Annotated in this window: 53 protein-coding genes, 1 tRNA gene and 1 riboswitch (2 of these 55 running past the window's edge); of the genes, 37 read left to right on the top strand and 17 right to left on the bottom strand. The window is 67.5% G+C overall.

Annotated features, from left to right (window positions below; genetic code table 11):
* The 3 genes from pncA to metE all read right to left on the bottom strand — a co-directional run.
* On the bottom strand, nt 1–169 hold the 5' portion of the coding sequence (gene pncA / locus PV764_RS17640) for a bifunctional nicotinamidase/pyrazinamidase (protein WP_046272299.1). 458 nt of this gene lie to the left of the window's left edge; only the first 169 of its 627 coding nucleotides appear in the window; it begins with the start codon at nt 167–169; its stop codon lies off the left edge, out of view.
* Between the two features lie 52 nt (nt 170–221).
* Nucleotides 222–911, bottom strand: a complete 690-nt coding sequence (locus tag PV764_RS17635) for an epoxyqueuosine reductase QueH (RefSeq protein WP_421117182.1) — start codon at nt 909–911, stop codon at nt 222–224.
* A 70-nt stretch (nt 912–981) separates the two neighbouring features.
* Complete coding sequence (gene metE / locus PV764_RS17630; protein WP_421117181.1) at nt 982–3,279, bottom strand: 5-methyltetrahydropteroyltriglutamate--homocysteine S-methyltransferase; 2,298 nt, start codon at nt 3,277–3,279, stop codon at nt 982–984.
* A gap of 213 nt (nt 3,280–3,492) precedes the next feature.
* A riboswitch (cobalamin riboswitch) is annotated at nt 3,493–3,726 on the bottom strand.
* 103 nt (nt 3,727–3,829) lie between these two features.
* Between metE and PV764_RS17625 the strand changes: the two genes are divergently transcribed.
* The 12 genes from PV764_RS17625 (at nt 3,830) to PV764_RS17570 (ending at nt 15,399) form a co-directional block, all read left to right on the top strand.
* Nucleotides 3,830–4,612 (top strand): hypothetical protein, encoded by a 783-nt coding sequence (locus tag PV764_RS17625; RefSeq protein ID WP_080341449.1) that lies wholly within the window; start codon nt 3,830–3,832, stop codon nt 4,610–4,612.
* 70 nt (nt 4,613–4,682) lie between these two features.
* Nucleotides 4,683–5,246, top strand: coding sequence for a sigma-70 family RNA polymerase sigma factor (locus PV764_RS17620; RefSeq protein ID WP_046272301.1), 564 nt, complete (start codon nt 4,683–4,685; stop codon nt 5,244–5,246).
* Complete coding sequence (locus PV764_RS17615) at nt 5,243–6,028, top strand: anti-sigma factor (protein ID WP_421117180.1); 786 nt, start codon at nt 5,243–5,245, stop codon at nt 6,026–6,028. The genes PV764_RS17620 and PV764_RS17615 overlap by 4 nt, the downstream gene beginning before the upstream one ends.
* Before the next feature lie 90 nt (nt 6,029–6,118).
* Nucleotides 6,119–7,078 (top strand): fatty acid desaturase, encoded by a 960-nt coding sequence (locus PV764_RS17610; protein ID WP_046272303.1) that lies wholly within the window; start codon nt 6,119–6,121, stop codon nt 7,076–7,078.
* 1 nt (nt 7,079) lies between these two features.
* Nucleotides 7,080–8,360, top strand: coding sequence for an NAD(P)/FAD-dependent oxidoreductase (locus PV764_RS17605; RefSeq protein ID WP_421117178.1), 1,281 nt, complete (start codon nt 7,080–7,082; stop codon nt 8,358–8,360).
* Nucleotides 8,357–9,124: a DUF1365 domain-containing protein gene (locus tag PV764_RS17600; protein ID WP_046272305.1), complete on the top strand. Its 768-nt coding sequence runs from the start codon at nt 8,357–8,359 to the stop codon at nt 9,122–9,124. The genes PV764_RS17605 and PV764_RS17600 overlap by 4 nt, the downstream gene beginning before the upstream one ends.
* Nucleotides 9,121–10,377, top strand: a complete 1,257-nt coding sequence (locus tag PV764_RS17595) for a class I SAM-dependent methyltransferase (protein ID WP_421117177.1) — start codon at nt 9,121–9,123, stop codon at nt 10,375–10,377. Before PV764_RS17600 ends, PV764_RS17595 begins: the two co-directional genes overlap by 4 nt.
* A 1-nt stretch (nt 10,378) precedes the next feature.
* A complete protein-coding gene (locus PV764_RS17590; protein WP_421117176.1) occupies nt 10,379–10,936 on the top strand; it encodes a DUF2878 domain-containing protein in 558 nt (185 codons plus the stop codon).
* Entirely contained in the window at nt 10,933–11,730 is a 798-nt protein-coding gene (locus tag PV764_RS17585) for a DUF1295 domain-containing protein (RefSeq protein WP_421117175.1), read from the top strand. Before PV764_RS17590 ends, PV764_RS17585 begins: the two co-directional genes overlap by 4 nt.
* The gene (locus PV764_RS17580; RefSeq protein WP_046272309.1) at nt 11,727–12,800 is read left to right on the top strand and encodes a class I SAM-dependent methyltransferase; all 1,074 of its coding nucleotides are present in this window, start codon (nt 11,727–11,729) and stop codon (nt 12,798–12,800) included. Before PV764_RS17585 ends, PV764_RS17580 begins: the two co-directional genes overlap by 4 nt.
* A gap of 28 nt (nt 12,801–12,828) precedes the next feature.
* On the top strand, nt 12,829–13,365 hold the full coding sequence (locus PV764_RS17575; protein ID WP_070474369.1) for a lipocalin family protein: 537 nt from the start codon (nt 12,829–12,831) through the stop codon (nt 13,363–13,365).
* Nucleotides 13,366–13,509: 144 nt separating this feature from the next.
* Complete coding sequence (locus PV764_RS17570) at nt 13,510–15,399, top strand: RpoH suppressor (protein ID WP_421117174.1); 1,890 nt, start codon at nt 13,510–13,512, stop codon at nt 15,397–15,399.
* A 321-nt stretch (nt 15,400–15,720) separates the two neighbouring features.
* On the opposite strand, the gene PV764_RS17565 is transcribed toward PV764_RS17570, so the two are convergent.
* Nucleotides 15,721–17,136, bottom strand: a complete 1,416-nt coding sequence (locus PV764_RS17565) for a helix-turn-helix domain-containing protein (protein ID WP_421117173.1) — start codon at nt 17,134–17,136, stop codon at nt 15,721–15,723.
* Nucleotides 17,137–17,202: 66 nt separating this feature from the next.
* Here PV764_RS17565 and PV764_RS17560 point away from each other — a divergent pair, with 66 nt between their 5' ends.
* Genes PV764_RS17560 through mmsB form a run of 5 tightly spaced genes read left to right on the top strand, consistent with a single transcriptional unit; the run spans nt 17,203 to nt 22,753 of the window.
* Nucleotides 17,203–18,708: a CoA-acylating methylmalonate-semialdehyde dehydrogenase gene (locus PV764_RS17560; protein WP_019185504.1), complete on the top strand. Its 1,506-nt coding sequence runs from the start codon at nt 17,203–17,205 to the stop codon at nt 18,706–18,708.
* A 25-nt stretch (nt 18,709–18,733) separates the two neighbouring features.
* A complete protein-coding gene (locus PV764_RS17555) occupies nt 18,734–19,900 on the top strand; it encodes an acyl-CoA dehydrogenase family protein (RefSeq protein WP_421117172.1) in 1,167 nt (388 codons plus the stop codon).
* The gene (locus PV764_RS17550) at nt 19,897–20,694 is read left to right on the top strand and encodes an enoyl-CoA hydratase (RefSeq protein ID WP_102788851.1); all 798 of its coding nucleotides are present in this window, start codon (nt 19,897–19,899) and stop codon (nt 20,692–20,694) included. The genes PV764_RS17555 and PV764_RS17550 overlap by 4 nt, the downstream gene beginning before the upstream one ends.
* Nucleotides 20,691–21,866, top strand: coding sequence for an enoyl-CoA hydratase/isomerase family protein (locus tag PV764_RS17545; RefSeq protein ID WP_399619859.1), 1,176 nt, complete (start codon nt 20,691–20,693; stop codon nt 21,864–21,866). The genes PV764_RS17550 and PV764_RS17545 overlap by 4 nt, the downstream gene beginning before the upstream one ends.
* The gene (gene mmsB, locus PV764_RS17540) at nt 21,863–22,753 is read left to right on the top strand and encodes a 3-hydroxyisobutyrate dehydrogenase (protein WP_421117171.1); all 891 of its coding nucleotides are present in this window, start codon (nt 21,863–21,865) and stop codon (nt 22,751–22,753) included. Before PV764_RS17545 ends, mmsB begins: the two co-directional genes overlap by 4 nt.
* A gap of 186 nt (nt 22,754–22,939) precedes the next feature.
* Here the strand turns inward: mmsB and PV764_RS17535 are convergent, their stop codons facing one another.
* Nucleotides 22,940–23,365, bottom strand: a complete 426-nt coding sequence (locus PV764_RS17535; protein WP_019185509.1) for an organic hydroperoxide resistance protein — start codon at nt 23,363–23,365, stop codon at nt 22,940–22,942.
* A 111-nt stretch (nt 23,366–23,476) separates the two neighbouring features.
* Here PV764_RS17535 and PV764_RS17530 point away from each other — a divergent pair, with 111 nt between their 5' ends.
* A complete protein-coding gene (locus tag PV764_RS17530) occupies nt 23,477–24,313 on the top strand; it encodes a cupin domain-containing protein (RefSeq protein WP_421117170.1) in 837 nt (278 codons plus the stop codon).
* 21 nt (nt 24,314–24,334) lie between these two features.
* Here the strand turns inward: PV764_RS17530 and PV764_RS17525 are convergent, their stop codons facing one another.
* Nucleotides 24,335–25,291: a cation diffusion facilitator family transporter gene (locus PV764_RS17525; protein ID WP_070426418.1), complete on the bottom strand. Its 957-nt coding sequence runs from the start codon at nt 25,289–25,291 to the stop codon at nt 24,335–24,337.
* 169 nt (nt 25,292–25,460) lie between these two features.
* Between PV764_RS17525 and dusA the strand changes: the two genes are divergently transcribed.
* The 4 genes from dusA to PV764_RS17505 all read left to right on the top strand — a co-directional run bounded on the left by dusA (nt 25,461) and on the right by PV764_RS17505 (nt 29,264).
* The gene (dusA, locus tag PV764_RS17520) at nt 25,461–26,477 is read left to right on the top strand and encodes a tRNA dihydrouridine(20/20a) synthase DusA (RefSeq protein ID WP_399619868.1); all 1,017 of its coding nucleotides are present in this window, start codon (nt 25,461–25,463) and stop codon (nt 26,475–26,477) included.
* Nucleotides 26,478–26,689: 212 nt separating this feature from the next.
* Nucleotides 26,690–27,058, top strand: a complete 369-nt coding sequence (locus PV764_RS17515; protein ID WP_046272358.1) for a hypothetical protein — start codon at nt 26,690–26,692, stop codon at nt 27,056–27,058.
* Between the two features lie 77 nt (nt 27,059–27,135).
* The gene (locus tag PV764_RS17510; RefSeq protein WP_019185514.1) at nt 27,136–27,819 is read left to right on the top strand and encodes a response regulator transcription factor; all 684 of its coding nucleotides are present in this window, start codon (nt 27,136–27,138) and stop codon (nt 27,817–27,819) included.
* Between the two features lie 20 nt (nt 27,820–27,839).
* Entirely contained in the window at nt 27,840–29,264 is a 1,425-nt protein-coding gene (locus tag PV764_RS17505) for a sensor histidine kinase (protein WP_019185515.1), read from the top strand.
* Between the two features lie 116 nt (nt 29,265–29,380).
* Here the strand turns inward: PV764_RS17505 and PV764_RS17500 are convergent, their stop codons facing one another.
* Together PV764_RS17500 and PV764_RS17495 are read right to left on the bottom strand one after the other, a co-directional pair.
* Entirely contained in the window at nt 29,381–30,166 is a 786-nt protein-coding gene (locus tag PV764_RS17500) for a zinc-dependent peptidase (protein WP_019185516.1), read from the bottom strand.
* Nucleotides 30,133–30,408, bottom strand: a complete 276-nt coding sequence (locus PV764_RS17495; RefSeq protein ID WP_026070147.1) for a hypothetical protein — start codon at nt 30,406–30,408, stop codon at nt 30,133–30,135. The genes PV764_RS17500 and PV764_RS17495 overlap by 34 nt, the downstream gene beginning before the upstream one ends.
* 129 nt (nt 30,409–30,537) lie before the next feature.
* Between PV764_RS17495 and birA the strand changes: the two genes are divergently transcribed.
* From birA to PV764_RS17460, 7 genes are all read left to right on the top strand, one after another.
* On the top strand, nt 30,538–31,503 hold the full coding sequence (gene birA / locus PV764_RS17490) for a bifunctional biotin--[acetyl-CoA-carboxylase] ligase/biotin operon repressor BirA (RefSeq protein WP_026070148.1): 966 nt from the start codon (nt 30,538–30,540) through the stop codon (nt 31,501–31,503).
* Nucleotides 31,500–32,237: a type III pantothenate kinase gene (locus tag PV764_RS17485; protein WP_019185519.1), complete on the top strand. Its 738-nt coding sequence runs from the start codon at nt 31,500–31,502 to the stop codon at nt 32,235–32,237. The genes birA and PV764_RS17485 overlap by 4 nt, the downstream gene beginning before the upstream one ends.
* A gap of 9 nt (nt 32,238–32,246) precedes the next feature.
* On the top strand, nt 32,247–33,095 hold the full coding sequence (locus PV764_RS17480; protein WP_019185520.1) for an SPOR domain-containing protein: 849 nt from the start codon (nt 32,247–32,249) through the stop codon (nt 33,093–33,095).
* Nucleotides 33,096–33,135: 40 nt separating this feature from the next.
* Nucleotides 33,136–33,211: transfer RNA gene (locus PV764_RS17475), tRNA-Thr, on the top strand.
* A 93-nt stretch (nt 33,212–33,304) separates the two neighbouring features.
* Nucleotides 33,305–34,225 (top strand): arginase, encoded by a 921-nt coding sequence (gene rocF / locus PV764_RS17470; RefSeq protein WP_019185521.1) that lies wholly within the window; start codon nt 33,305–33,307, stop codon nt 34,223–34,225.
* Nucleotides 34,226–34,416: 191 nt separating this feature from the next.
* The gene (locus PV764_RS17465; RefSeq protein ID WP_019185522.1) at nt 34,417–34,554 is read left to right on the top strand and encodes an entericidin A/B family lipoprotein; all 138 of its coding nucleotides are present in this window, start codon (nt 34,417–34,419) and stop codon (nt 34,552–34,554) included.
* Nucleotides 34,555–34,755: 201 nt separating this feature from the next.
* Nucleotides 34,756–34,977, top strand: a complete 222-nt coding sequence (locus PV764_RS17460; RefSeq protein WP_019185523.1) for a CsbD family protein — start codon at nt 34,756–34,758, stop codon at nt 34,975–34,977.
* A 90-nt stretch (nt 34,978–35,067) separates the two neighbouring features.
* Here the strand turns inward: PV764_RS17460 and PV764_RS17455 are convergent, their stop codons facing one another.
* Complete coding sequence (locus PV764_RS17455) at nt 35,068–35,868, bottom strand: hypothetical protein (protein ID WP_421117168.1); 801 nt, start codon at nt 35,866–35,868, stop codon at nt 35,068–35,070.
* Nucleotides 35,869–35,974: 106 nt separating this feature from the next.
* On the opposite strand from PV764_RS17455, the gene PV764_RS17450 reads away from it, so the two are divergent.
* From PV764_RS17450 to PV764_RS17435, 4 genes are all read left to right on the top strand, one after another.
* Entirely contained in the window at nt 35,975–37,264 is a 1,290-nt protein-coding gene (locus PV764_RS17450) for a tryptophan--tRNA ligase (RefSeq protein WP_070474392.1), read from the top strand.
* 169 nt (nt 37,265–37,433) lie between these two features.
* Entirely contained in the window at nt 37,434–37,763 is a 330-nt protein-coding gene (locus tag PV764_RS17445) for a hypothetical protein (RefSeq protein ID WP_019185526.1), read from the top strand.
* A gap of 40 nt (nt 37,764–37,803) precedes the next feature.
* Nucleotides 37,804–38,736, top strand: a complete 933-nt coding sequence (locus tag PV764_RS17440) for an MBL fold metallo-hydrolase (RefSeq protein WP_421117167.1) — start codon at nt 37,804–37,806, stop codon at nt 38,734–38,736.
* 71 nt (nt 38,737–38,807) lie between these two features.
* The gene (locus PV764_RS17435) at nt 38,808–40,460 is read left to right on the top strand and encodes a M28 family metallopeptidase (protein ID WP_421117279.1); all 1,653 of its coding nucleotides are present in this window, start codon (nt 38,808–38,810) and stop codon (nt 40,458–40,460) included.
* 239 nt (nt 40,461–40,699) lie between these two features.
* Here the strand turns inward: PV764_RS17435 and PV764_RS17430 are convergent, their stop codons facing one another.
* Nucleotides 40,700–42,034: an MFS transporter gene (locus PV764_RS17430; RefSeq protein ID WP_019185530.1), complete on the bottom strand. Its 1,335-nt coding sequence runs from the start codon at nt 42,032–42,034 to the stop codon at nt 40,700–40,702.
* Nucleotides 42,035–42,211: 177 nt separating this feature from the next.
* Here PV764_RS17430 and yedA point away from each other — a divergent pair, with 177 nt between their 5' ends.
* Both yedA and rarD read left to right on the top strand, forming a co-directional pair.
* The gene (yedA, locus tag PV764_RS17425; RefSeq protein WP_019185531.1) at nt 42,212–43,114 is read left to right on the top strand and encodes a drug/metabolite exporter YedA; all 903 of its coding nucleotides are present in this window, start codon (nt 42,212–42,214) and stop codon (nt 43,112–43,114) included.
* Nucleotides 43,111–44,031, top strand: coding sequence for an EamA family transporter RarD (gene rarD, locus PV764_RS17420; protein ID WP_019185532.1), 921 nt, complete (start codon nt 43,111–43,113; stop codon nt 44,029–44,031). The genes yedA and rarD overlap by 4 nt, the downstream gene beginning before the upstream one ends.
* Before the next feature lie 471 nt (nt 44,032–44,502).
* Here rarD and PV764_RS17415 read toward each other — a convergent pair whose 3' ends face one another.
* The 5 genes from PV764_RS17415 to PV764_RS17395 form a co-directional block, all read right to left on the bottom strand.
* On the bottom strand, nt 44,503–47,325 hold the full coding sequence (locus tag PV764_RS17415) for a TonB-dependent receptor plug domain-containing protein (protein ID WP_421117166.1): 2,823 nt from the start codon (nt 47,323–47,325) through the stop codon (nt 44,503–44,505).
* Between the two features lie 429 nt (nt 47,326–47,754).
* Entirely contained in the window at nt 47,755–49,065 is a 1,311-nt protein-coding gene (locus tag PV764_RS17410) for an ABC transporter permease (protein ID WP_026070150.1), read from the bottom strand.
* 10 nt (nt 49,066–49,075) lie between these two features.
* Nucleotides 49,076–50,236 (bottom strand): ABC transporter permease, encoded by a 1,161-nt coding sequence (locus tag PV764_RS17405; protein ID WP_046274366.1) that lies wholly within the window; start codon nt 50,234–50,236, stop codon nt 49,076–49,078.
* Between the two features lie 14 nt (nt 50,237–50,250).
* The gene (locus PV764_RS17400) at nt 50,251–50,940 is read right to left on the bottom strand and encodes an ABC transporter ATP-binding protein (protein WP_019185536.1); all 690 of its coding nucleotides are present in this window, start codon (nt 50,938–50,940) and stop codon (nt 50,251–50,253) included.
* 195 nt (nt 50,941–51,135) lie between these two features.
* Nucleotides 51,136–52,371, bottom strand: a complete 1,236-nt coding sequence (locus PV764_RS17395; RefSeq protein WP_046274365.1) for an efflux RND transporter periplasmic adaptor subunit — start codon at nt 52,369–52,371, stop codon at nt 51,136–51,138.
* A gap of 279 nt (nt 52,372–52,650) precedes the next feature.
* Between PV764_RS17395 and PV764_RS17390 the strand changes: the two genes are divergently transcribed.
* Together PV764_RS17390 and PV764_RS17385 are read left to right on the top strand one after the other, a co-directional pair.
* On the top strand, nt 52,651–53,886 hold the full coding sequence (locus tag PV764_RS17390) for a sensor histidine kinase (protein ID WP_421117164.1): 1,236 nt from the start codon (nt 52,651–52,653) through the stop codon (nt 53,884–53,886).
* Complete coding sequence (locus PV764_RS17385; RefSeq protein WP_019185539.1) at nt 53,883–54,485, top strand: response regulator transcription factor; 603 nt, start codon at nt 53,883–53,885, stop codon at nt 54,483–54,485. The genes PV764_RS17390 and PV764_RS17385 overlap by 4 nt, the downstream gene beginning before the upstream one ends.
* Before the next feature lie 121 nt (nt 54,486–54,606).
* On the opposite strand, the gene PV764_RS17380 is transcribed toward PV764_RS17385, so the two are convergent.
* Together PV764_RS17380 and PV764_RS17375 are read right to left on the bottom strand one after the other, a co-directional pair.
* Nucleotides 54,607–55,173, bottom strand: a complete 567-nt coding sequence (locus PV764_RS17380; protein ID WP_019185540.1) for a cytochrome b — start codon at nt 55,171–55,173, stop codon at nt 54,607–54,609.
* A protein-coding gene (locus tag PV764_RS17375) for a catalase family peroxidase (RefSeq protein ID WP_019185541.1) crosses the window boundary here: on the bottom strand, nt 55,170–55,869 show its 3' portion. 413 nt of this gene lie beyond the right edge of the window; only the last 700 of its 1,113 coding nucleotides appear in the window; its start codon lies off the right edge, out of view — the gene reads right to left on this strand; it ends in the stop codon at nt 55,170–55,172. The genes PV764_RS17380 and PV764_RS17375 overlap by 4 nt, the downstream gene beginning before the upstream one ends.

The following is a 55,869-nucleotide window of genomic DNA, read 5'->3' as shown; positions in this document are numbered from 1 at the left end:
GGTGCCAGTCCTGGGTCGCCACCACGGTGCCGTAACGGCGTTCGGCCAGCAGCGCCGCAATGTCCGGCACGATCGCATCGCCGTCCACGCAGGCCAGTGCGCCACCGGGCATGAAGTCCGGCTGCAGGTCGATCACGACCAGGGCGACATCGGCGGGGTAACGGCTCATGGCGGCTTCACGACGGTGGGGGCGCCCAGTCTAGCCGACGCCCCCGCAGCGGTCAGTCGGCGTCGCCCTGCCGGGAGGTGCCATCGCCGTAGTACAGCACGCCCAGTTTGATGCGCTCGCGGCCGGTCTCGCGGCGGTGGCGGTTGGCGTCGCGCAGCGAGTACACGCAGCCGCAGTACTCCTGCTGGTAGAACTGCTCGCGCTTGCTGATCTCCACCATCCGCGCGGCACCGCCGCCCTTGCGCCAGTTGTAGTCCCAGTACTGGATACCCGGGTAGTGTGCGGCGGCGCGGTGGCCGCAGTCGTTGATCTGGTTCATGTCCTTCCAGCGCGAGATGCCCAGCGAGCTGCTGATCACCGCAAAGCCGTTCTCATGCGCGTACAGCGCGGTGCGCACGAAGCGCATGTCGAAGCACATCGTGCACCGGATGCCGCGCTCGGGCTCGTTCTCCATGCCGCGCGCACGCGAGAACCAGTTGTCGGTGTCGTAGTCGGCGTCGACGAACGGCACGCCATGTTTCTCGGCGAAGCGGATGTTCTCCTGCTTGCGCAGTTCGTATTCCTTTACCGGGTGGATGTTGGGGTTGTAGAAGAAGATCGTGTAATCGATGCCGGAAGCGGTGATCGCTTCCATCACCTCGCCCGAGCACGGTGCGCAGCACGAATGCAGCAACAGTCTGGTGTGCCCGTCGGGCAGGGACAGGGTGGGTCGGTCGATCGGTCTCAGGTCATGCAGGTTCATGCGTTTCTCGTCGACCCCACCGCCGGCAACGGCGGCGATGGGGTCCTTGGGGCGGTCTACAAAGAGGCGATCACGCGGCGTTGGCGTCTGCCGTTTCCTCGCGCAGTTCACGCGCGGCGGCCACCAGCGCTTCCAGCGCGGCACGGGTTTCCGGCCAGCCACGGGTCTTCAGGCCGCAGTCCGGGTTGACCCAGATCTGCTCCGGGCGCAGCACTTCGGCGGCCTTGCGCAGCAGGGCCAGCATCTCGGCCTTGTCCGGAACGCGCGGGGAATGGATGTCATACACGCCCGGGCCGATCTCGTTGGGATACTGGAAGCGCACGAAGGCATCAAGCAGTTCCATGCGCGAGCGCGAGGTCTCGATCGAGATCACGTCCGCATCCATGGCGGCCACCGAGTGGATGATGTCGTTGAACTCGGAGTAGCACATGTGGGTGTGGATCTGGGTTGCATCGCGCACGCCGCTGGCACTGATCCGGAACGCTTCCACCGCCCAGTCCAGGTAGTCGCGCCACTGCGCACGGCGCAGCGGCAGGCCTTCGCGGATCGCCGGCTCGTCGATCTGGATCACGCCGATGCCGGCGGCCTCCAGGTCGGTCACTTCATCGCGCAGGGCGAGTGCGATCTGCCGGCAGGTGTCCGCACGGGACTGGTCATCGCGCACGAACGACCACTGCAGCACCGTCACCGGGCCGGTCAGCATGCCCTTCATCGGCCGCTGGGTGAGCGACTGCGCGTACTGCGACCAGCGCACGGTCATCGGCTGCGGGCGCGTCACATCGCCGAAGATCACCGGCGGCTTCACGCAGCGCGAGCCGTAGCTCTGCACCCAACCATTCTTGGTGAAGGCGAAGCCATGGAGCTGCTCGCCGAAGTACTCGACCATGTCGTTGCGCTCGAACTCGCCGTGCACCAGCACGTCCAGCCCGATCTGCTCCTGCACGCGCACGCAGTGTTCGGTCTGGGTGGCCAGGAACGCATCGTAATCCGCATCGGACAGCTTGCCGGACTTGTTGCGGGCACGCGCCTCACGTACTTCCAGTGTCTGCGGGAACGAGCCGATGGTGGTGGTCGGGAAGCGCGGCAGCTTCAGCGCCGCGGCCTGCGCCAGGTGGCGCTGCGGATAGCGGCTGTGGCGCTGCGCATCGGCCGGGGTCAGTGCGGCCAGGCGGGCGGCGACGGCCGGGTTGTGCACGCGTGGCGAACGACGGCGCGATTCGATGCACTCGCGCGAATGGGCGAGCGGCGCTTCGGCACGCGCCGGTGCATCGATCGCATCGGCCAGCACGCGCAGCTCGCCGAGCTTCTGCCTGGAGAACGCCAGCCAGCTGCGCAGTTCGTCGTCCAGCTTCTTTTCGTGGTCGAGATCGACCGGGGTGTGCAGCAGCGAACACGATGGCGCCAGCCACAGCGCATCGCTGCCTACATGGCCGTGGGCGTAGCGCGCCAGCACCAGCGCGTTGTCCAGGTGGGTGCGCCAGATGTTGCGGCCGTTGACCAGGCCGGCCGACAGCACGCGGCCGGCCGGCAGCGCCTTGATCACCGCGTCGAGCTGTTCCGGTGCGCGCACCAGGTCCACATGCAGGCCATCGACCGGCAACGCCGCGGCCAGCGCGAGGTTGTCCTCCAACGCACCAAAGTAGGTCGCCACCAGCACCTTGGGGCGCGCGGCCTGCGCCAGTACCGCATAGGCATGTTCGAACGCGGCGCGCGTGGCCTCGTCCAGGTCCTGCACCAGCAGTGGCTCATCCAGCTGCACCCACGCCGCGCCGGCCGCCTTGAGTTCGCCGAGCAGCTGCACGTACACCGGCAGCAGCGCATCGAGCAGATCCAGCGCGTTGCTGCCATCGGTGGTCTTGGACAACCGCAGGAAGGTGACCGGCCCGATCAGCACCGGCCGGGTCTCGATCCCCAGCGCCTTGGCCTGGCGGTATTCGGCCAGCGGCTTGTCGCCGCGCACCGTGAAGGCCTGGCCGGCCTGCAGTTCCGGCACCAGGTAGTGGTAGTTGGTGTCGAACCACTTGGTCATTTCCAGCGCATGCAGGTCGATGCCATCGCGCTGCAGGCCACGCGCCATCGCGAAGTAGCCGCTCAGCGGCTCGGCATCGGCGAGCGCGCGATAACGGACCGGGATCGCATCGAACAGGAAGGCGGCATCGAGCACCTGGTCATACAGGCTGAAATCGTTGCTCGGTGGCACATCCACGCCGGCCTCGCGCTGCAGCTGCCAGTGGCGCTCGCGCAGCTCGGCCGCAGTGTCCTGCAGCGACGCGGCGCTGCTCTCGCCGGACCAGAAGGCTTCGAGCGCGCGCTTGAGTTCGCGCTTGGCGCCGATGCGCGGGAAACCCAGGTTGGTAACAGTGGTCATTGGAACGTGTCCTCTTTGCGTAGGGGCATTGAGGAACGAAGGAACCGCGCGCCGTCCGGGGCCTTGCAGCCCGTTCCGCCCCGCCAGCGACCTTCGCCCCCGCGGGCGAACCGGATGCCGTGAAGCGGACGCACGGGGGCAGCGCCATGCAGGCGGCAGGGCGGCAGGCCCCGGCAACCTCCCCGCGGACGTTCCAGGTCGAATCAGGAGACGGTCGTGTCCCCCGGCCGGGGCCGGTATTCGGGCTGATGGACACGGGCGCGGGCGCCCACCTACTCCCTGCCGCTTCCCAGGCCCGAGGGCCCAGTGCTGTTGGCAGGTGTCGTTTCCATTCACCGCTGCGGGGCAGCTCCGGAATGGGCGCGCAAGGCGCCTTCACCGGATTCCCGTTTAAATCCATCCCTTCATCTGCATGAAGCGATAGATACCTTCGGCGAGCACAAGGTAGGCCGAAGCGGAGCGATGGTCAAGTCGTCTGCGCGATCCGCCCACTGCATCCAAACCACCGCCGCCTGCGTATCTCCCTGCAAGCCCGCCCGTTTGGACCTCCATGCGCCAGCCCTTGCCCTGCCTGATCCTGCTGCTGTCGGTGATCGCCGCCCCCGTAAGTGCCGCCGATCAGACCGTGCAGCGCCAGGAAGGCCGCGCGTACGCCACTGCCGATGGCCGCCTGCTGTATCGCGAGACCCATTGGCTGCAGGGGCCGGCGAGTGCCCAGTCGCGGCTGGTGCTGTACCGCTGCAGTGACGGCCGCCCGTTCGCGCGCAAGTGGATGACGCCGCAGGGCAGCCCGCAGACACCGGATTTCACCCTGGACGATGGCCGCGATGGCTATCAGGAAGGGGTGCGCGGCCGTGCCGCCGACCGCCAGGTATCGGTCCGCGCCAGCGCCCAGGCACCCACCTTCAGCCGTGCCATCACCCTTCCTTCGGGGGCGGTGGTGGATGCCGGTTTCGATGCGGCGGTGCGCAGTCATTGGGCCGCGCTGCAGGCCGGGCAGAGCGTGGCCTTCCAGTTCCTGCTGCCCAGTCGGCAGCGCCTGGTGCCGTTGAAACTCCAGCGCACCGGCGCGGTCAGCTGGCAGGGCGAGCCGGCCGAGCAACTGCAGATGAAGCTCGACGCCTGGTTCGGCTTCGCGGTGCCGGCGGTCACGCTGGTCTATGCCACCGCCGACCAGCGCCTGCTGCAGTTCACCGGCACCGGCAACGTCCGTGACGAGAAGGGCAGGTACCCGCAGGTGCGGGTCGAGTTTCCGGCGGCACCGGTTGCCACGCCTGCGGCCGAGTTGTCCGCCGCGCGGACGCAGCCGCTGGTGAAGACATGCGGTGCCTGATCGCCCCCTTGCAGACGGCGCCGGGAGCAACGAGGATGCCGATACGCCCGTTATCGACATTGAGCCTGCAATGCCCGAGCTGGACGCCGCCGCCGCATCACACCGCCTGGATGAACTGCTTGCCCGGGTCGCCGGCGGGGATCGCCAGGCGTTCGAATCGGTCTATCAGTTGGCCTCCGGCCGCCTGTTCGCCATCTGCCTGCATGTGCTGCGCGACCGCGGGGATGCCGAAGAGGTCCTGCAGGAGGTCTTCACCGCGGTCTGGAACAAGGCGGCGCAGTTCGACCGCGCCAAGGCGGCGGCCATGACCTGGCTGTCGATGCTGGCCCGCAACCGCGCGATCGACCGCCTGCGGGCCGCGCCGCCGCGCGCGCTGGATGATCTGTCCGTCGCCGAGGAACTCCCTGATGTCGCGCCGCAGCCGGCCCAGGTGGCCGAGCAGGCGTCCGACCACGAGCGCCTGCAGGACTGTCTGGAGACCCTGGAGCCGCGCCGTCGCTCCCTGATCCGGCTGGCGTTCCTGGAAGGCGCCAGCTATGAAGAACTGGCGGGCCGCATCGGCTCGCCGCTGGGCTCGGTGAAAAGCTGGATCCGCCGCGGGCTGGGCCAACTTCGCGTGTGCCTGGAACGATGAACGTCCGCGACCTCCATGATCTGCATGACGACGGCGAGCCGCCGGGCGCCGACATCCTGGCTGGCGAGTACGTGCTTGGGGTGCTCGATGCCGCCCAGCGCGCCGGCGCCGAACGGCGCATCGCCAGCGATCCCGGCTTTGCACGGTTGGTGACGCAGTGGGAGAACCGCCTCGCGCCCCTGCTCGCATCGCTCGGCAGTGAACCGGTGCCTGCGCATCTGTGGCCACGCATCCGCACCTCGCTGGGCTGGCCTGCCGCATCGGCCGGCTCCCCGCGCCTCTGGCAGCGCACCGGGTTCTGGCAGGGCATGACCGCGTTGGCTGCCGCGCTTGCACTGGTGGCAGTGTTCAGCCGCCGTGACCTGGCGCCGACCGCACCGGTGTCCACGCCGGTCGCGGTCACACCCACCACGCCGCCGACGCCGGCCGAGCCGGAGCAGGCGACCAGGCCGGTCACGCCGCTGCTCCACGACGATGGCACCCCGGGCTGGCTGGCCTCGGTCGACAAAACCCAGGGCAAGGTGCTGATGGTGCCGGTCCCGGCCGCAGCCGATGCCGCCGGACGCGCGCCGGAGCTGTGGCTGATCCCGGCCGGAGGCGCACCGCGCTCGCTCGGTCTGGTCTCCATCGATCGCGCGCACACGGTTGCCGTTCCAGACGCGCTGCGTGATGCGCTTGTGAACGGCTCGGTGCTGGCGATCACGCTCGAGCCGGCCACCGGTGCGCCACAGGGCATTCCGACCGGCCCCATCATCGCCAAGGGCGACATCGCGAACCTGTAACCGCGCACGTCCGGAATTATTTTCCGGATCCGTGCATCCAAACGCCGCCGGCTCCCGTATCTCCTGATAACGCCTCAGGAGAAGCGATTCATGTCGGTCAGCCCCACCCCCGACGCAGGACGCACCGCACAGCGACGCCGCTGGGCCACGCTGTGGCGTTGGTTCGATACCAGCGCCGATGCAGCCGCCGCGGTGGACCAGCCGCAGCGCGTGGACTGGGTGCGGGCGATCCCCTTCGCGGCGATGCACCTGGCCTGTCTGGCGGTGATCTGGGTAGGTGTCTCCTGGGTCGCGGTGGGCGTGGCGCTGGCCCTGTACGCGGTCCGGATGTTCGCGATCACCGCGTTCTACCATCGCTACTTCTCGCACCGCACGTTCCGCACGTCGCGCACCGTGCAGTTCATCTTCGCGCTGATCGGCGCCTCCAGCGTGCAGCGTGGGCCGCTGTGGTGGGCCGCGCATCATCGCAACCATCACCGTCACACCGACACCGCGGCTGATCCGCACTCGCCCTCGGTGCATGGGTTCTGGTGGAGCCACATGGGCTGGTTCCTCACCGTGGAAGGCTTCCGCACCGACTGGTCGCGCATTCCGGACCTGGCCAAGTACCCCGAACTGCGCTGGCTGGACCGCTTCGACACGCTGGTGCCGATCGCACTGGCCGCTGCCCTGTTCGGCCTGGGCGCCCTGCTCGAGCGCATCGCGCCGTCCTGGGGCACCAGCGGCGGGCAGATGCTGGTGTGGGGATTCTTCATTTCCACCGTGGTGCTGTTCCATGCCACGGTGACGATCAACTCGCTGGCGCACCGCTTCGGCCGCCAGCGCTTCAACACCGGTGATGACAGCCGCAACAACCTGTGGCTCGCCCTGCTGACGTTCGGCGAAGGCTGGCACAACAATCACCATTTCTTCCCGGGTACCGCGCGCCAGGGCTTCTACTGGTGGGAAGTGGATGTCACCTGGTACGGCCTGCGGGCGATGGCTGCGCTGGGCCTGGTGCGCGATCTCAAACCCGTGCCGGCCTGGGTGCTGGCCAAGGCGGAGCACTGACATGCGTATCGCCGTGATCGGATCGGGCATCGCCGGCCTCTCCAGTGCGTGGTGGCTGAGCCAGCAGCACGAAGTGACGCTGTTCGAGGCCAACGACTACCTGGGGGGCCACACCCACACCCATGAGGTGGAGGTCGACGGCCGCACGCACGCGGTGGACACCGGCTTCATCGTGTTCAACCCCGCGCATTATCCGCTGCTCACCGGGCTCTTCGAGGAACTGGGCGTCGCCTCGCAGCCGACCACCATGAGTTTCTCGGTGCACAGCGAGCGCACTGGGCTGGAGTACAACGCCACCTCGCTGGATACGCTGTTCTGCCAGCGCCGCAATCTGGTTTCGCCGCGCTTCTGGGGGATGCTGCGTGATCTGCGCCGTTTCTACCGCGAAGCACCGGCGCTGCTCGAGCGTGACGATGACGGCCCCTCGCTGGGCGAATTCCTGGCCAAGGGCCGCTACGGTCGCACCTTCATCGACGAACACCTGCTGCCGATGGCCTCGGCGCTGTGGTCCTCGCCCACGGCCAGTCTGGCCGCCTTCCCGGCACGCTACCTGGTGCAGTTCATGGCCAACCACCAGATGCTGCAGATGACCGGGCGCGCGCCGTGGCGGGTAGTGCAGGGCGGTTCGGCACGGTACATCGATGCGCTGCGCAGCCGCTGGCAGGTCCGCGAGCGGCTGGAGTGTCCCGTGTTCGGGGTGGAGCGCCACGAGCATGGCGTGCGCGTGCACAGCGCTGCGGGGCTGGAGGGCTTCGACCAGCTGGTGCTGGCCTGCCACAGTGACCAGGCCCTGGCCTTGCTGTCCGATGCCGATCTCACCGAGCGCGCGGTACTGGGTGCGATCCGCTACCAGCCCAACGAGGTGGTGCTGCATACCGATGCAAGTCTGTTGCCACGTAACCGCAAGGCTTGGGCGGCCTGGAATGCGCATGTGCCGCGCGATCCGCTGGCGCCGTGCACGGTGAGCTACTGCATGAACCTGCTGCAGGGCATCGAAACGCCCACGCCGCTGGTGGTCACGCTCAACCGCAGCAATGCGATCGATCCCGCGAGCGTGCTGCGCCGCCTGCAGTACGCGCACCCGGTGCACGACCACGCGATGGTGCGTGCACAGCAGCGTTGGGCCGAGATCCAGGGCCATCGCCGTACCTGGTTCGCTGGCGCCTACTGGGGCTGGGGTTTCCACGAGGATGGCATCCGTAGCGCCCGCCGTGTGGTCGATGCGCTGCAGGCGCTGGATGCCGAGGCCTACTGGCCGCTGGCCGAGGCACTGCCGGCATGAGCGCCAGTGCGATCTATCGCGGCTGGATGCGCCACCGGCGGCACACGCCGCACCCGCACGCGTTCGGCTACCCGATCGCGCAGCTGCTGCTGGATCTGGACGAACTGCCGCGTCTGTTCGAGGGTCGCTGGCTATGGTCGGTGGGCCGCCGCAACGTGGTGGAGTTCCGCCGCAGTGATTATCTCGGCGCGCCCGGGCAACCGCTGGCCGAGGCCGTGCGCGAACGCATCACCCAGGCCCTGGGCCGCGCGCCGCAGGGCCCGATCCGCCTGCTGACGCATCCGCGGTATGCCGGCCACGTGTTCAATCCGGTGAGCTTCTATTACTGCTACGCCGCCGACGGCACGACGCTGGACAGCATCGTGGCGGAGATCACCAACACGCCTTGGAAGGAGCGCCACGCCTACGTGCTGCCGGTGGCGCAGGCCGACGCCCAGGGCCGCGCGCTGTGCTGGTCGTTCGACAAGCAGTTCCACGTCTCGCCCTTCATGCAGATGGACTGCGAGTACCGCTGGCGCTTCACCGCGCCCGGCGAGGACCTGCACGTGCACATGCAGGTCTGGCGCGAAGGGACGTGCCAGTTCGATGCCGATCTGGTGATGCAGCGCCATCCGCTCACCGGGCGCGGCCTGGCCGGCGTGCTGCTGCGCTACCCGCTGATGACGCTCAAGGTGGTTGCCGCGATCCACTGGCAGGCGCTGCGTCTGTGGCTCAAGCGCAACCCCGTCCATGACCACCCTTCTCTTGCTGGAAAATCCCCATGAACGACATGACCCGTGCGGTGGCCCTGCCGCAGCCGTCCGCCCTTGAAGGGTTCCTGCGTGGGCGCCTGTTGGCTCAGCTCGCCCCGCTGCGTGGCGGCCATCTGCGCCTGCGCGATGCGCTCGGTGACGTCGTGATCGGTGATCCACAGGCCACGCCACAGGTGACGGTCTGGGTGGATGACCCGGCCTTCTATCGCGCAGTGGCCGCGCAGGGCAGTGTGGGCGCAGGCGAGGCGTACATCCGTGGCGACTGGCGCTGCGATGATCTGGTCGCGCTGGTGCGGCTGCTGGTGCGCAACCGGGATCTGCTCGATGGCATGGAGGGCGGGCCGGCGCGTGTCGGTGGCTGGTTGCTGAAGGGCTGGAACCGGCTGCGTCGCAATACGCGCGAAGGCAGCCGCCGCAACATCGCGGCGCACTACGATCTGGGCAATCCGTTTTTCTCGCTGTTCCTGTCTCCGGACCTGATGTACTCCTCGGCGCTGTATGCGAGCCCGGACGACACGCTGGAGGCGGCCTCCGAGCGCAAACTTGCGCGCATCTGCGAGCAGCTGCAGCTCACCGCCGCCGATCGCGTGGTCGAGATCGGCACCGGCTGGGGCGGCTTTGCGCTGTACGCGGCGCGGCACATCGGTTGCCACGTCACCACCACCACCATCTCGGTCGAGCAGTACACGCTGGCCCGGCAGCGGGTGGAGGCGGCCGGCCTGCAGGACAAGGTGACCCTGCTGCTCAAGGACTACCGCGATATGGAGGGCGAGTACGACAAGCTGGTCTCCATCGAGATGATCGAGGCGATCGGCGCGCAGTACCTGGACACCTACTTCGCCACGCTCACCCGGTTGCTCAAGGACGATGGCCTGGCGCTGCTGCAGGCCATCACCATCGAAGACCAGCGCTACGAGCAGGCCCGGCGCAGCGTCGACTACATCAAGCGCTTCGTGTTTCCCGGCAGTTTCATTCCGTCGATCAACGCGATCGTCGCCGCCAAGACCCGCAGCAGCGACCTGCAGTTGATCGGCCAACATGATTTCGGCCCGTCCTATGCGCTGACCCTGCGTGCCTGGCGCCAGCGCTTCCTGGCCCAGTTGCCTGCGGTACGCGCACAGGGCTTCGATGCATCTTTCATCCGCCTGTGGGAGTTCTATCTGGCCTACTGCGAGGGGGGCTTCCTGGAGCGCTCCATCGGCGTCTCGCACCTGCTGATGGCGCGTCCGGCCTACCGGCCCGCGCTGATTGCCGGGGAAGGCTGAAGTGACACGATTCTGGGCCAACGTGATCGGCAACCAGCTGGTGTGGCTGTGCGCCGTGATCGGTGCCGGCCACGGGCTGCGCTGGCCGGCACTGGTGGCGGCTGCGGCCTACGTGGGCAGCCAGCTGGCGTTGTCGACGCAGCCGTCGGTGGAGCTCAGGCTCATGCTGGTGGCGATCGGGTGCGGCCTGCTCGTGGATGGGCTGGCGGGTGCGTCCGGGTGGGTGACCTACGCGGCTGCCAATGAGCGCGCGTGGATCGCTCCAGTCTGGATTCTGGCCCTGTGGGCCGCCTTCGCGATGACGCTGACGGTGTCGTTCGCGGTGCTGCAGCGGCATCTCATTGCCGCCGCCGTGGTCGGCCTGCTGCTGGCGCCGCTGGCGTATCTGTCCGCTGCGCGCGGTTGGTCCTCGGTGGTGTTCGACACACCGCAGTGGCACGGCGTGCTGCTGCTCGGCCTCGGCTGGGCGGTCGCGCTGCCGCTGCTGGCCGCCTGCGCCCGCCATTGGCAGGGCCGCACGGCCCCCTTGACCACACTCGCTCCTGGAGAGACACGATGAAGATGCTGTGGGTGGTGTGGCTGTATGCCGCCGTGATCATGACCTGGGGCTGGTGGTGGCAACGCCGGCACCAGAACATCGGCGTGGTCGATGTGCTCTGGGCCAAGGGCGTCGGCGCGTCGGCCCTGTTGCTGGCCCTGCTCGGCGATGGTGCGGCGATGCCACGGATCGCACTGGCGGTACTGGGTGGCCTGTGGGGTTCACGCCTGGCGCTGCACCTGTGGCACCGCGTGCGCAGCGAACCCGAGGATGGCCGTTACCAGCACCTGCGCAGGCACTGGAACGGCCACCAGGGAAAGATCTTCGGCTTCTTCCAGTTCCAGGCCCTGCTGATCGTGCTGTTCGCGCTGCCGTTCGTGGCCGTGGCGGTCAATCCGCAACCGCGGGGCTGGGGCTGGCTGATCGCCGCAGTGGCGATGTGGCTGCTGAGCGTGAGTGGTGAATCCATCGCCGACCGCCAGCTGGCGCGCTTCCGCGCGAATCCCGCGAACAAGGGCAAGACCTGTCGTGACGGTCTGTGGCGCTACTCGCGGCACCCCAACTATTTCTTCGAGTGGCTGCACTGGTTCACCTACGTGCTGCTGGCCGTGCAGTCGCCGCTGTGGTGGCTGGCGTGGTCGGGCCCGTTGGTGATGTACGTGTTCCTGCGCTGGGTCAGCGGCATTCCCTTCACCGAGGCGCAGGCGCTGCGCTCGCGCGGTGAGGATTACCGCGAGTACCAGCGCACCACGCCGATGCTGTTCCCGTGGTTCCCCTCCCGTTCGTTGCATGCCCGCAAGGAGTCTTCACCGTGAATGTCGCCAGTGACCAACTGCCCCTGCCGGACTACGCACCGGGCCTGACCGGCCTGGCCGAACGTGGGCTGGTGCCCGATGCCCTGTTGCGGCTGGGCATCCGCCGCCAGTGCGAGCAGCGCCTGCGCGAAGAGCTTGCCGGTGGCCAGCAGGTCCAGTCGCAGCGCTTTGCCGCGCGTATTGCCGGGCTGGCCAGCAGCGCGGTGGCGCTGCACGTGGATGCGGCCAATCGCCAGCACTACGAAGTGCCGGCCGCGTTCTTCCATCGCTGCCTGGGCAAGCGCCTGAAGTACAGCAGCTGCTATTACGCCACGGGCAGCGAAACGCTGGACGAGGCCGAAGAGGCGATGCTCGCGTTGTACGGCGAGCGCGCGCAGCTGGCCGATGGACAGCACATCCTGGAACTGGGCTGCGGCTGGGGGTCGCTGACGCTGTGGATGGCCGAGCGCTACCCGAACGCGCAGATCACCGCTGTCTCCAACTCCAACAGCCAGCGCGAGTACATCCTGGGCCAGTGTCGCGCGCGTGGCCTGATCAACGTCACCGTGCTGACCCGTGACGTGAACCATCTGATGCTGGATGCGGAGACCTTCGACCGCTGTGTCTCCATCGAGATGTTCGAGCACATGCGCAACTACCCGCAGCTGCTGCAGCGCATCCACCGCTGGCTGCGCCCCGAGGGCAAGCTGTTCGTGCATATCTTCGTGCACCGCACGCTGATGTACCCGTTCGAGACCGAGGGCGACGACAACTGGATGGGCCGCCATTTCTTCACCGGTGGCCTGATGCCCGCGGCCGATACGCTGCTGTTCTTCCAGCAGCACCTGCAGCTGCAGCAGCGCTGGCTGCTCGATGGCACCCACTACGAGCGCACCGCCAATCACTGGCTGGCCAACCAGGATCGCGAGAAAGAGGCGGTGATGGCCGTGCTGCGCCAGACCTACGGCGATGCTTCGGCCGCACTGTGGCACCAGCGCTGGCGCATGTTCTGGATGGCCTGCGCGGAACTGTTCGGCTATCAGCAGGGCCAGCAGTGGCAGGTGGCCCATTACCTGTTCAACCGTCCGTGATCACCCCACGTTCCTGGAGGAAGCCGTCATGTCGATCCGCGCTCTCATTCCCCTGCTGGCTGTCGGCATGATGCTCGGCGGCTGCAGTGGCAACACCCGTCCGATCCCGCCGGTGGCGCACGTGGACGTGCCGCGCTTCATGGGCGACTGGTATGTGATCGCGCATATCCCCAGCCGGCCCGAGCGCGAGGCGTTCGACGCAGTGGAATCCTACGCACTGCGTCCGGATGGCCGCATCCAGACCACCTTCCGCTATCGCAAGGGCAGCTTCCAGGCGCCGGTCAAGACCATGCACCCGGTCGGGACGGTCAAGGACGGCACCGGCGGCGCGGTCTGGGGCATGCAGTTCATCTGGCCGATCCAGGCCGAGTACGTGATCGTCTACCTGGACGCGGAGTACCAGCAGACCATCGTCGGCCGCAGCAAGCGCGACTACATGTGGCTGATGGCCCGCACGCCGACCATCTCCGACGCGGACTACCAGGCGGCGATGACCCGGGTCGCCGCGCTGGGCTATGACCTCTCCCAGGTGCGGCGCGTGCCGCAGTCCGGCAAGGCCGAATAGGCCGTTCCGTGCCGCGCTTCTCAGGCCCTGAGAAGCGCACGGGCGATACTGTCGCCATCGACCTCTTTGGCCCCTGCATCGTTGCGGGGGCAGGCGGGGAGGGTGTGCGGATCGGCCGCGCACGGGCGGACAGAGGACGGCAACGTGGCGGACAAGTACTGCGATCTGGTCATGAAGGGCGGCATCACCAGCGGCATCGTGTATCCCAACGCGGTGCTGTCGCTGGCCCGCGAGTACCGCTTCAAGAGCATCGGCGGCACCTCGGCCGGCGCCATTGCCGCTGCCGTGGCCGCTGCAGCGGCGCTGGGTGACCGGCGACGCCAGGCCGGTGAGCCGGTGGCCGCGGCGGTAGGCTTTCCGGGGCTGGCCGGGGTATCGGCGCAGTTGTCCCGGCAGGGCTTCATCCACAGCCTGTTCCAGCCGGCGTATGGCGCGCGTACCGCCTACCGCCTGCTGGTGATGCTGACCGGCAAGGCTGGCCTGCTGCGCAAGATTGCCTGCCTGCTCGCCGCGGTATTCGCGATCGCACCGCTGGAACTGCTGGTCTCACTGGCGGGCCTGCTCGGCATCGGTTACCTCGCCGGGGGCATCGACGGCATCTGGGCGACGCTGCTGCCGTCGTTGCTGTGCGCCTACGGCGCTGGCGTGCTGGCCTCGGCACTGCGCGTGGCGCGCGTGGCACGGCGTAACCTGCTTGGGCTGTGCAATGGCAGCACCCAGCCGAACGCTTCCGCACCGGCGCTGACGGATTGGCTGCACACCCAGCTGCAGGCATTGGCCGGCAAGCCGGACGAGCAGCCATTGACCTTCGGCGACCTGCATGCCGCACCACGTTATCCCGGCGAGCCCAGTGGCGCGCACGCGATCACGCTGCAGATGATCACCACCTGCGTCTCCCACACCGAACCGCGCACGCTGCCGTTCAACTCGGCGCACTTCTGGTTCCTGCGCGAGGAGTTCGCGCAGTTGTTCCCGGCCAGCGTGGTCGACTGGCTGGTCGCGCGCGCCGGCACTCCCGAACACGTCGAGGGGCGCGACTACTACCGCCTGGTCGATGGCGAGGACCTGCCGGTGCTGGTGGCCACGCGCATGAGCCTGAGCTTCCCACTACTCATCAGCGCAGTGCCACTGCACGAGCCGGCCCGGCGCGAGCGTCGCTGCGCGCCGGTCGCCGATGCCGAGCCCCGACGCGACAACACCAACGTCGCCGACAGCATGGAAGGGCTCACCAGTGGTGGCCAGAGCTGTGGCCCGGTGATCGCCGCGTTCCGTGTGTGCTGGTTCTCCGATGGCGGGATCAGCAGCAACTTTCCGATCCACCTGTTCGACGCCGCGCTGCCGCGCTGGCCGACCTTCGGCATCAATCTGGTGTATCCGCGTCACGCCGAGGCGATCAGCGTGCTGGCCCACGGCGATACGCATGCGCGGGCGGAGCAGGCGGTTTTCCTGCCGACCGAGAACCGCCATGGCTGGCAGCGCACCTACCATTCCATCGCGCAACCGCTGGCCGCCGCGGAAATGTCCGGCTTTCTCTTTTCGATCGTCTCGACCATGCAGAACTGGCGCGATGTGCTGCAGGCCCGCGCGCCGGGCTACCGTGACCGCATCGTGCATGTGGCGCTGGAGGGCGACGAAGGCGGCATGAACCTGAACATGCCACAGGCCGTGCTCAGCCGCATCGCCGACAAGGGCAGCATCGCCGGCGAGCGCTTCTGCGATTTCTCCTTCGGCAACCATTACTGGATCCGCTGGCGCAATCTGGCCTCGGCCTACCAGCGCTACACGCTGGATGTGGCGCGCACCGATGACCCCGCGCAGCGGGTGGCAGCGTACTCGGATGCATACCAGAGCGTTGCCACGGGAACGCCGGTGCCGCCGTCCTACCGCTTGAGCTCGGAAGACAAGCGCCGCGAATCGCAGCAGCTGTGGCGGCACATGGTCGAGCAGGGCCAGATCTGGGAAGACCTGGGGCCGGACCTCACCGACGGTGCGCCCCGGCCGCTGCCGCAGATGAAAGTGACGCCGATCTATTGAGCCGGAGATGGACCGCGTCGTGATCGCAAATGCCGGCAATTGGTCGGCTGCCCATGACACGTCACACGACCGGTAGAGCCGACCGTTGGTCGGCTGCTCATGAAGCGTCACACGACCGGTAGAGCCGACCGGTGGTCGGCTGCTCTCCGCGACGGGTCAGCCGTCTCGGCACCGGAGGCAAGTCGACCAACGGTCGACTCTACCCGCCATGTCGGGGGCAACATTCCCGGCACCGGAGGCAAGTCGACCAACGGTCGACTCTACCCGCCACGTCGGGGCCAACATTCTGGGCACCGGACGCATGTCGACCAACGGTCGACGCTACCCGCGTCCCGGCAGCTGTGGGAACGCGCGCTGCATGCAGTCTTCGCGCGGGCAGACCCGGCAGCCCGGGCCGATCGAGACCGAGTTGCCCGGGCTCTGGATATCCAGCCCGCGCGTGTAGATCAACCGTTCGGCATGCTGCAGGTCGCAGCCCAGCGCCACCGCGAAGGTCTTGCGTGGCTGGCCGTGCCCGATCGGGCCGCTGCTCACCTGCCGCGCCAGCCAGAAGTGGCGGCGCCCGTCCGGCATGCGCGCGGTCTGGGTCAGCACGCGGCCTGGCTGGTTGAAGGCTTCGTACACGATCCACAGCGGGCACGAGCCGCCCACCTGTGAGAAGTGGAAGTCGGTGGCCGAGTGCCGCTTGGAGACATTGCCGGCGCGGTCCACGCGGATGAAGAAGAACGGCAGGCCGGGCGCGCTGCGCCGGGCCAGCGTGCTCAAGCGATGGCAGACCGCCTCGAAGCCGACGCCGAAGCGATGGGCAAGCGCATCGATGTCATACGCGCTGTGCTCGGCGGCACGCAGGAACTGCGCGTACGGCATCACCAGCGCGCCGGCGAAGTAGTTGGACATGCCGATCCGCGCCTGGGCGATCTGCTCCGCTTCGCCGAAGCCCGCGCGTGCGATCACCGCATCGATCTGCGCGGCGTAGCCAAGCAGGGCGAGTTCGGCCGCCATCTGGAACGCCTGCTGGCCCGGTTCGAGGTAATCGGGCAGCCACAGGGTGCGGCTGCCGCCATCGTAGACGCGCTTCTCGCGGCCAGCCTGCAGCGGTCCCACTTCCACCAGCACGCCATGGCGGTCGGCCAGCAACTGGCGCAGGCGCGGCGCGACATGCCCGGCCACCAGCCCCCATTCGCTGAACAGCTGCTCGGCCAGGTCGTCCAGCTCGGGGATGTGGTTGTGCATGCGGTTGAAGAAGTCACGCACCTGGTCGCCCGCGGGCAGCGCCTGCCCGGCATGCACATCGCCCAGCTGGAACTCCAGCGCGGCGGCATGCTCGCGCAGCATCAGGTGGCGGCGGTGCAGGTCGAGCAGGGCGCGGCTGATCTGCGGCAGGTTGCCGGCCATGGCGCGCAGCTCGGTGCTGCTGACATCGGCCAGGCCCAGATCGCGCAGGGTCTCGCCCAGCGATTCCTGCAGCGCACCGGGGTCATCGACCTCGAACAGTTCGCTGACGTCACCCAGCACCTCGCGCAGCTTGCCCTGCACCGCCGGAGTCAGTGGCCGCTTGTTGCGCTCGATCTGGTTCAGGTAGCTGGCCGACAGCCCCAGGGCCTTGGCCAGCGCGAGCTGGCTGTAGCCCCGCTGCTCGCGCAGCTTGAGCAGGCGCAGGCCGATCTGGCGTTGGACGGGCAGGCTATTCACAGAATTCACAAGAATCGTAGCGGGAATTGGCCAGATTAAGCGCATACAGGCCGGAAATCGAGGGTGGCACTGTGAATAATGCCAACAACTTTCGACCCGCCGGGATTGTCCATGACTGTTGCAGCGCCCCGTATCCGCATGTTGATCGATGGCCAGTTCATCGAATCGGCCAGCTCGCATTGGCAGAACGTGGTCAATCCGGCCACCCAGGACGTCCTGGCCCAAGTCCCGTTTGCCACCCCCGGCGAAGTCGACGCCGCCGTCGCCTCGGCCAAGGAAGCGTTCAAGACCTGGCGCAAGACCCCGATCGGCACCCGTGCGCGCATCTTCCTGAAGTACCAGCAGCTGATCCGCGAGAACATGAGCGAGCTGGCCCACATCCTCAGCGCCGAGCAGGGCAAGACCGTGCCCGACGCCGAAGGCGATGTGTTCCGCGGCCTGGAAGTGGTCGAGCACGCGGCCGCCATCGGCAACCTGCAGCTGGGCGAGCTGGCCAACAACGTGGCCAACGGCGTGGACACCTACACCCTGCTGCAGCCGCTGGGCGTGTGTGCGGGCATCACCCCGTTCAACTTCCCGGCGATGATTCCGCTGTGGATGTTCCCGATGGCCATCGCCACCGGCAACACCTTCATCCTCAAGCCGTCCGAACAGGACCCGATGGTCACCATGCGCCTGGTCGAACTGGCGCTGGAAGCCGGCATCCCCAAGGGCGTGCTGAACGTCGTCCACGGTGGCGAAGACGTGGTCAACGCGATCTGCGATCACCCCGACATCAAGGCCGTTTCGTTCGTGGGTTCCACCCGCGTCGGCACCCACGTGTACAACCGCGCTTCGCTGGCCGGCAAGCGCGTGCAGTGCATGATGGGCGCCAAGAACCACGCCGTGGTGCTGCCGGACGCCAACAAGGAACAGAGCCTCAACGCGATGGTCGGTGCCGCCTTTGGTGCGGCCGGCCAGCGCTGCATGGCCGCCTCCACCCTGGTGCTGGTCGGCGAAGCGCGCGAGTGGGTGCCGGACCTGGTGGCCAAGGCCAAGACGCTGAAGGTCAGCGGTGGCAGCGTGGCCGGTACCGATGTCGGCCCGGTGATCTCCTGCGCCGCGCGTGAGCGTGTCGAAGGCCTGATCGCCTCGGGCGTGGAGCAGGGCGCCAAGCTGGTGCTCGACGGCCGCAATCCGCAGGTCGATGGCTTCGAGAAGGGCAACTTCGTGGGCCCGACCATCTTCGCCGGCGTCAAGCCGGGCATGCGCGTGTACGACGAGGAAATCTTCGGGCCGGTGCTGGTGATCCTGGAAGCGGACACGCTGGAAGACGCCATCGAACTGATCAACGCCAACCCGAACGGAAACGGTACCGCGCTGTTCACCCAGTCCGGTGCGGCCGCCCGCAAGTTCCAGGAAGACATCGACGTCGGTCAGGTAGGCATCAACGTGCCGATCCCGGTGCCGGTGCCGCTGTTCTCGTTCACCGGCTCGCGCGCTTCCAAGCTCGGCGACCTGGGCCCGTATGGCAAGCAGGTGGTGATGTTCTACACCCAGACCAAGACGATCACATCGCGCTGGTTCGATGACGAGACGCTGGGTCATGGCGTCAACACCACCATCAGCCTGAAGTAAGCAACCGCAACAACGGAGTTCGACCATGAGCCACTCGATGACGACGGAACTCGACGAAGCGCAGCAGGCCTATAGAGAGGCAGCGCGTGACTTCGCCCAGGCCGAACTGGCGCCGCACGCCGCGCGATGGGATGCGGAGGGCATCTTTCCGCGCGAGGCGATCGCCAAGGCAGGGGAACTCGGGTTCTGTGGGTTGTACATGGACCCCGAGGTCGGCGGCAGCGGCTTGAGCCGTCTGGACGCCGCCGTCGTCATCGAGGAGCTCGCCAATGTGGACCCGTCCACGGCGGCCTATGTCAGCATCCACAACATGGCCTCGTGGATGGTGGCCAAATGGGGGCGGGAAAGTCTGCGTGCCGAATGGGGCGCAGACCTGTCGTCAGGCATCAAGCTGGCCTCGTACTGCCTGACCGAGCCGGGTGCCGGCTCGGACGCGGCCTCGCTGAAGACCAGCGCGGTGCGTGATGGCGACCACTACGTGCTCAACGGCTCCAAGGCCTTCATCTCCGGCGCCGGTGCCACCGAGCTGCTGGTGGTAATGGCGCGCACCGGCGGTGCCGGTGCCGGTGGCATCAGCGCGATCGCGGTGCCGGCTGATCTGCCCGGCATCAGCTACGGCCGCAAGGAAGAGAAGATGGGCTGGAACAGCCAGCCGACCCGTGGCATCACGTTCGAGAACGTGCGCGTGCCGGTCAGCCATCTGCTCGGCGAGGAAGGCAGTGGCTTCAAGCTGGCCATGAAGGGCCTGGACGGCGGCCGCATCAACATCGCCGCGTGCTCGCTGGGCGCAGCCCAGGGCGCCGTGGATGCCGCCCGCCGCTACATGGGCGAGCGCCGCCAGTTCGGCAAGGCGTTGTCCGAGTTCCAGGCGCTGCAGTTCAAGCTGGCCGACATGGCCACCCAGCTGGTCGCCGCACGGCAGATGGTGCACACCGCCGCGCGCAAGCTCGATGCCGGCGCCAGCGATGCCAACGTGTGGTGCGCGATGGCAAAGCGCTTCGCCACCGATGCCGGCTTCAACATCTGCAACGACGCGCTGCAGATCCACGGCGGCTACGGCTACATCCGTGAATACCCGATTGAACGGCTGCTGCGCGACTCGCGCGTGCACCAGATCCTGGAGGGCACCAACGAGATCATGCGTGTGATCGTGGCCCGCCACCTGCTCAACACTGAAGAGGAACTGCGATGATGGAGTGGCGCCAGCATGATCACGTCGGCCTGAAGGTCGAGGCCGATGGCCACGTCGCGGTCATCACCCTCGACAACCCGCCGGCGCATACCTGGACCGTGCACAGCCTCTCGGCGCTGCGCGATCTGGTCGGCGCGCTCAATGCGGACCGCGATATCTACGCGCTGGTGATCACCGGTGACGGCGAGAAGTTCTTCTCCGCCGGTGCCGACCTCAAGCAGTTCGCCTCCGGCGACAAGGCCGCCGCACGTGAAGCGGCACGTCGCTTTGGCGAAGCCTTTGAAGCGCTGTCCGGTTTCCGTGGTGTCTCCATCGCGGCGATCAACGGCTACGCGATGGGCGGCGGTCTGGAATGCGCGCTGGCCTGCGATCTGCGCATCATCGAAGAACACGCCCAGGTGGCGCTGCCCGAGGCCACCGTCGGCCTGCTGCCGTGCGCCGGCGGCACCCAGAACCTGCCGCGCCTGGTGGGCGAAGGCTGGGCCAAGCGCATGATCCTGCTGGGCGAGCGCATCGACGCGGACACCGCACTGCGTATCGGCCTGGTGGAAGAAAAGGTGGGCAAGGGCGAGGCCAAGGCACTGGCCCTGGCGTGGGCGCACAAAGCGGGCAAGCAGAGCCCGACCAGCATCGCCGCCTGCAAGACCCTGGTGCAGGCCACCCGCACAGGCACCCACGCCTCGGCGCTGGTGGCCGAGCGCGAGGCCTTCGTTGATCTGTTCGACAGCGCCGACCAGGCTGAAGGCGTGAACGCCTTCCTGGAAAAGCGTGCCGCGCAGTGGAAGAACGCATGAGCACCGCCGTCGCCAACGACGAGGCGCCGGTGCTGTTCGAAGAGCGCGCCGCCGCCAACGGCACGCGCATCGGCATCGCCACGCTCAATGCCCCGCGCACACTCAACGGGTTCTCGCTGCCGATGGCACATCTGCTGCGCGAGCGGCTGGAGGCCTGGGCCGTTGATGACGGCATCGCGCTGGTGGTGCTGCAGGGCGCCGGCGAAAAAGCCTTCTGCGCCGGCGGCGATCTGCACAGCCTGTACCGCAGCATGGTCGACTACCGCGACAGCGGGAAGACCGACATCCGCGACAACGCCTACGCAGCGGAATTCTTCGACGTCGAGTACCGCGTCGACTACGCGATCCACACCTATCCCAAGCCGATCCTGTGCTGGGGCCATGGCATCGTCATGGGCGGTGGCATCGGCCTGATGTCCGGCGCCAGCCACCGGGTGGTCAGCGAGCGCTCCAGGCTGGCGTTCCCGGAGATCACCGTGGGCCTGTTCCCGGATGTGGGCGGCAGCTGGCTGCTGCCGCGCGTACCCGGCCACGGCGGCCTGTTCCTGGCCCTGACCGGTGCACCGCTCAACGCCGGCGATGCGATCTACGCCGGGCTGGCGGATATCCACATCGCCGAGGCGCAGCGCGAGACCGTGTTCAATGCGCTGGCGGACGTGCACTGGAGCCGCGAGGCCAAGCGCAACCACGAACAACTGACCGCACTGCTGCAGCAACACGCCAGCGATGCGGCCACCGGTCCGCTGCTGCGCAATGCCACCACCGTGGACGCGCTGTGCGCCGGTGACGACGTTGGTGCGATCGTCGAGGCGATTCTTGCGCTGGAAACGGACGATGCCTGGCTGAGCACTGCGAAAGCCACACTTGCCGCCGGTGCGCCCGGCTCGGCGCGGCTCGCGTTCGAGCTGCAGCACCTGGCCGAGGGCGCTTCGCTGGCCGAGGTCTACCGCATCGAATACATCGCAGCACTGCATGCGGCCGCCCACGGCGACTTCGCCGAAGGCATCCGCGCGTTGCTGATCGACAAGGACCGCACCCCGCAGTGGCAGCCGCGCACGCTGGCCGAAGCCACGGCCGAGTGGGCCCGCACCTTCTTCGTTTCGCCGTGGTCGGATGCCGCGCATCCGCTGGCCGACCTCGGTGCCACCGTCCCTGAAAGGAGCCGCGCATGAGCCGTATTGCATTCATCGGGTTGGGCAACATGGGTGGCCCGATGGCCGCCAACCTGGCCAAGGCCGGTCACGCGGTGCGCGTGTTCGATCTGGTGCCCGCCGCCGTGCAGGCCGCCGTCGATGCCGGCGCCACCGCCGCCAGCTCGGCACTGGATACGCTGACCGGGGCCGAGATCGTCATCTCGATGCTGCCGGCCAGCCGCCACGTTGAAGGCGTCTACCTGGGTGACGACGGCCTGCTGGCCGACATCCCCGGCGGCGCGCTGGTCATCGACTGCAGCACGATCGCGCCGGCCACCGCCCGCAAGGTCGCCGAAGCCGCTGCCGCGCGCGGCCTGCAGATGCTGGACGCACCGGTCTCCGGCGGCACTGCCGGTGCCCAGGCCGGCACCCTGACCTTCATCGTCGGTGGCGAAGCCGAGGCGCTGGAACGCGCCCGCCCGCTGCTGCAGGCGATGGGCAAGAACATCTTCCATGTCGGCGCCAGCGGTGCCGGCCAGGTCGCCAAGCTGTGCAACAACATGGCGCTGGGCGTGATCATGGCGGTGACCGGTGAGTCGATCGCGCTGGGCGTCGCGCACGGGCTGGACCCGAAGGTGCTCTCGCAGATGATGGCGGTCAGTACGGGCCGCAGCTGGGCGACCGAAGTGTGCAACCCGTGGCCCGGCGTGCTCGAGAACGCCCCGGCCTCGCGCGGCTACAGTGGCGGCTTCGGCAGCGACCTGATGCTCAAGGACATGGGCCTGGCAGTGGAAGCGGCGATGAGTGTCGGCGCCTCGATCCCGCTGGGCGAGCTGGCCCGCAACCTGTATTCGATGAATCACCAGGCCGGTCGCGGCAAGCTGGATTTCTCCAGCGTGGTGCAGCTGATCACGCACGAAAAGTAGCGGGTAGTGCCGGCCGCTGGCCGGCAACGTCACTATCGAAACCGGCGACATCCGGCTTCACCGGTAGGCAGCGACCGTTTGTCTTTGCAACAGAACAAGATGCATCCCATGGGTACGCCCACGGGATCCACCGCGGTGGGATGGGCGGTTGCCAGACGATCAAGTCAGGCAGCCGCCCATTTTTTTTCAGACCACCGTCAGCGTCACGTCGATGTTGCCGCGGGTCGCGTTGGAGTACGGGCACACGATGTGGGCCTTCTGCACCAGTTCTTCGACCTGCTCGCGCGGCAGGCCCGGAACCGAGATCTCCAGCGCCACTTCGATGCCGAAGCCGGTCGGGATCTGGCCGATGCCGACCTTGCCGGTGATCTGCGTTTCAGCCGGCAGAGCGACCTTGGCCTGACCGGCCACATACTTCAGCGCGCCCAGGAAGCAGGCCGAGTAACCGGCGGCGAACAGCTGCTCCGGGTTGGTGCCCGGGCCGCCCGCACCGCCCAGCTCGCGCGGGGTGGAGAGCTGGATGTCCAGCACGTTGTCGGAAGAGACGGCGCGGCCGTCGCGGCCGCCGTTGGCAGTGGCCTGGGCGGTGTACAGAACGTTGGCAATGGACATGGGAATCTCCTGCGGAGTGAAAGGGGTGGGCCAGATGGCAGGTGTACTTTGCGCGCCTGTGTTGTACTTATGGCAACATTTCGTCCAGAAAACTTGATCTGGAGTCCGCCAATGGTCGATCGACTGCAATCCCTGCTGGACCGCTTCGCGGTGTCGGCCGAGGTGTTCCATGCCGGCGCGCTGTGCGGCATCAACGATCTGCCCGCCGACGGCGAGCGCGGCCAACTGCATCTGATCCGCGACGGCGATGTGCGCGTTGAGCATCCGGACGGCAGCGTGCTGCAGATCACCACGCCCAGCGTACTGCTGTACCCGCGCCCGCTCGCGCACCGCTTCGTCACCGATGCCACCCGGGGGGCCGACTTTGCCTGCGCCAACCTGCAGTTCGAAGGCGGCGCCAACAACCCGGTGGCCGCAGCATTGCCGCCGATCGTCTGTCTGCCGCTGGACGGCCTGTACGGCGGCCAGCCGGTGCTGTCGCTGTTGTTCGAAGAAGCCTTCGCGCAGCGCTGTGGCCGCCAGGCGCTGCTGGATCGCCTGTTTGAAGTGGTGGTGATCCAGATCCTGCGCGCGCTGATGGAGAGCGGCCAGATCCGCGTCGGCCTGCTGGCCGGCATGGCCCATCCGCGCCTGCGCCACGCGCTGGTGGCCATACATGAAGCACCCGCCGACGAGTGGACGCTGGAGTCGCTTGCCCAGCGCGCCGGCATGTCACGGAGCGCCTTCGCCGACAGCTTCCGCGACACCATCGGCAGCACGCCCGGGCACTATCTGCAGGGCTGGCGCACTCGCCTGGTACAGCAGGCGCTACGCCGCGGCCATCCGCTCAAGCGCATCGCCATCGATGTGGGCTACGGCAGCGAAGCGGCGTTGTCGCGCGCGTTCAAGGCGCAGACCGGGCAGTCGCCGCGGCAGTGGAAGCAGGGCAGCGCGGGAACCGAGCGATAGGGCGACGCCCGTTGGCCTCGCTCAGATCGCCCACTCCCGATCCGTGGTGAACATGATGGTCAGCCAGCGGTCCGGCGATTCCTCACCCAGCGCCTCACCGATCTCATCGCGCAGCCGGTCCCACTCGATCAGCGCCCGCGGCGGATCATCGGCGCGCACCACGAAGAACAGTTCGATCTGCTCACCGCGCCCGACCTTGGCCACGTAGCTGCGGTACTCCAGGAAGCCATGCCTGGCCACGATGTCGCGCGCCACCTCGTCCACGTGCGTCTGCAGATCCAGCGGCGTGATCAGCAGAATGTCCGACAGTGCCTGCCGCACCGTGCCCATCGGCGCCACCACCACGAACAGGCAGACCACCAGCAGGATCGCCGGATCGATGTACGGGACCAGCCACGCCCACGGCGTGCCGCCCAGCACATAGCCGCCGACGAAGGCGACCAGATACGCCGCCGACATGCTGGCCGCGACGACCCAGTTCTTGGCATCCAGGGCAATGAAGTCCGAGCCGATCGACCGGTTCGCCCGGCGCACGAACAGCGCCAGGCCGGTTTCGGCCACGATCGAAATCACCGCGAACAGGATCGCCGGCCCCAGCGCGATCTCGCGTCCGCCGGACATCAGGGCATCCACCGCATTGACCGCGGCATACAGCGCCGCGCCGATCATCAACGTGCCGCTGACCCCGAGCACGATCGGCTCCAGGTGCCAGAAGCCCATGGTGAAGCGCTGGTTCAAGCGCGACTGCAGGGTATCGACGTGGGTCGACAGGCTGATCAGGCGCACCACCAGCAGCGACAGCCAGGTCATCACCACGTCGATCAGCCCGTAGATGCCATCGAAGATGATCAGCGAGGAGTTGGCCAACAGGCCGAACGCCACGGCTGCGGCAGCCATCGCCAGGGAGGCGGCGATCGACAGGCGCAGGACGCCTTGCTCGGTGGTGGGGTCGAAGCTGGGCAGACGGAGTGCGGGCATGGATGCCTGGGAGGGACGTGCAGGGCTGCATTGTCTACCGCCGTCGTTGCAGGCGGGTACTCCGCGCGCGATCCGGCCGCCGGCTGCACTCTCGGGCAGCGTTCATGGGAAGGGGGTAAACTATTGATTGCGCTGGCATTGCCAGTGAATCCAGACAGCCCCGCGCCCCATGACCCAGCCGATCACCGACGCCGCCGCGCGTTACGCCGCCTCCCTGCGCCTGTCCGTCGCCCCGATGATGGACTGGACGGACCGCCATTGCCGGTACTTCCATCGGTTGCTGGCACCGGGCGCACGGCTGTACACCGAGATGGTGCACGCCAACGCGGTGATCCATGGCGACCGCGAGCGCCTGCTCGGCTTCGACGGCAGCGAGCATCCGCTGGCCCTGCAGCTGGGCGGCAGCGATCCGGCCCTGCTGGCCCAGGCTGCGCGTATCGCGCAGGAATGGGGCTACGACGAGGTCAACCTCAACTGCGGCTGCCCGTCCGACCGCGTGCAGGCCGGCCGCTTCGGTGCCTGCCTGATGCGCGAGCCGGCGCTGGTCGCTGAGTGCGTGGGCGCGATGGTTGCCGCGGTGGACATTCCGATCACGGTGAAATGCCGCTTGGGCGTGGATGACGACAACGACTACGAAACCTTCGTCAACTTCGTCGATCAATCGACCAACGCCGGGAGTGCGATGTTCGTGGTACATGCCCGCAACGCGTGGCTGAAGGGCCTGTCGCCCAAGGAAAACCGCGAAGTGCCGCCGCTGCGGTACGACTGGGCGCACCGCCTCAAGACCGACCGCCCGCAGCTGCAGATCGTCCTCAACGGCGGCTTGGCCACGGTCGAGGCAGCGCAGGCCCAGCTGCCGGCCCTGGACGGGGTGATGCTGGGCCGTGCGGCCTACCACGATCCCTACGTGCTGCATCAGCTCGAGGCCGCCCAGACCGGCGCCGCGCTGCAACCTCGCGAAGCCCTGCTGCGCGCGATGCAGCCCTACATCGAGGCCCGGCTGGCCAGCGGGCTGGCCCTCAAGCACATCACCCGCCACCTGCTGGGCCTGTTCCATGGGCAGCCCGGTGGGCGCGCCTTCCGCCAGATCCTGAGCGAGGGCTCGCACCGGGTCGGGGCCGACTGGAGCCTGATCGAGCAGGCGCTGGCAGTGACCCGGGCGCAGGCCGAACGCGTCGCCGCGTGAGCCGCGTCACCTTGTCGGCTTGACAAGCATCCCGCTTTGACCGCCAATGTTCACTTATATGAACGGCGCGGGGAGGCAGCTGGAAAAGTTCAGATCGGATTCACTGGCTAAAACCAAGAATTCGCTAAAGATTCGTAAAGCGCCGGCCCAGGCTGGCGGTTGCCGATTCACAACTTTTGAACGTTTAGCCGCGCTCCGCTAGGATCAGACCGATGTTCTCCGTGACCCGCCACCGCCGCATTGCCGCCTTCGCCCTGTTGGCGACGGGCGCCGCTGCCTCCAGCAGTGCGTGGGCACAGATGCCACCGCCGGAAGCGGCCCGTGCCGAAATGATGCGCACGGCCGAACGTGGTGGCCCGCAGGAGCGCTCGCTGTCCGACGCGGTGCGTCGGGTGCAACGTACTACCGGTGGACACATCCTCGGCGCCGAGCGCGTGCCCTTCGATGGGCGCGATATCAACCGGGTGAAGTACATGGATGATCGCGGTCGCGTCCGCTATATGGACGATCCGGCGACATCGCGTTCACAGCCCCGCACGCCGCGCTCGGATATGTCATCACTACGCGGCGATAACCCCTGAACAGGGATAGTTGTCCGCAGTCATCTGCATTACCCACTGGCCCCATGGGGCCATACCCAGGACACTAGGGAGAGTTCATGCGTATCCTTCTGGTCGAAGACGAAGCCCCGCTGCGGGAAACACTGGCAGCCCGGCTCAAGCGCGAAGGCTTTGCCGTCGATGCTGCGCAGGACGGTGAGGAAGGTCTGTACATGGGCCGCGAAGTACCGTTCGACGTCGGTATCATCGATCTGGGCCTGCCCAAGATGTCGGGCATGGAACTGATCAAGGCGCTGCGCGACGAGGGCAAGAAGTTCCCCGTGCTCATCCTGACCGCGCGCTCAAGCTGGCAGGACAAGGTCGAGGGCCTCAAGCAGGGCGCCGACGATTACCTGGTCAAGCCGTTCCACGTGGAAGAGCTGCTGGCCCGCGTCAATGCGCTGCTGCGCCGCGCTGCCGGCTGGAGCAAGCCGACGCTGGAATGCGGCCCGGTCGCGCTGGATCTTGCCGCGCAGACGGTCAGCGTCAACGGCAGCAATGTGGACCTCACCAGCTACGAGTACAAGGTGCTCGAGTATCTGATGATGCATGCCGGTGAACTGGTCTCCAAGGCCGACCTCACCGAACACATCTACCAGCAGGATTTCGACCGCGACTCGAACGTGCTGGAGGTCTTCATCGGCCGCCTGCGCAAGAAGCTCGATGCCGACGGCGAACTCAAGCCGATCGAAACCGTGCGTGGCCGCGGTTACCGCTTCGCCATTCCGCGCAACGAAGGCTGAGCTGCGGCTGGCGATAGATGATGTCCGGCCGTCTGTGGTTCTTTAAACGCTGGCGGCCGCGCTCACTGCAGGCGCGCCAGCTGCTGGCCGCCTCGGTGGGCCTGGTGGCCTTCCTGGCCCTGGCCGGCTACGCGCTGGACGCCGCCTTCGCCGATACCGCGAAGGCCAACCTGCGCGAGCGCCTCAAGAACTACGCCACCGCCTACGCGGCCGGCATCGACTTCACCCGCGACCGCTCGCTGTACATCCGCGAGCAGCCACCGGATCCGCGCTTTGATGTTCCCGGCAGCGGCCTCTATCTGCAGGTCGTGATGCCCGACGGCAAGGGCAACTCCATGTCCGCCGAAGGCCCGATGCTGCCCACCGTGGGCGGCGGCATGCTGGCTCCGCGCCAGGAAGTCTTCGAAGGCCCGTTGCCGATGATCCAGATCGACGGCAGCGAGGGCTCGGCCTACCGCTATGGCATGGGCCTGGTCTGGGATGCCGACGCCGACCCGGCCACCGAATTCCCGTACACGATCTACGTGCTCGAAGACTCGCGCGCGCTCGGCGCGCAGCTGCGCGTGTTCCGCGGGCGGGTGTGGTTCTACCTGGGTGGCATCGGTCTGATCCTGCTGTTGCTGCAGACCGTGATTCTGCAATGGAGCCTGCGCCCGATGCGGCGCGTGATCAACGAACTGACCAAGGTCCAGCGCGGTGAAACCGAGCGCATGAGCGAACGCCATCCGCGCGAGCTGGAGCCGCTGACCGACAGCATCAACGCCTTCATCGAGAGCGAGCGCGAAAACCTCGAGCGCCAGCGCAACACCCTGGCCGATCTCGCGCACAGCCTGAAGACACCGCTCGCGGTGCTGCGCACGCAGCTCGACAGCGGCGCGCGCGATGAGGATCTGCGCGAAGAATTCGACGTGCAGCTGCGGCGCATGAACAACCTGGTGTCCTACCAGCTGGCGCGCGCGGCGTCGTCCGGCCACAAGCTGTTCTCCGCGCCGTTGCCGATCGAGTCCAACGCCGAAGAGATCGTGCGTGGCCTGGAGAAGGTGTATGCCTCGAAGGGCGTGCTGTGCGAATTCGACATCGATCCGGCCGCGCGTTTCCATGGCGAGCCTGGTGACCTGCAGGAGCTGCTCGGCAACCTGCTGGAGAACGCCTTCAAGTGGGCCAAGCGTCGCGTGCTGCTGACCGCGCATCCGTTGCCGGCGCCCGGTGCGCGTCGCGCAGGCCTGGTGCTTTCGGTGGACGATGATGGCCCGGGCATCGCACCGGAAGACATCGCCAAGGTGCTGCAGCGTGGCGTGCGTGGCGATGAGCGCGTGCAGGGCCACGGCATCGGCCTGTCGATCGTGCAGGACCTGATCAAGGATTACCGTGGCGAACTGCAGGTGACGCGTTCGCCGGAACTGGGTGGTGCGCGCTTTGAAGTGAAGCTGCCGCCGGGGCCGTAAAGGCTGTACCGACCAGCGGTCGGTACCTACCCGTGGTCTGCAGGGTGCATCATCGATCTGGATCGCCCGGCATTTCCAAGGCGCTGGTGGCCCACGACCGTTGGTCGTGGCGCGCCTCACCGCATCAGCGGTGACGGTCCATAGAACCGCTGCAGATGCCCGGCCACCGCCGGCATCTCACGCGCCAGCAGCGCCGGTGCGGAGAAGTGGTACTCGCTGACCACCGCGAAGAATTCTTCCGGCGCCTCGGACGCGTAGGGGTCGATCAACGTCTGCCGACCGCTGTCCACCTCGGCGCAGAACGTGTCGTAGGCCTGCTGGAAATCCGCTGCCCATTGCGTCTGCCATGCCCGCGGCAACGGCGGCGTGCCGTCGATCGCCCCGTCCAGCGCATCGATCTTGTGCGCCATCTCATGCACCGCCACGCAGAACCCGGCTTCGGGATCGGCGATGTCGGCCTGGATGTCGGCCCAGGAGAGAATCAGCGGACCGCTGTCCCAGGATTCGCCGATCAGTGCGTCGTCCCATTCGTGCAGCACGCCGGCGGCATCCACATGGCTGCGGTGCACGCGGAACGCGTCGGGATAGACGATCAGCTGCGACCAGCCACGCAGGCCGATTTCGCCCAGTTCCAGCAACGGCAGGCAGCACAGCGCGGCCAACAGCACGCCGTCGGCCTCATCGAGCTGCAGTTCGGCGGCCGGGCTGATCGTCTTCTCGTGGAGGAAGCGGGCGGCGAGGGCGCGCAGGCGCTCGCGGCGGGCTGGATCCAGCTGCTGCAGCCACGCGGCGCGGCGGCAGGTGCGGTCCCAGAGGGTGGGGTCGATCTCGCGTGGCGTGCGGCGCAGCCAGCCCAACAGTCGTTCGATCAGCGGAACATACCCGGCAGGAAGCTGTGCCATTTCGGCGCACGCAGGCGCGGCAGTACGTCGTCATCGCCACCGCCGCCGGTGCTGGTACCGCTGCTGGCGCTGGGCTTGACGGTCGCCGGGGCGGCGGCCGCCGAGGCCGACGCGGGCGCACTGCGCTCGTTCTCGCTGCCCGAATAGACACACGCGCCGCGGCCCGCCGTGGTGAGCGCATCGGAAGCGTGCGCGGCCAGCGGGGCCATCAGGAGGAGCAGGCAATGGGCGAACGGGCGCATCGTCAACATCCACAGGGCGGGTCAAGTTCTCGATTCTAGCCCGATTCGCCCGAGGGATTGGAAGGCCTCCGGTGGGCGCTGGCGGCGGCTTTCCCGCATACTTTTCCCGTTTACCCGATGGAAGCTGCCGTGGACGACCGCCAACTGCTGGCCAAACTGGGCGCCGGGCGCCTGTCCGGCGACGCGCTGGCGCGCGAACTGGGCCAGACCCGCGCCGCGATTTGGAAGCGGATTCAAGGACTTAGAGCCGCCGGGGTCGATATCGACGGCCGCGCCGGTGACGGCTACCAGCTGCAGCAGCCGCTGGACCTGCTGGAGGCCGATGCCATCCAGGCTGCGCTGCCGGGCCCGGTGTCCGCCGAACTGGCCTCGCTGGAGATCGCCTGGTCGGTGGCGTCAACAAACAGTGAATTGTTGCGTTGCAGCGCGCCGGAGCGCGGGGTGGCGGTGCTCCTGGCCGAGCGCCAGACCCGTGGCCGCGGGCGGCGGGGGCGGGTGTGGGCCTCGCCGTTGGCGGCGCATGTCTACCTCTCAGTATTACGCGGCTTTGCCGGTGGCCTGTCGCGGCTGGGCGGGCTCAGCCTGGTCGCCGGTGTCGCGGTGGCCGAAGCACTGCGCGAGGCGGGCTTCGGCGGTGTCGCGCTGAAATGGCCGAATGACCTGGTCGTCGACGGCCACAAACTCGGTGGCCTGCTGATCGAAGGCGGCGGTGAATTCGCCGGCCCTGCGCGGGCCGTGATCGGGCTTGGCGTCAACGTACGCATGCCGGCCACCTTCGCGGCGGAGATCACCCAGCCCTGGACCGATCTGGACACGCTGTGTGGCGAACAGACCTCGCGCAATGCCGTGGTCGCCCGCATCCTGGCCGCGCTGCTGCCGGCACTGGACGCGTTCGAGCAGCAGGGCCTGGCGCCGTTCCTGGCCCGCTACGCCGCGCTGGACAGCCTGGCCGGGCGCGAGGTGCAGGTGGAAGAAGGCGGCGTCCTGTTTGCCGGCACGGCACTGGGCCTGGCCGACGACGGAGCACTGCGCGTGCGTATCGACGGCAGCGAACGGGTTTTCCATGCGGGCGAAGTCAGCGTGAGGGCGCAATGAGCGACTGGTTGTTTGACCTGGGCAATTCGCGCTTCAAGTTCGCGCCGCTGCAGGGCGTGCGCGCCGGTGACGTGCAGGCATGGCCGCATGGCGCCGAAGCAATGCCTGCGGTGGCACTGGAGGCGCTGCCCTCGGGCGATACCGCGTATGTCGCCAGCGTCGCAGCGCCGTCGCTGACGGCCGCCATGCTGGATGTGCTGCAGGCCCGCTTCCGCCACGTCCGTGTCGCGCGTACCGAGGCCGAGTACGCCGGTGTGCGGATCGCCTACGCCGACCCCAACCGCTTCGGTGTGGACCGCTACCTGGCACTGCTGGCCGTGGCGGCGCGGGGCCAGGCCGTGCTGATTGCCGGGGTGGGCACCGCGCTCACCATCGATCTGCTCGACGCCGATGGCCAGCATCACGGCGGGCGCATTGCCGCCTCGCCGACCACCATGCGCGAAGCGCTGCATGCGCGCGCCGTGCAGTTGCCGGCCGCAGGCGGTGACTACAGTGAGTTCGCCAACGACACCGCCGATGCCCTGGCCTCCGGCTGTGATGGTGCGGCGGTCGCCTTGATTGAACGCAGCCGCACGCAGGGCGGCGAACGCCTCGGCGCGCTGCCGCATCTGCTGGTGCACGGGGGCGGCGCACCGGCGCTGCTGCCGCTGCTCGGCGATGCCGAGTTCCAGCCCTCGCTGGTGCTTGATGGGCTGGCCCGCTGGGCCGTGCACCAACCGCCGTCGGCAGGCTAGGATCAGCCGATGCTTACCCGTGCCCTGATCGTCGTCCTGGTCATCCTCAACCTCGGTGTCGCGCTGTGGTGGCTGCTGCGCGGTGAACCGGTCAGCGCGCCGCCAGCTTCGCCGGTCGGTGTGGCCCAGCTGGAAGTGCTGCCGGCCACGCAGGCGCCGCCGGCTGCCGCAACGCCGCTGGACGCCGCGCCGGCACTGCAGGACGTCACGCCCGCTTCCGCGCCGGTGGCCCAGCCGCCGGTGCCCACGGCCGCGCCGGCCAGCGCCGAGCCAGCCGCCGCCGTGGCTGACACGCCTGCACCGGCGCCCGCCACCAGCGTGCCTGCACCGGCCCCGGTGGCGGCAGCTCCGGTACCGGCATCCACACCCGCTCCGATCACCGCAAGCCCCACGCCCGCCCAGTGCGTGAGCCTGGGGCCGTTCGCTGACCGTGCTGCCGCCCAGGCCGCCCAGTCACGCGCCGGGGGAGCCCTGCGTGGGGCCAGGCTGCGCGAGGTCGCCGATGCCGGCGCCACCCGTTACCGCGTCCTGCTGCCGCCCGCTGCCAGTCGTGAAGAAGCGCAGGCCACGGTCAAACGCATCGTCGCGGCCGGGGTGAGTGATTACTACATCATTGCCCAGGGCGAAGAGGCCAATGCCATCGCGCTGGGCCAGTACCGCAACCGGGAAGGTGCGGACCGCCGCCTGGCGGCCCTGAGCGCGGCCGGCTTCAAGGCGACCATGGTCGCCAGCGGGGGCGATGGCAGCGCACAGTGGTGGCTGGATGCGACCCTGGCCGATGGCACCGGCGCCGCCGCGGTCCGCCAGCGCACCGGTGCGGCCCAGCAACGCTCGCTGGAATGCGCGCGCTTGCGCTAGAATCCCGGCTCCGCGACGGTCCTCCCGCCGCGATGCCCATGCCGGCATAGCTCAGTTGGTAGAGCAACCGCCTTGTAAGCGGTAGGTCCCCAGTTCGAATCCGGGTGCCGGCACCATTGATGCACAGTCGATGACGACTGCTGCAGCGCCGCGAGTCGTATCACGCCGCGCTGGCTATGCTGGTCCTCTTTGCAATGGAGGCAACAGCGATGGCGATGTATTCCCCGGTGTCCCTGATTGGCGTTCCCACCGATATCGGTGCGGGCCACCGTGGCGCAGGACTGGGACCGGACGCCCTGCGCATCGCAGGCCTGGGTGACGCGCTCACCGCGCGCGGCGTGGAGGTGCGCGACCTCGGCAACCTGGATGGCCCGCGCAACCCGTGGACGGCACCGGTGCAGGGCTACCGCCATCTGGACGAGGTGGTGGCCTGGAACCGCGCGCTGATGGAGGCGACCTACACCGAACTGCAGGCCGGCCGCATGCCGATCATGCTCGGTGGCGACCACTGCCTGGGGATCGGTTCGATCACCGCGGTCGCGCGCTGGTGCCGCGAGCAGGGCAAGGACCTGCGCGTGCTGTGGCTGGATGCGCATTCGGATTTCAACACCAGCGAGGTCACGCCCTCGGGCAACGTGCACGGCATGCCGGTGGCCTGCCTGTGCGGGCTGGGCCCGGACGCGCTGACCCGCCTCGGTGGTGATGCCCCGGCGATCCGCCCGCAGCAGGTACACCAGATCGGCATCCGCTCGGTGGACCAGGAAGAGAAGCGGCTGATCAAGCAGCACCAGGTGGATGTCTACGACATGCGCTACATCGACGAAGCCGGCATGAAGCGCACCATGGAGGCGGCGCTGGCCGGCATCGATGCCAACACGCACCTGCACGTCAGCTTCGACGTGGACTTCCTGGACCCCAGCATCGCGCCGGGCGTGGGCACGACGGTGCCGGGCGGGGTCAACTACCGCGAAGCACAGCTGGTGATGGAGATGATCGCCGACACCGGGCGCATGGGCTCGCTGGACATCGTCGAGCTGAATCCGCTGCTGGACAACCGCAACGCCACCGCCGAACTGGCCGTCGATCTGGTCGAAAGCCTGTTCGGAAAATCGACGCTGATGCGCGATTGAGCAAGGCTGGCTGAACCGTATTTGCGTGCATTCACATCCGCTGCACGCCTCTCCCGCCAGATTGCACTTCACGCGGCGCCGTGTGGTTGAACCCACGGCACTGCAGGTCGGGAAGGGGAGCTGCGCTGGCGTGCTCTTCTGACAGGCGGGACCGGATTTCGGTATTGAATTTGAACAACCAGGAGAACCCCATGAAGCGTGTTATCGCACTGATGCTGTTGTCGATGTTCTCGGTGGCCATGCTGTCCGGCTGCAACACCGTTGCCGGTGCCGGCAAGGACGTGCAGAAGGCCGGTGAAACGGTCGAAGGCGCTGCCAAGGGCAACTGATCCAACGGATCAGTCGTCAACGGAAAAGGCCGGGATTTCCCGGCCTTTTTCATGTCCGCCAAATGGCGGCGGAACGCGTGCAGTGGTGAATCATTCAAGCTCGTGAGCGTGCGTTTCATCGCTGCTTGACCGCGCGGCAACGCGACCACGCGCATTCTGGACCCACGGCGAGATGGCCGTTGCAATCAAGGATGCGAACCCATGAACAAAGACATCATTTCCGGCAAGTGGACGCAGCTCAAGGGCAAGGCGCAGGCCAAGTGGGGCGACCTGACCGACGACGATTTCAAGGTGGCCGAAGGCAATGCCGAGTACTTGGCAGGGCGCTTGCAGGAACGCTATGGCTGGGCACGCGACCGTGCTGAAACCGAAGTCCGCGACTTCGAAGCGGCCATGCGCAAGGATTATCCGGATTACCACTGAGTGGTGATCCATGACGACGGCGCCGCCGTCGGGGGTTGAAACCGGAACGGGCCGCGAAAGCGGCCCGTTTTCTGTGGGGCACCTGCGCGATCAGCGGCGGTGCTGCGGCGGGGGATCGGGCACGTATTGGCCCGGGAAGGCCTGGGGTTCGTCGCGCACCGGGGCGCTTGACCTCGGAATGATCCCGCGTGCCACCAGATTGCGTTCGCTGTCGTAACGCACCTGCACCTGCTGCGTCGGAAAGGCCGTGTCGCGTTCGAACGCGGTGTTGCGCACCCGCGACGGCTCGCGCTGGCCGTGGCCGGTGCCCAGTTGCGGTGCCGGGGCGCTGGAACCGGTCACCCGCACGCGCTCCGTCGTCGAGGAGCGCGCCTGTGGGCGTGCCCTGGCATCGGCGGAGTCGGCCACGGCGGGGGCGGCTTCCCATGACACCCGCCCCGCCTCGCGGAACACGGCCACGCCGATCACGCCGATGTTGGCCGGGCGTCCGGTGCGGCCGGCGTAGCTGCGGTCCGGATCGGTGAACACGAACTGGGCGACCTCGTCGGCGGATTTGCGCCAGCCATGGATGTCGGTGGTCTGCCACGGGTTGAGCACGTAGCCGGTCTGGTGGGGCGCGGCCACCTCGCCGCTGATGGCATTCAGGCCATCGACCGAAAGCACCACCAGCACGCGCTCGGCGCTGCCGTTGCGCAGGCGCACGCTGTAACGGTGGCCCTGCTGGCCCGCGATCCAGCGCTGGCCGTCCTGGCGGTACTGGGTCAGGGCCTGGCCGCTGTCGCGGTCGATCACCGTCAGGTGGACCGGCCCGGTGTCGTAACGAAGCGGCAGCGCCGGCTTGAACCCGCACAGGGCCAGCACGGCAAGCAGGGGCAGGATCAAACGTTTCATGGCAGGGCTCCGCAGGGCAGGTGCACGATCAAACGCACGGGCCGGGCCAACGGGGTCGAGCGCGGGCAGGTAAACTGGGGCGGTTCATCTGTCCGCATTGATTCCCATGACTACCCGCGTCCTTACCGGCATCACCCCCTCCGGCACGCCCCACCTGGGCAACTACGTCGGCGCCATCCGTCCGGCGATCACCGCCAGCCAGGCCTCGGAAATCGAGAGCTTTTTCTTCCTGGCCGACCTGCACAGCCTGATCAAGGCGCAGGAGCCCGAGCGCACCCAGCGCTCCACGCTGGAGATCGCGGCAAGCTGGCTGGCGTGCGGGCTGGATCCGGACAAGGTGTGGTTCTACCGGCAGAGCGACATCCCGGAAACCACCGAGCTGATGTGGTTCCTGACCGTGATCGCCAGCAAGGGCATCCTCAACCGCGCGCATGCCTACAAGGCCGCCGTGGACAAGAACCGCGAAGAGCAGCTCGACGACGATGCCGGGGTCAGCGCGGGGCTGTTCATGTACCCGGTGCTGATGGCCGCCGACATCCTGATCTTCAAGGCCAACCGCGTGCCGGTCGGCCGCGACCAGATCCAGCACATCGAGATGGCGCGCGATTTCGCGCAGCGCTTCAACCACGTCTACGGCCAGGAGTTCTTCCCGTTGCCGGAGGTGGTGATCGATGAGCAGGTCGCTACGCTGGCGGGCCTGGACGGCCGCAAGATGAGCAAGAGTTACCACAACACCATTCCGCTGTTCGCCCCGCGCGCGGAGTTGAAGAAGCTGGTGTTCTCGATCCTCACCGATTCGCGCGCGCCGGGTGAGCCCAAGAGCACCGAAGGCTCGGCGTTGTTCCAGATGTACCAGGCCTTCGCCACCCCGGAGCAGACCGCTGCGTTCGCGCAGGCCTTCGCCGAGGGCATCAGCTGGGGCGATGCCAAGCAGCAGCTGTTCGAGCGGATCGACAGCGAGATCACCCCGCTGCGCGAACGCTATGACGCCCTGATGGCCGAGCCGGAGAAGATCGAGGCGCTGCTGCGCCGTCGTGGCCAGCAGCTGCGCGAGCAGTTCGCCGTGCCGCTGCTGAAGGAGCTGCGCCATGCGGTTGGTCTGCGCGATCTGTCCACCGCCGGTGATGTACCCAGCGAGGAAAGCGGCGCTGCGCGCGCGGCACCGCCGCTGTTCAAGCAGTACCGCGAAAAGGACGGCCGCTTCTACTTCAAGCTGCAGGCCGGTGACGGCACGCTGCTGATCCAGAGCGAGGGCTTTGATTCGCCGCGCGACGCCGGCCAGCTGATCGGCGTGCTCAAGCAGACCGAGCATGGTGACGGGCTGCAGAGCGAATTGTTCAAGGTCGAGGCGGAGGTGGATGTCGTGCTTGCCGCACTGCAGGCACTGCGCGAGTAACGCCGCCTGCTGGCCAACACCCAGCCACCCGCAGCACCACGTAGTGCCGGCCGCTGGCCGGCAACCAGGCGAGCGCGCCATCACACAGGCGTCGGCCGTTGGCCGGTGCCACCGCTATGGCATGATGCCCCTGCACGCCGCGGGGCGTGATCCTGCACGGGAGACTGCGATGGCCTGGTTGTCGTTGTTGTTGTTCCTGCCCTGGTTCGTGCTGCTGGGCACGCTGTACTGGCTGTTCCCCCGCCAGCCGCGTGGCACCGCGCGCCGCGTGTTCGACGGCGCCGCGCTGGTGCTGGCCTTCGTGCTGAGCATCCTGGCGATGCTGTGGGGCCACCATATCGGCGTGGTCCAGAACGATGCCGGTCCAATCTGGCGGCAGGTACTGGCCGTGCTCTATGCCTACGGTGCCTTCCTGGCGGTGATGGTGGCCGCGGTGCTGCTGCGCGGGCCATTGCTGAGCGCGACTGCGACCAAAGCCGCATCGAAGCCGCTGCACTGATCGACGTAAGATGGGGGCGTTTCGTGCCAGGGATGCGTTGATGCACTCCGACCCCAGCATTCATACGATCGACACCGCGTTCCAGCGGGATGATTTCGATGCCGCCTACCTGATCGTCGAGAACGGCCGGGCAGCGTTCATAGATTGCGGCACCGGCCTGGCCGTGCCGGCGATGCTCGCCGCGTTGACGCGCGCCGGCTGCACGCCCGAGCAGGTCGACTGGCTGATCCTGACCCATGTGCATCTCGACCACGCCGGCGGTGCCGGCCTGCTGATGCAGCAGCTGCCCAACGCCACCCTGGTGGTGCATCCGCGTGGTGCGCCGCATATGGTCGACCCGGCCCGCCTGATCGCCGGGGCCACCGAAGTCTACGGTGAAGCGGAGATCGCGCGCAGCTATGGGCCGATCCTGGCCGTTGCCGCTGACCGGGTGGTGATCGCCGAAGATGGCCATACCGTGGATCTGGCCGGGCGCACGCTGCTGTGCGTGGATACGCCGGGGCACGCCCGCCATCACCTGTGTGTGTGGGATGCGCGCAGCCGCAGCTGGTTCACCGGCGACACCTTCGGGCTGTCCTACCGCGAGCTGGACAGCGCGCAGGGCGCCTTCATCGTGCCCACCTCCTCACCGGTGCAGTTCGATCCGGAGCCGCTGAAGCAGTCGATCGCAAAGATGCTGGCCTACGATCCGCAGGCCATGTACCTGACCCACTACGGGCGCGTGGCACCCCCGCGGAAACTGGCTGACGATCTCGTCGAACAGATCGATGCCATGGTCGAGATCGGTCGCCAATGCGATGGTCGGCCGGATCGGCATCGCTGCCTGGTCGCGGCGTTGACCGCGCTGTACCTGGAACGCGCGCAGGCGCATGGCTGCCCGCTTGATGATGAAGCGGTGGCCCGGGTGCTGGCGATGGATATCGAACTCAACGCCCAGGGCCTGGCGTGCTGGCTGGATCGCGACCGCCGCTAGTGCACGGTCACGGGGGTGTCACGTTACACTCCGGTGTCCTGTTTTCCGTCCTGGTGTCTGCCGTGAATCCGATGCGCATGCTGCTGCTGTCGTCCTGCCTGTTCGTGGGCGGCCTGGCCCACGCCGCCAATGACCTGCCCGGCGGCGGCATCGATCCGGAGGCACTGTCGCGACATGTGCGGATCCTGGCCTCGGACGAGTTCGAGGGCCGCGCCCCTGCCACGCCCGGTGAAGAGCGCACCGTCCAGTACCTGATCGAAGAGTTCAAGAAGTACGGCCTGCAGCCCGGCGGCGTGGATGGCGGCTGGGTGCAGCCGGTGCCGATGGTGCGTGCGCAGGTCGACGGCCCGGTGCGTGCGCAGCTGCACCAGAAGGGCAAGCAGCGCGCCCTGGTCAATGGCGAGGACGTGACCCTGCAGAGCCTGCGGCCGCAGGATGCGGTGGCGATCAAGAACGCCCCGCTGGTGTTCGTCGGCTACGGCATCGATGCCCCCGAACGCCACTGGAACGATTACAAGGACGTCGACCTGCACGGCAAGATCGCCGTGGTGCTGATCAACGACGCCGATTTCGAGGCCGACCAGCCGGGCGCATTCGATGGCAAGGCCGTGACCTACTACGGCCGCTGGACCTACAAGTTCGAAGAAGCCGCGCGCCGCGGTGCGCAGGGCGTGCTGATCGTGCACGAGACCGCACCCGCCGCGTATGGCTGGGCCACGGTGAAGAGCTCGGGCACCTCGCCGCTGTTTGATATCGAACGCACCCGCGAGCAGGCCCTGGCCCAGCACGTGCCGGTGCGCGGCTGGATGCAGCGCAGCCTGGCCGAGCAGCTGTTCCGCGATGCGGGCCTGGATTTCGAGGCCGAGAAGCGCCGTGCCATGAGCCCGGCCTTCAAGCCGGTGGCCCTGGGCGATGCGCAGCTCTCGGTGGACTTCAAGCTCAAGCGCGAACAGGTGATCACCCGCAACGTGGTGGCCAAGCTGCCGGGCGGCGCGCACGCCGATGAAGCGGTGATCTTCTCCGCGCATTGGGATGCTTTCGGTATCGGCCAGCCCGATGCCAAGGGCGACCGCATCCGTCGCGGTGCGATCGACAACGCCACCGGCGTGGCCACCGTGCTGGAGCTGGGCCGCGTCTTCGCTGCCGGCCCGCAGCCGCAGCGGACGCTGTACTTCGTGGCGCTGACCGCCGAAGAGAAGGGCCTGCTCGGGGCCAGCTACTACGCCGCGCACCCGCTCGCCCCGCTGGACAAGACCGCCGCCGTGTTGAACATCGAGATGTTCAGCCCGGATGGCCCGACCCGCGACATCGCCTCGTGGGGCAAGGGCCGGGTCTCGCTGGAAGGGGATCTGGAGCGCGTGGCCAAGGCACGTGGCCGCACCTATTCGCCCGATCCGAATCTGGAAGCAGGCTTCTTCTACCGCGCCGACCACTTCGCCTTCGCTCGCCTTGGCGTGCCAGCGATCACCATCGGCCCGGGGCTGGACATGCGTGAGGGCGGGATCGAGAAGGGCCGTGAACTGCGCGATGCGTACTTCGCCGCCTGCTACCACCAGGCCTGCGATGCGTGGACCCCGAGCTGGGACCCGAGTGGTCATGCCGCCGACACCCTGCTGGTCTACGACCTGGGCGCGGAACTGGCCAACAGCCGTCGCTGGCCGCAGTGGGAAGAAGGGTCCGAATTCCGCGCCGAGCGCGAGAAGAGCGAATCGGCGCGCCGCTGAGGCGTACCGCAGGCGGCGCTCAGCGCCGCCGCAGCAGGCGCCACGCGCCCCCGCCACTGGCCGCGAGCGCGGCCACGCAACAGGCAATCATCGCGCCGAACGGTTGACCCATGGCAACGCAGCGCCCGTCAGGGCGCTGCGTTGCGTGAGAGGACGTGCTGGCCTGGGCGAACGCCGCCGGTACCCGCATTGCCAGCATCCACCCGCCCAGCGTGATCGCGGGGCGGGTGGTGCGGCCGTTACTTCCGTGTGCCATCGAGCCAGTTCGGGCCCTTGTTGGTCAGGAAGAACATGTAGACCACCAGCGACACCGCGATGATTGCCGTGACATACACCGCGAACATGCCGACCTGGCCGGTCTTCAGCGCGCCCTGGTACAGCAGCGGCGCGGTACCGCCGAACAGCGAGTTGGCCATCGCGTAGCCAAAGCCCACGCCCAGCGCGCGCACATGGGTCGGGAACAGTTCGGCTTTGACCACCGCATTGATCGAGGTGTAGCCGGTCAGGATCACGAAGCCGATGCCCAGCACCAGGAAGGCCATGAACGGATCGTGCTGGTTGGGCAACTCGGTGATCAGGTACCAGCTGTACAGCACGCCACCGATGCCGAAGAACACCAGCAGGCTCTTGCGGCCGACCATGTCCGACAGCCAGCCGCCGATCGGCTGCAGCACCATCAGGAAGGTCAGCACGCCGAGATTGATCATCGTGCCGGTCATCACGTCATCGCCCGCGAAGGCGCTCTGGATCATCTTCGGCCCGTTGACCGAATAGGTGTAGAACGCCACGGTGCCGCCGGCGGTGATCAGGAAGCACAGCAGCAGCGGACGCCACTGGTTGACGAACAGTTCGCGCATCGAGCCGGAGGCCTTGGCGCGGCCATCGCGGGCGGCATCGATGGAATCGGACTGCAGCGATTCGTCCATGCTGCGGCGCAGCCAGAACACCACGATCGCCGCGACACCGCCGATGCCGAACGCCACGCGCCAGCCCCAGGCGGAGATTTCCGGCTTGCCCCAGAAGGTCAGCATGCCCAGCAGGGTCAACTGGGCCAGCACGTGGCCGCCGACGAGGGTGACGTAATGGAACGAGGACAGGAAGCCGCGGCGGCCCGGGATGGCGGCTTCGGACATGTAGGTGGCACTGGTGCCGTACTCGCCACCGGTGGCGAAGCCCTGCAGCAGGCGCGCGAACAGCAGGATCACCGCGGCCCAGATGCCGATCTGCGAGGCGGTCGGGGTGATCGCGATCAGGAACGAACAGGCGGCCATCACCGTGACCGACACCGTCAGCGCCAACCGGCGACCGTAGCGGTCGGCGAAGCGGCCGAAGTACCACGCACCGATCGGGCGCATCAGGAAGGTGGCGGCGAAGATCGCCCACACGTACATCGTGGAGTTCTTGTCGGCGGCCGAGAAGAACTGGGATTCGAAATAGACGGCAAAGACGGAGTAGACGTAGACGTCATACCACTCGACCAGATTACCGGCCGAGCCTTTGAGGGTATTGGAGATGGAGCGCCGCAGGGCGGCCCGTTCGGGGTGTGCCGCAGTGGCGGGGACGGAAGTGCTCATGCAGGGTAGGGGTCCTGGCTGGGAAGCGTTGATTACTCTTGTTACCTTACCGCACGTCAAAAACGGGTGCGTGTCAGGCATCACGGTGCGGCCGGATGAAATCAGCGTGCCAGCACAAAGCGTGCCGCGCCATCGGCAACGGCCTAGAATTCGTGTTCCCCCGCACCGTGGTGGCCCATGGCCGTCCTACCCCCCTCTCCGTCGGCCGCTCCCCGCAGCGGCCTGGTCGTCCTGGCGCTGCTGCTGGTGTACGTGGTCTGGGGGTCCACCTATCTGGGGATCCGGCTGGCGCTGGAGGGCGGCGCACTGCCGCTGACGATGGTCTCCGGCGGCCGCTTCATCATCGCCGGTTCGCTGATGTATGCCGTGTTGCGCTGGCGTGGCTCGCCCGCGCCGACCCGGCGCCAGTGGCGGAACCTGGCGATCATGGGCCTGACCATGCTGGTCCTGGGCAACGGCATGGTGGTGCTGGCCGAGCGCACGGTCTCCTCGGGCCTGGCGGCGACCGCCGTGGCCTCGGTGCCGCTGTGGATGGCCCTGTTCGGCGCGATGCGTGGGCAGAACGCCAGCCGCGGCGAGTGGCTGGGCATCGCGATCGGCTTCCTCGGCGTGGTCTGGCTCAACGCCGGCAGCAGCCTGACCGCCTCCCCGCAGGGCCTGATCCTGCTGCTGATCGCCCCGATCGGCTGGGCCTTCGGCTCGATCTGGGCACGCGGCCTGGACCTGCCCAGCCCCTTCATGACCGCCGCCGGGCAGATGCTCTGCGGTGGCGCGATGCTGATCGTGCTCGGCCTGCTCAGCGGCGAACGCCCGACCACCTGGCCCAGCATGAATGGGCTGCTGGCGGTGGCCTACCTGTGCATGTTCGGCTCGATCGTCGCCTTCACCGCCTACGTGTGGCTGCTGCACAACGTGCGCCCGGCACTGGTGGCCAGCTATGCCTACGTCAATCCGGTGATCGCAGTGATCCTGGGCGTGATCATCGGCAACGAGCACTTCGGCGGGCGTGACCTGCTGGCCATGGCAGTGATCCTGGCCGGCGTGGTGGTGCTGACCCTGGCCCGGACGCGCGCGAAGTGAGCCTGCCCGCACCACACAGCCTGCAGGAGCAGCGCCGCGGCCTGGCGATCACCGCGTTCACCTTCACCCTGTGGGGCCTGGTGCCGGTCTACTGGCACCTGCTCAATGCGGTGCCCTCGCAGCAGATCATCGCGCACCGCATCATCTGGAGCACGGTGCTGGTGGTGGCCTGGCTGCTGCTGAGCAACGGCCCGGGTTGGTGGAAGGCCATCGCGGCGCAGCCACGCGCGCTGCCGACGTTGGCGCTGAGCAGCGTGGCGATCGCGTTCAACTGGGGCCTGTACATCTGGGCGATCAACGCCGGGCATGTGATCGAGACCAGTCTGGGCTACTTCATCAATCCGCTGGTGAGCGTGGTGCTCGGCGTGGTGGTGCTCAACGAGCGCCTGCGCCGCCTGCAGTGGCTCGCGGTGGGCTGCGCGGCCCTCGGTGTGGCGTGGCTGACCATCGATGCCGGCAGGCCGCCCTGGATCGCCCTGGGGCTGGCCTGTTCGTTCGGTCTGTACGGGTTGCTGCGCAAGATGATTTCGGTCGACCCGGTGGCGGGGCTCGGGGTGGAGAGTCTGTATCTGTTCCTGCCGGCGATCGGGTTCGCGCTGTGGAGCGAGAACGGGCACGGCGGGGCGTTCTTCAGTGGCTGGGGCTGGCGCAATGATGCGCTGTTGATCCTTGGCGGGGCGGTGACGGCGCTGCCGTTGATCGGGTTTGCGTACGGGGTGAAGCGGATTCCGCTGTCGCTGGTCGGAATCCTGCAGTACATCGCGCCGAGTATCGGGTTGTTGTTGGGCGTGTTCTTTTTCCGCGAGCCGTTTGATACGGCCAAGGCGGTGGGTTTCGCTGCGATCTGGACCGGGTTGCTGCTGTTCATCGGCGACGGTCTGTGGCGGTCGCGGGCGGGTGGTGCGTTGAAGCGCTGAAGGCTGAGAAGCCTGAAAGCCTGAAAGCTTGAGCCCTGGTTTGCTGGTTTGCTGGGCTGCGTGGCCAGGCGGGGTGTGGGTGGGTGCGCGGGACCCGCCGTGAACCCATCCATGGATGGCGGCATACGAGCTTACATGGGTGAAGGCGCATTGCTTGCGAGGCACTGCCTCGCATGCGACTGAACGCACAGCCGCCAGCGGCTGGGCCGGGCCGCGGAGCGGGACTTGCAGCGGGTCCCGACAACCCACCCGTGCCCGCCCAAGCCAGGGCGAGTCCAGCACTGAAGGCTGTTGTTCCAAGGAGCTATTGCTCCAAAGAGCTGTTGCTCCAAAAGCCATCGCTCCAGAAGCCATCGCTCCAAAACTGCAGCGCAAAAAAAAAGACGGCGCCCGAAGGCGCCGTCTTACTTCCACTCGGCGGCTTGGAGAGAGTAAGCCGCAGATCAGAAAGGGGTGATCAGGCAAGCCCGATCAGAAACGCTGCTGGTACTTCATGTACATGTAACGGCCGATATCGAACCCGCCGTAGTACGTGAAGCTGCTGTTCGGCTGGCTGTACATGATCGGACCCTGATGGTCGAACACATTGTTCACGCCCATCGAAACCGTACCGTTCCACGGCAGCACGTAACGCACCTGGATGTCGTGGAAGGTGTTCGAACCCACCTTGTTGACGCCCTGGCGGCCCGTGTACGCCGAGCTGAAGCCCGGATTGCTGCACTCGGTCGTGTACGCGCAGTTTTCCTTCATGCTGGAGTAGTAACGCGCCGTCCAGCCCAGGCCGAAGTTGCCGTACTGATAATCCAGGTTGAGGTTCGAACGCACGCGGAAGTTGCCTTCCCAGCCCGTGTACTGACGCACCGGCGTGGTGTCGACGTTGTCGTTCTTGCGCTCCAGGTAATCCACATACGTGGTGTTCCACGAGACCGCGAACTTGCCGATCGCCAGTTCCGGCAGGCGGTAACGCACCGAGAGGTCATAGCCGGCGGTTTCCTGGTAGCCGGCGTTGAGCAGCGTACGGTCCAGGCCGTTGACCTGGCCGAGGGTGCGGCCCGACTTGGCACGGGTGAAGCGGTCGCATGCGGCATCCACACCCAGCACATAGCACTGGTTGAGCATGTCCGTGGCCGACTCACCGACGATCACGTCGTTGATGCGGATCTTCCACCAGTCCAGGCTCAGGTCCAGGCCCGAGACGAACTCCGGGCTGTAGACCATGCCCACGGTCCAGGTCTTGGCGGTTTCCGGCTTCAGTTCCGGGTTGGAGCCCGAGCTGAAGTCGGTGCCACCCTGCTGGCCGGGCACCGTCGCAGCGCTGCCGTCCGCGGCGAGCTGGCGGAAGTTGGCCGGGACACCATTGGCCAGGCAGCGCGCCAGGACCTGCGGGTTGTTGGCGGCCGCACCGAAGTTGGTATCGCACGGATCGGTGTACGAGTCGCGCGTGCTGGTGGTGCCGCCGTACAGATCTTCCACGGTCGGCGCGCGGAAGCCGGTGCCGTAGGTGGCGCGCACCAGCAGGCTGTCGATCGGCTTCCACTTCAGGCCGAACTTGGTGTTCGTGGTCGAGCCGAAGTTGTTGTAGTCCGAATAGCGGCCGGCCATGTCCAGCGACAGCTCACGCGCGAAGGCCATGTCGGCCAGCAGCGGAACCTGCAGTTCCAGGTAGACCTCGTTGAGCGAGTAATCGCCCTGGGTCGGCTGGCCGGTGGTGCCGGCGATCTGGCCGTTGCGGACCATCAGGTCCGGCGAGTAGCTGGCTTCTTCGCTGCGGTGCTCGACACCCAGTGCACCCAGGATGTCACCGGCCGGCAGGGTGAACAGCGAGCCGGAGATGTTCGCGCTGGCCACCTTGGTGGTGCTCTGCATCTTGTCGGTGAAGCGGGTGAACAGGAAGTCCTGCACGTCCTGGTTGCTCATCGAGCCCGGGCCGGTATAGCCCATCGGCGCCAGCGGGTTCCACGGGGTGCAACCGGCGATCACGTTGCCGACGCTGCCGCAATGGGCGACGTTGTTGGCATCCAGGAACGACGGGCCGACCGACTGGTTCACGTTCGGCTGGTACATGCTGCCCGTGCCGATGCGCTCGCCTTCATTGCGGTTGTACATGTAGCTGACGTTCCAGTCCCAGTAACGCAAACCGGTGTCGAAGCTGCCTTCCAGGCCCAGGCTGGCGCGCTTGGTGGTCAGGTTGTTCTCGGTGCCGCGCGGCAGCTCTTCGGTACGGTGCGCGAAGGCAACGTCCTGGCCGAACGGGTTGAACGCGCTGTCCTTGGACAGCAGCGCACGCGAACCGGTGCTCTGGTACGGATAACCGGCCAGCTGCTTGCTCGACTCGCGCTCGCTGTACAGCGCATCGGCGACCAGGCGCAGGTCATCGGTGATGGAGAAGCCACCGTTGGCGAACACCGACTTGCGCTGCAGACCGGTGAGCAGGCTCATGTTGGTCTTGGTGTTGGCGTCGTTGGCCTTGTCGGCCGGCTTGAAGTTGCCGAGCTGGGTCGGATCGCCGCCCGGGCCCACGCTGAGGTTGCGGCCGTTGACGGTCGCATAGCCCCACGGGGTGACGCCGCTCAGGCCGTCGCCGGTGTGGCGCGGGCCGTTCGGGTAGGCGGTGAACTCACGCGCGCCGCCCAGGACCGGATCTTCGTCGGTGTACTCGCCACCCACGGTGACCCAGCCGCGGTCGAAGGTCTTGCCGAAGGTCGCGCTGTAAGCGGTCTTCTGGCCATCACCTTCGCTGTACTGGCCAACGTAGGCGTTGACTTCGGCACCGTCGAAGTTCTTGCGGGTGATGATGTTGACCACGCCGGCGATGGCGTCCGAGCCGTACAGGGCCGACGCACCGTCGGTCAGCACTTCCACGCGCTCCACGATCGAGGACGGGATCGAGGCCAGGTCGGAGTAACCGCCGGCGCTGACGCCCATGCGGCGGCCGTCGATCAGCACCAGGCTGCGTTCCGGGCCCAGGTTGCGCAGGCTCACGTACATACCGCCGAAGTCGCGGCCCGATTCCAGCGAGGAGGCACGGCTCATGCTCGGCGAACCGGCGGCGGTGACGTCCTGCAGGATGTCGGCGACGTTGACGTAGCCCTTCTTCTCGATCTCGGCGCGGTTCAGCGCAACGACCGGCTGGGCCGATTCGACACTGGCCTGGCGGATGCGCGAGCCGGTGATCTCGATGCGATCGAGGTTGGTGGTGCCGTCATCGGCACTCTGTGCGAAGGCGGGGGCACTGCAGCTGGCGACAAGCGCGATGGCGATCGCGTTGCGCAGCGGATTGGTCTTCAAATACATCCGTGCGTTTCTCTTTCTCTGTAAAAACATTCGCCCGTTCGGGCGGCGTGGGGAACAACACACCACGACGTGGGGGCGGGAGTCTAATGACTTTTCAAATTTTTTACTTTCATTTGAAAGCGTAAAAAGCGCTGTAAATGAACGATGGCTGACAAAACCACGCATTCAGACGAAACCTTTTTCTCATCGTCGCGAGAGGCATGCAGAAGCGGTCCGCCGCGCTGGGTCGATGCGCAATAGCGGCGACGTGCGAAGCAACTTGAGCGCGCGCGACGTTCCTTTGCAGCGCGTGTACAGCTGCGCGCTGGAGAGCTAAACGTGCAGTGAACGTGCACTGCAAAGAAAAGAACCGCACTCTTGCAAGTGCGGTTCCGGAGTTGCTATTTCGCGTGCGCGATCACGCGCACGCGCGTTGTTCAAACGTATCGCTCAGGTCTCGCGCAACGCCGTGGTGATCGGCAGTCGCGCCGCGCGCAGGGCCGGGAACAAGCCGCCCACCAGGCCAATGCCCAGCGCCCACTTCAAGCCTGTCCACAGCAGCTGCGGCGACACCTGGAACTGGAACACCACCTGGCTGAAATTGTTGCCCAGCGTGGAAACGGTGTAGTTGTTGAACACCAGCCATGCCACCAGACCGCCGAGCAGGCCGCCGAGCAGCGCCAGGAGCATCGTCTCCAGCATCACCGCGGTCACCACCGGCACGCCACGGAAACCGATCGCACGCATCGTCGCGATCTCTCGGGCACGCGTCGCCACCGCCGCATACATGGTGTTGAGCGCACCGAACACCGCACCGATCGCCATGATCGCGCCGATCACCGTGCCCAGGATGCTGATCAGCTTGCTCAGGCCACCGGACTGCTTGCGGTAGTAGTCACGGGTGGTCTCCACATCCAGCTTCAGGCGCGGGTCGGCCTCCATGGCCGCCTTGAACTGCTGGAAGCCCGCGGCCCCTTCGGTGCGTACGTTGACCGACTGGTAGGCACTGCGGTTGTAGGTGGTGGACAACGTCTGGGTGTCCGACCACAGCTCCGACTCGTGCACATCGTTGGAGGCGAACACGCCCACCACCGTCCACTCCTGCTTGCCCAGCTGCAGGGTCTTGCCGATCTCCAGGCCCTCGAACTGCGCCTGGGCGCCCTTGCCGACCACGATTTCGCGCAGGCCGGGCTTGAACCTGCGGCCGGCGATGATGCGCACGTTGTCGCGCACCGCCCACGCCTGCTCGCCAACGCCGCGGAACTGCACGTTGGTATCGCTGTGGTCGCTGCGCGAGAGCAGGCTGATCACCTGCGACAGCTCGGCGGAGATCAGCGGCTTGCCATCGCTGCCGCGGGCCACGCCGGGCAGGTTCTCGATCAGTGGCACCTGGTCGCGCATGATCACCGAGTTGGTTTCGGCCTGTGAGCCGCCGCGCAGCACGATGGCCACGTCATCGCTGCCGCTGCGCTCCAGGGTGGCCTTGAAGCCATCGCCCATCGCCAGCATCGCCACCAGCACCCCGACCACGCCGGCGATGCCGACCACGATCACCGAGGAGGCACCCCAGCGCTGCGGCAGGCTGGCGATGCCGATCCGCGCCGCTGCCAGCGACAGACGGCCAGTACGGGTGAGCACCAGCCAGGCGGCCAGCAGCACGGCGATGGCCAGCACCATCCACCACGGCAGCACGATCCACACTACCAAGGCGACCAGCAGCGCCAGCACCGTCACGACGTTCCACATCCATTGCTTGTTCATGATGGTCTCCTCAGCGCCCGGCCAGTGCATCGACGATCTTCAACCGCTGCGCGCGCAGTGCCGGCAGCAGGCCCACCACGATCCCGATCACCGCCATCAGGCACAGCGCCACCCCCCACGTCTGCGCCGGCACGCCGGGCAGGCTGATCATGCCCTGGCTGCTGGCGCTGATCACCGGCATCACGATCGAGGCCAGGCCCATGCCGATCAGCCCGCCGAGCACGATCAGCAGCACCGACTCCACCATCACCAGCACCAGCACGGTGCCATCCTTGAAGCCCAGCGTCTTGAGGATCGCCAGCTCCGGGATGCGCTCGCGCACCGCCTGGGCCATGGTGTTGCCGGTCAGCAGCACCAGGGTGAAGAACACCGCCGCCATGATGCCGGTGACGATCAGGCCGATATCGGCGAACTGCTTGGCGAAGGCCTGCGAGAACGAGGCCTCGGTCTGCGACTTGGTTTCGTGATCGGAATTCAGCGACAGCGCATCGATCGCCTGGGCCACGCGCGAGGCGTGTGCGGGGTTCTCCAACTGGACGGTATAGAAACTGACCTGGTTCTTGATGTAATCGTTGGATTCATCGAAGTAGCTCCAGTGCAGCATCAGCTGGTTTTCCGCACTGGCGTTGTTGCGGTCCTTGGCCCGGTAGATGCCGCTCAGCACCAGCGGCCAGTCGTTGCTGCCCTTGCGCGGGAAGATCGTGGCCTGCATCGGAATGGTATCGCCCACTTTCCAGCCGAAGCGCTTGGCCAGGGCTTCACCGACCAGCGCACCGGTCCGGGTGTTCTTGAACGCCTCGGCCTGCTCGGGCGGCAGCTCGAACTCGGGGTACAGGTCCATGTAGTTGTCCGAGACGGAGAAGCTCGGGAAGAAGTTCTTCTGGTCCTGGTAGATGCCGCCGAACCACATCGCGTAGTTGACCTTGCGCACGCCGGGGGTGGCTTCGATATCGCGCAGCAGCCGCAACGGCAGGCTCTGGGTGATCGACAGCTTGGAGGAGACCACTAGCCGCTTGGCACCTTCGATGGTGTCACCGCCGGAGTTGAAGGCCACCCGCACCGAATCGAGCATGCCGAACAACAGGAAGGCCGCCACCACCGACAACAGCGTCAGCAGGGTGCGGGTCTTGCTGCGGAACAGCTGTGCCCAGACCAGCGAAAAATATTTCATCGCCGCATCCTCCGTCAGTGGGCCGCTGGCGCGCCGGCCAGTTCGCCCTTGTCCAGGTGCACCGTATGGGTGGCGTACTCGGCGGCCTTGGGATCATGGGTGACCATGATGATGGTCTTGCCGTGTTCGCGGTTGAGCTGCTGCAGCAGCCCCAGGATTTCCTCGGCGGACTGGCGGTCCAGGTCGCCGGTGGGCTCATCGCAGATCAGGAAGGTGGGGTCGGAGACGATCGCACGGGCGATCGCCACGCGTTGCTGCTGGCCACCGGACAGTTCGTTCGGGCGGTGGCTGCGGCGGTCGGCCAGGCCGACCAGGGTCAACGCGATCTCGGCATTGCGCTTGCGTTGTGCGGCGCCCAGGTGGGTGAGCAGCAGTGGCAGCTCCACGTTCTTCTGCGCGGTCAGCATCGGCATCAGGTTGTAGAACTGGAACACGAAGCCGACGTGGTGGCTGCGCCAGGTGGAGAGCTGGCCGCCGCTCATGCGGTCGATGCGCTCGCCTTCGATCTCGATCTCACCGCCGGTGGGCGTGTCCAAGCCGCCGATCAGATTGAGCAGGGTGGTCTTGCCCGAGCCGGACGGGCCCATCAGCGCGACGAAATCGCCGGACTGGATGTCCAGGTCGATACCGTGCAGCACCTGCACTTTCTCGGGGCCGCGCTGGTAGGTCTTGGTGATGTTGCGGAGCGAAACCAGGGTGGACATGGGTGGTTCTCCGTGGATCGGTTGGAAAGACGTACGGCGCGTCCGGGCGAAGGCTTCCGGACGCCAGGGGGACGGGCAGCGCTCACCGTGCGCGCCGGGACGGCACGAGGAAATCGCACTTGCCGCGAGCGTGAGCGGCTCGCGTACCGCGTGGGCGCAGGCCGGTGGCGCATTGGCCACCGAGCCCGTTGTCTGTCAGGGGGTTTCGGTGACCTTGCTGCCATCGTGCAGCTCGGCCGGTGGGGTGGTCACCACGACCTCGCCGGCCTTCAGGCCCTGGGTGACCTGGCGGTCGTTGTTGAGCGTGGTACCCACGGTGATCGCGCGCTGTTCCACCCGGGCATCGTCCTTGACCACGAAGGCGACGGTCTTCTGCCCGCGCTCCACGATCGCCGAGGCCGGCACGCGCACGCCCTGCGGCTTGGCGGCTTCGGCGGGGCGGGCGCCTTCCAGGAAGCTGACCCGCACGCCCATCTCGGGAACGATGCGCGGGTCCTTGGCCTTCAGCGCCACGCGCACTTTCACGGTGGCCTTGCCGCGGTCGGCAGTGGGAATGATCGCGATCACCTCGGCCGGAATTTTCCAGTCCGGGTAGGCATTGAGGGTGGCTTCGACCGGCATCTTCGGCTGCACCCGGCCGATGAAGGATTCGCCGACCTCGACTTCGATCTCCAGCGAATCCATGTCCACGATGGTGCCGATGCCGGTCCGGGTAAAACCGCCGCCGGCCGACAGCGGCGAAACGATCTCACCCGGCTGTGCGGCCTTGGCGGTAACCACGCCGGAGAACGGCGCGCGCACGATGTTGTTGTCCACGCCCAGATCGGCGATCGCCAGTGAATCGCTGGCCACGGTGGTGTTGCGCTGGGCGGTCTTGAGCTGGGCGCGCAGGGTGTCGCGCTGGGCGATGGCCAGGTCGTACTGGGAACGCGAGACCAGCTGCTGGCCGACCAGTGCCTGCAGGCGCCCGGCCTCGGCATCAGCCTGGGCCACCTGTGCCTGCAGACCGGCCAGTTGGCTGCGTGCGGCCTCGAGCTGCGAGGCCGACAGACTGCGCTGGGCGTTGGCATCGATCGGGTCGAGCGTGGCCATTACCTGGCCTTCTTCCACGCGCATGCCTTCCTCGATCATCACCTCGCGGACCTTGCCGGTGATCTTGGCCGAGACCGTGGCCATGCGCCGGGCGACCACATAGCCGCTGGCGTCGAGCACCGAGCTGCTGGCACCGCCCTGCTGGATCGCCACGACGGGCGCGGTGGTCACGGCGATGGGGCGCTCGCGGCCGAACACGAACCAGGCCAGGCCGGCGAGCAGGATGAGAAGGACGATCGCCAGCGCGATCCAGCGGCCACGTCGCGGGGGCGACGGCGGCGGCGAACCGGCCTTGCGGTCGATACGGAGTTCCTTGAGCAGTTCAGCGGATGCGTTCATCGTGAGTCTGGACGGGGAATCGGGCCGAGTGTGACCGCATCGGCGGCCGAGGGGCAAACCGGCACGGTGGCCGGGTGGTGGACAGCATGCCCGGCGGCCTGGCGCGGCGGCAGTGACAGCTGTCACCTGCATGGGCTGACGACGGCCACTGGGGCCGGGCGGCCCCGGGGGTGACGCTGTGGGTGTCCTCATCGAGTCCACTGCCTTGCCCCTGACCTGCCTTCACGACGTGGAGATCCACCACGGCAGCGCTGCCTGCGGCATACCGGCTGAAGTGGCATGATCGCGCCTGATCGTCCTGCTTTGGAAACGTCCGTGCCCTCCAGTCGGTTCGCCTCCCTGTTGCGCCCCGCGCCGGACTCGGCCGTGGCCGAGAACATACGGCGCGGCAAATCGCCGTGGGTCGATGCGATCCACCTGCTGTGGACGCTGTGGGTGTTCCTGACGCCGTTGTTCGGCGGCGGCTACACCTGGCGCTGGGCGGCGCTGACCCTGCTGACCTACCCGGTGTTCCTCGTGCTGTACGCCGGGGTGCTGCTGGCACCGCGCTGCCACGCGCCGCGCTACGCGCTGTCGATGGTGGTGCTGGGGCTGGTGCCGCTGGCGTGGTACCCCTCGGCAGTGAGCTATTTCATCTTCGGCTGCGTCACGCTGCGCGTCTCGCGCCGCAGTGGCTATGGGCGCTATCTGCTGCAGCTGGTGGGATTGAACGCGCTGTTCGTGGTGGTGGGCTTGCTGGCCCATTACCCTTGGCAGGCGCTGATCTGGATTCCGAGCATGGCGATGATCATCAGCCTGGTGGTCAACTTCGAGACCGCCAGCCATGAACAGGATGCGGCGCTGCAGCTGTCCCAGGACGAAGTGCGTCGGCTGGCGGCGACCGCCGAGCGCGAGCGCATCGGCCGCGATCTGCACGACCTGCTGGGGCACACGCTGTCCTTGATCACCTTGAAGCTGGAGCTCTCGCGCAAGCTGGCCGACCGCGATCCGGTGGGCTCGCGCCGCGAAGTGGCCGAAGCCGAAACGATCGCGCGCCAGGCCTTGGCCGAAGTACGCAGTGCGGTCACCGGGATCCGCGCCAGTGATCTGGCGGCCGAACTCGCCTCGGCCCGGTTGCTACTGGAGTACCAGCATGTGCATCTGCACTACGCGCCACCGCCACCGATGCCCGTCGATATCGAGCGCGCGCTGTCACTGGTCCTGCGCGAGGCGGTGACCAACGTCGCCCGCCACGCGCAGGCGCGGCAGGCGTGGATCACCTTCGAGCAGGACGGGCGCACTTTGTCGATGCAGATCCGCGATGACGGGCGTGGCGGTGCCCACGTGGATGGCAACGGCCTGACCGGCATGCGCGAACGGGTCGCTGCCCTGCGTGGCACCCTGGTGCTGCACGCGGCGAAGGGCGAGGGGACGTCCGTAACGGTCCGCGTGACCTTGCCGGCCGCGACCACGGCGGTGGTGGCGCCTGTGGCGGTGCCGACCGCGCCGTCGCTGCCGGCCCGGGGCGCATCATGATCCGCATCGTGCTGGCTGAAGACCAGGCGATGGTACGCGGCGCGCTATCGGCGCTGCTCGGGCTGGAGCCGGACATCGAGGTGCTGGGCAGTGCCGCAGATGGCGAGGCCGCATGGCGGATGCTGCAGCAGCTCAAGCCGGACATCCTGGTCACCGATATCGAAATGCCCGGCTTGTCCGGGCTGGAACTGGCGCAGCGGATCGCCCGCCAGGGCCTGCCGATCAAGGTGGTGATCGTGACCACCTTCGCGCGTTCGGGCTTCCTGCGCCGCGCACTGGATGCCGGCGTCTGTGGTTACCTGCTCAAGGATGCACCGGCCGAACGCCTGGCCGATGCACTGCGCCAGGTGCAGCACGGCGGCCGCGCGATCGACCCGCAGTTGGCGCTGGATGCATGGTCGCAGGCCGACCCGCTCAACGATCGCGAGCGCCAGGTGCTGCGCCTGTCCGGCGACGGCCGCTCGGCCAGCGAGATCGCCATGCAGCTGGGGCTGTCGCACGGCACCGTGCGCAACTACCTGTCCGAGTGCATCGGCAAGCTTGGCGTGGCCAACCGCATCGAAGCGTACCGGCTGGCGCGGCAGAAAGGCTGGTTGTAGTGCCGGCCGCTGGCCGGCTCCCGTTATTCTCGATCGAGAGGATGCAGAGCCGGCCAGCGGCCGGCACTACCGGGGTGCCGGAGATGCATGCGATCCGATACCACCGGCCAGCGGTCGGTGGTTACCGCGGATCCGTGTCGGTGGGGGAAGTGCCGCCCGGGCCCTTTGCCATCGCCTGGAACACGCCATCGCGGCGCACCCACAGGTGGAACAGCGCGGCCGACAGATGCATCACCACCGTGGCGAACAGCACATACGCCAGCAGGCTGTGGGCGTTGCGCAACGCGGCATACAGCGCCGGGTTGTGCGGCAGGATCGCCGGCAGATGCACGCCGCCGCCCATCACGATCGGGTAGCCACCGGCCGAAAGCATGCCCCAACCGATCAGCGGCATCGCCAGCATCAGCCCGTACAGCACCCAATGCGAAGCATGCGCGGCGGCGGCCTGCCAGGCGGGCAGATCGGCCGGCAGCGGCGGTGGGCGATGCCGCAGGCGGTTGTACAGGCGCACCAGCACCAGCAGCAGGATCGCGATGCCCAGCGGCCGATGCAGATCGATCAGCACCGGCCGCCAGTGCAGCGAGGCAACCATGGTCACGCCCACGAACAGCATCGCCAGGATCATCGCCGCCATCAGCCAGTGCAGGACGCGGGCGAGGAGATTGAAATGGCCGGCATCACGGTTCATCGCGCACCCTCCTTGCCCGTGGCGGCGGGCGCCTTGCCGCTGGCGATTTCGCGCTCGCGGCGGTTGAACGATTGCGAGTACACCGCCGAGCGTGCGGCCAGGATCGGATCATCGGTGCCGGCCACGCCGCTGGGCAGGATCAGCGGATCGTAGTTCAGATCGCGGCAGGCGCCGGTGGCCTGCGGTTGCATGCTGCTCAGCGTCAGCGTGCCGGCCTTCACCTGGCGGCGGTCCTCCGGCCAGACCTGGGAGGGGTCGTTGATCGGGTCGCCGTCGTTGGCGATGGTCACCCACATGTCCCAGCGCACGGGGCCCTGCGCCAGGCGCCGGGCGAACTCCTCGCTGAGGAAATCGTCGTCGGACTGCGCGCGCTGTTCCGGGGTCATGTCCTCGAAGGGCGCCTGCGGCCGCATGCTCCAGCGCACGAAGCGGTGGCTGCCATCGGCGGCGGTGAAGCGGAAACTGTTGACGCCGTTGTAAGCGGTGTTGGCCCAGCTGTTCGACCAGGGGGCGGTCTTGGCCCACTGCTGGAAGGCACGCGCGGACGGGTACTTCTCCAGCACGGCGGCCATCTTCGCCGGGTCCGGTTTGCCGGTGGCCGGGTCCGGGATGCCGGCGCGGGTCTGTTCCAGGAAGGCCTCGGCGGTGGGCACCGCGAAGAACGGGAAACTGTTCATCGCCATGCGCCATTCCTGG

Origin of the sequence: Stenotrophomonas sp. AS1, from assembly GCF_048957655.1 — a bacterium.
GTDB lineage: Bacteria > Pseudomonadota > Gammaproteobacteria > Xanthomonadales > Xanthomonadaceae > Stenotrophomonas > Stenotrophomonas bentonitica_A.
The sequence above is the reverse complement of the archived record's forward strand: the minus strand, read 5'-3'. Positions and strand labels throughout refer to the sequence as shown.

Excerpts from the sequence above, each read along its gene's own strand:
- PV764_RS17635 (WP_421117182.1), bottom strand. The coding sequence starts at position 911 with ATGAACCTGCATGACCTGAGACCGATCGACCGACCCACCCTGTCCCTG.
- metE (WP_421117181.1), bottom strand. The coding sequence starts at position 3,279 with ATGACCACTGTTACCAACCTGGGTTTCCCGCGCATCGGCGCCAAGCGC.
- PV764_RS17625 (WP_080341449.1), top strand. The coding sequence starts at position 3,830 with ATGCGCCAGCCCTTGCCCTGCCTGATCCTGCTGCTGTCGGTGATCGCC.
- PV764_RS17620 (WP_046272301.1), top strand. The coding sequence starts at position 4,683 with ATGCCCGAGCTGGACGCCGCCGCCGCATCACACCGCCTGGATGAACTG.
- PV764_RS17615 (WP_421117180.1), top strand. The coding sequence starts at position 5,243 with ATGAACGTCCGCGACCTCCATGATCTGCATGACGACGGCGAGCCGCCG.
- PV764_RS17610 (WP_046272303.1), top strand. The coding sequence starts at position 6,119 with ATGTCGGTCAGCCCCACCCCCGACGCAGGACGCACCGCACAGCGACGC.
- PV764_RS17605 (WP_421117178.1), top strand. The coding sequence starts at position 7,080 with ATGCGTATCGCCGTGATCGGATCGGGCATCGCCGGCCTCTCCAGTGCG.
- PV764_RS17600 (WP_046272305.1), top strand. The coding sequence starts at position 8,357 with ATGAGCGCCAGTGCGATCTATCGCGGCTGGATGCGCCACCGGCGGCAC.
- PV764_RS17595 (WP_421117177.1), top strand. The coding sequence starts at position 9,121 with ATGAACGACATGACCCGTGCGGTGGCCCTGCCGCAGCCGTCCGCCCTT.
- PV764_RS17585 (WP_421117175.1), top strand. The coding sequence starts at position 10,933 with ATGAAGATGCTGTGGGTGGTGTGGCTGTATGCCGCCGTGATCATGACC.
- PV764_RS17575 (WP_070474369.1), top strand. The coding sequence starts at position 12,829 with ATGTCGATCCGCGCTCTCATTCCCCTGCTGGCTGTCGGCATGATGCTC.
- PV764_RS17565 (WP_421117173.1), bottom strand. The coding sequence starts at position 17,136 with ATGCGCTTAATCTGGCCAATTCCCGCTACGATTCTTGTGAATTCTGTG.
- PV764_RS17560 (WP_019185504.1), top strand. The coding sequence starts at position 17,203 with ATGACTGTTGCAGCGCCCCGTATCCGCATGTTGATCGATGGCCAGTTC.
- PV764_RS17555 (WP_421117172.1), top strand. The coding sequence starts at position 18,734 with ATGAGCCACTCGATGACGACGGAACTCGACGAAGCGCAGCAGGCCTAT.
- PV764_RS17550 (WP_102788851.1), top strand. The coding sequence starts at position 19,897 with ATGATGGAGTGGCGCCAGCATGATCACGTCGGCCTGAAGGTCGAGGCC.
- PV764_RS17545 (WP_399619859.1), top strand. The coding sequence starts at position 20,691 with ATGAGCACCGCCGTCGCCAACGACGAGGCGCCGGTGCTGTTCGAAGAG.
- mmsB (WP_421117171.1), top strand. The coding sequence starts at position 21,863 with ATGAGCCGTATTGCATTCATCGGGTTGGGCAACATGGGTGGCCCGATG.
- PV764_RS17535 (WP_019185509.1), bottom strand. The coding sequence starts at position 23,365 with ATGTCCATTGCCAACGTTCTGTACACCGCCCAGGCCACTGCCAACGGC.
- PV764_RS17530 (WP_421117170.1), top strand. The coding sequence starts at position 23,477 with ATGGTCGATCGACTGCAATCCCTGCTGGACCGCTTCGCGGTGTCGGCC.
- PV764_RS17525 (WP_070426418.1), bottom strand. The coding sequence starts at position 25,291 with ATGCCCGCACTCCGTCTGCCCAGCTTCGACCCCACCACCGAGCAAGGC.
- dusA (WP_399619868.1), top strand. The coding sequence starts at position 25,461 with ATGACCCAGCCGATCACCGACGCCGCCGCGCGTTACGCCGCCTCCCTG.
- PV764_RS17515 (WP_046272358.1), top strand. The coding sequence starts at position 26,690 with ATGTTCTCCGTGACCCGCCACCGCCGCATTGCCGCCTTCGCCCTGTTG.
- PV764_RS17510 (WP_019185514.1), top strand. The coding sequence starts at position 27,136 with ATGCGTATCCTTCTGGTCGAAGACGAAGCCCCGCTGCGGGAAACACTG.
- PV764_RS17505 (WP_019185515.1), top strand. The coding sequence starts at position 27,840 with ATGTCCGGCCGTCTGTGGTTCTTTAAACGCTGGCGGCCGCGCTCACTG.
- PV764_RS17500 (WP_019185516.1), bottom strand. The coding sequence starts at position 30,166 with ATGGCACAGCTTCCTGCCGGGTATGTTCCGCTGATCGAACGACTGTTG.
- PV764_RS17495 (WP_026070147.1), bottom strand. The coding sequence starts at position 30,408 with ATGCGCCCGTTCGCCCATTGCCTGCTCCTCCTGATGGCCCCGCTGGCC.
- PV764_RS17485 (WP_019185519.1), top strand. The coding sequence starts at position 31,500 with ATGAGCGACTGGTTGTTTGACCTGGGCAATTCGCGCTTCAAGTTCGCG.
- PV764_RS17480 (WP_019185520.1), top strand. The coding sequence starts at position 32,247 with ATGCTTACCCGTGCCCTGATCGTCGTCCTGGTCATCCTCAACCTCGGT.
- rocF (WP_019185521.1), top strand. The coding sequence starts at position 33,305 with ATGGCGATGTATTCCCCGGTGTCCCTGATTGGCGTTCCCACCGATATC.
- PV764_RS17465 (WP_019185522.1), top strand. The coding sequence starts at position 34,417 with ATGAAGCGTGTTATCGCACTGATGCTGTTGTCGATGTTCTCGGTGGCC.
- PV764_RS17460 (WP_019185523.1), top strand. The coding sequence starts at position 34,756 with ATGAACAAAGACATCATTTCCGGCAAGTGGACGCAGCTCAAGGGCAAG.
- PV764_RS17455 (WP_421117168.1), bottom strand. The coding sequence starts at position 35,868 with ATGAAACGTTTGATCCTGCCCCTGCTTGCCGTGCTGGCCCTGTGCGGG.
- PV764_RS17450 (WP_070474392.1), top strand. The coding sequence starts at position 35,975 with ATGACTACCCGCGTCCTTACCGGCATCACCCCCTCCGGCACGCCCCAC.
- PV764_RS17445 (WP_019185526.1), top strand. The coding sequence starts at position 37,434 with ATGGCCTGGTTGTCGTTGTTGTTGTTCCTGCCCTGGTTCGTGCTGCTG.
- PV764_RS17440 (WP_421117167.1), top strand. The coding sequence starts at position 37,804 with ATGCACTCCGACCCCAGCATTCATACGATCGACACCGCGTTCCAGCGG.
- PV764_RS17435 (WP_421117279.1), top strand. The coding sequence starts at position 38,808 with ATGCGCATGCTGCTGCTGTCGTCCTGCCTGTTCGTGGGCGGCCTGGCC.
- PV764_RS17430 (WP_019185530.1), bottom strand. The coding sequence starts at position 42,034 with ATGAGCACTTCCGTCCCCGCCACTGCGGCACACCCCGAACGGGCCGCC.
- yedA (WP_019185531.1), top strand. The coding sequence starts at position 42,212 with ATGGCCGTCCTACCCCCCTCTCCGTCGGCCGCTCCCCGCAGCGGCCTG.
- PV764_RS17415 (WP_421117166.1), bottom strand. The coding sequence starts at position 47,325 with ATGTATTTGAAGACCAATCCGCTGCGCAACGCGATCGCCATCGCGCTT.
- PV764_RS17410 (WP_026070150.1), bottom strand. The coding sequence starts at position 49,065 with ATGAACAAGCAATGGATGTGGAACGTCGTGACGGTGCTGGCGCTGCTG.
- PV764_RS17405 (WP_046274366.1), bottom strand. The coding sequence starts at position 50,236 with ATGAAATATTTTTCGCTGGTCTGGGCACAGCTGTTCCGCAGCAAGACC.
- PV764_RS17400 (WP_019185536.1), bottom strand. The coding sequence starts at position 50,940 with ATGTCCACCCTGGTTTCGCTCCGCAACATCACCAAGACCTACCAGCGC.
- PV764_RS17395 (WP_046274365.1), bottom strand. The coding sequence starts at position 52,371 with ATGAACGCATCCGCTGAACTGCTCAAGGAACTCCGTATCGACCGCAAG.
- PV764_RS17390 (WP_421117164.1), top strand. The coding sequence starts at position 52,651 with ATGATCGCGCCTGATCGTCCTGCTTTGGAAACGTCCGTGCCCTCCAGT.
- PV764_RS17385 (WP_019185539.1), top strand. The coding sequence starts at position 53,883 with ATGATCCGCATCGTGCTGGCTGAAGACCAGGCGATGGTACGCGGCGCG.
- PV764_RS17380 (WP_019185540.1), bottom strand. The coding sequence starts at position 55,173 with ATGAACCGTGATGCCGGCCATTTCAATCTCCTCGCCCGCGTCCTGCAC.